The organism is Chromatiales bacterium, from assembly GCA_014323925.1.
In the GTDB taxonomy this organism is placed as follows: Bacteria; Pseudomonadota; Gammaproteobacteria; order Poriferisulfidales; family Oxydemutatoraceae; genus SP5GCR1.
The window spans coordinates 1-55,000 of record JACONC010000004.1 but is presented as its reverse complement, the minus strand read 5'-3'; the positions used below and the strand labels follow the sequence as shown (position 1 = coordinate 55,000).

Genomic DNA, 55,000 nt, shown 5'->3' with positions numbered 1-55,000 from the left:
TATCCACCGTGCTGTACCGACTAACGAAGTGCTACTCGCAGTGGATAGCATGAGTGGGCAGGATGCGGTCAATTCGGCCAAAACATTTGCCGAAAGCGTACCATTGACTGGCATCGTATTGGCTAAAGCTGATGGCGACAGTCGCGGTGGTGCAGCACTATCTGCTAGAGTTGTCACTGGCAAACCTATTAAATTGATAGGCACCGGGGAAAAGCTCGAGCAATTAGAACTTTTTGAACCGCAACGCATCGCAGCACGCATCCTTGGCTTAGGAGAAATAGAAAGCCTGTTAAAAGATATCGAGCAAAAAACTGATAACAAAGACATAAAAAAACTTTCTGCTAAAATCAAAAGAGCAAAATTCGACTTAAACGATGTGAAAAAACAAATTAGCCAAATACAAAGTATGGGTGGTGTTGCATCGCTGATCGACAAATTACCGGCAACACTTAAAAATAATGCGATGCTTAAGTCGGCAACCCAAGAAACTCAACTGAAAGCAAGTGTTGCGGTCATTGATTCGATGACCTTATTTGAGCGTACCCATCCCGAACAGCTCAATGGTTCGCGTAAAAAGCGTATCTCCGCCGGATCAGGGACGACGATACAAGATATCAACCGTGTACTAAAACAACATAAACAGATGCAGCAGGCAGCTAAGAAGTTGGGTAAATCAGCGAAAACCCCAAAATTACCCAAAGGATTTATGCCTTGAGAAATAAGACACTGAAACTATACTAGCTAATGATAAGATGGAAGGAAACATCTATCTCATAAACAGGTATATTTAGATTCGGCTGATTTGATAAACTTTGCACTCAATAATTTCTAGGCGTATCAATAACGCCTCCGCCTAGGCATTCACGGTTGCGATAAAGCACCGCCGATTGACCAGCTGCTACTGCGCGTTGTGGTTGGTCGAAATATATAGTGAGAGAAGATTTGTCGCCACCGTAATGTATGCGGCACTTTTGCATAGTTTGCCGGTGTCGGATTCGGCATCCTAAATGCGCACCATCTTGTGCCGCTTTGTTTATCCAATTTACTTGACTGATATGAACTTCGGATTGGAACAGAAGTGGATGGTTTTTATCTTGTACAACGGTTAGCGTATTTTTGCTGGCATCTTTAGCGACTACATACCAAGCACCATCATTCCTTCCTCTAATGCCACCAATCCCTAAACCGTGTCGTTGCCCTATGGTGGTATGCCAACAACCTTTATGATGCCCGACTAACTTGCCTTCTAAATCTAAAATATCGCCATCTTTGGCAGGAATATAGCTTTCTAAGAATTGTCTGAAGTTGCGCTCACCTATGAAGCATATACCCGTGCTATCTTTTCTATCGTGGCAGGGAAAGTTATGTTGTTTCGCAATTTTGCGTACTTCAGACTTATGTATATTAGCAAGTGGAAATAACGACGATGACAATTGTTTTTGATTGAGCGCATAAAGGAAGTAAGTCTGGTCTTTATCGTGGTCGGCGGCTTGCAACAAGCGATAACTATCTGCTTCGTATTGTATGTCAGCATAGTGTCCAGTTGCAATGCGGCTAGCGCCTAAGGTGCGTGCGTGCGTTATAAACGCTTTAAATTTAATTTCTTTATTGCAGATTATATCTGGGTTCGGGGTGTGACCGGCGCGGTATTCTTTTAGAAAATAAGTGAATACCGATTCCCAGTATTCGGGAGAGAAATTAATGGTATGCAAAGGTATACTGAGTAGTTCGGCAATATGTTGCGCTTGGGCTAAATCTTCTGCAGCAGCACAATGTTCGTCATCATCCTCATCCCAGTTTTTCATGAAGAGTGCTTCTACATCCCAACCTTGCTGCTGTAGAAATAAAGCACTGACTGCAGAATCAACTCCTCCTGATAAGCCGATTATTATTTTTGCGGAACTAGGAGTTTCGTTTACAGTATTTAACGATAATTCTGAATTCATTGCAGCATAATAAGAGTGGTGAACTAAACAATAGAATTATACAGATAGCTAAAACAATGGCTGACGATGTTTCGATAAAAATTTATATTAAAATTGTTAGCTACGACTGCTGTTCTGATGAGTATAATATACTATCATCTGAGTGAAATGCAGATAATCAGACTTAGGCAATAGTAGGAATAGAGATGGGTTACACTAAAAATCCGTTAGATAGTTCAGGTAATTCGATGATCGAAAAAACCGCCGATACTGTTACGAAGCGAAAACCTAAAGTTAAGCAACCTTCTCTTTATAAAGTAATATTGCTCAATGATGATTTTACGCCGATGGAATTTGTAGTTTATATATTGATTAATTTTTTTAGTATGAATTCTTCTCAAGCAACACATCTGATGTTACGTATTCATACTTGCGGCAAAGGGATTTGTGGCGTCTTTACAAAGGAAATTGCCGAAACCAAAGTAGAGACAGTGAATAGATATTCGCGAGAGCATAAACATCCTTTATTATGTATTATGGAGAAGGACGATGTTTGATAAGGAACTGGAAGAAACTTTAGCTAATATATTCAATTTTGCTCGTTCTCATCAGCACGAATATGTAACGACCGAGCACTTGCTCTGGGGTTTGGTAGACAACTCTGATGCTGCTGAAGTATTGTCGGCTTGCGGTGCCGACTTGGAAGAGCTGTCGGAAAGGTTGCTACGGTATATAAAAAAAACCACACCTAAGTATGACAATAAAGAACACGACACGCAACCGACATTAAGCTTTCAGCGTACTTTGCAGCGAGCTATTTTTCACAATCAAGCGATCTCCGCCGAAGAAAAAATTAAAGGTCGAAATATACTGGTTGCTATATTTAGCGAACAAGAATCTCAATCGGTTTATTTTTTATCGCAATACAATATTGAAAGGTTAGATGTGATCAATTATATATCACATAATATTTCTAAGGACGGTATTCCTAATTTTGAAAATGTTAACGACGACAGTGAAGCACCTCAGAAGGGTGCTACATTTGAAGATTATACCATTGACTTAAACCAAAAAGTAAAACAAGGCAATGTAGATCCATTAATTGGTCGCGAGACGGAGATCGAAAGAACCATACAAATTTTATGTCGTAAGTCTAAAAATAATCCACTTTATGTAGGCGAAGCAGGCGTAGGCAAGACCGCTTTAGCCGAAGGTTTTGCAGCCAGAATAGTTGCCAAAAAAGTGCCCGAGGTGTTACACGATGCAGTGGTATATTCTTTAGACTTGGGCAATCTGATTGCTGGCACTAAATATCGTGGCGATTTTGAGAAACGATTGAAAACAGTATTCAAACAACTGGGTAAAGAAAAACACTCAATATTATTCATTGATGAAATCCATACCTTAATCGGCACTGGCTCGGCTTCCGGAAGCGCACTAGATGCATCTAATTTAATCAAGCCGCAGTTGCTGGCAAATCATTTCAAATGCATAGGCTCTACGACTTATCAAGAATACCGCAATATATTTGAAAAAGATCATGCGCTGGCGCGGCGTTTTCAGAAAATAGATATAAATGAACCGTCGGCCAAAGAGACCTATAAGATATTACTGGGCTTAAAACAAGGTTTTGAAGACTTTCATAAGGTACGTTATTCCAAGCAAAGTTTGCATACCGCTAGCAAATTGGCATCACGTTATATACACGAAAGACGTCTGCCTGACAAAGCGATTGATATAGTTGATGAAGCTGGTGCCCGTGCAAAGATAGCAACAGTATCAGATAAACCCAAGCTGGTACGCTCTAAAGATATAGAGAATATTATTGCCCAAATAGCTCGTATTCCGACGGAGAATCTATCGTCCAACGACATGCAAGGGCTACAAAACTTAGAACGCAATCTAAAAATGGTTATCTTTGGGCAAGACGAAGCGATAGCTCAGGTAGTGACTGCAGTGAAATTATCGCGTATCGGCATGAAAGAGAATGATAAACCTATCGGTGCTTTTTTATTTGCTGGTCCTACTGGCGTAGGGAAAACAGAACTCACCAGACAGCTAGCACTTAACTTTAACAAGGAATTGTTACGCTTTGATATGTCTGAATATATGGAGCGACATACAGTGTCCAGACTAATAGGTGCGCCTCCCGGCTATGTCGGCTACGATAGGGGTGGTTTACTCAGCGATGCGGTACTCAAGAATCCTCAAGCAGTGGTGCTGCTCGACGAAATAGAAAAAGCGCACATCGATGTTTTGGCTCTACTGTTGCAGGTTATGGATTACGGTATGCTAACCGATACCAACGGACGTAAAATTGATTTTAGGAATACGATAATAATTATGACTACCAATGCTGGTGCCGATGAAATTATGCAAGGCAACATGGGTTTTACCGAGCGTGATAGAAAACTGGATGGCTTAGAAACTATTAATAGAATATTCACGCCAGAGTTTCGCAACCGCTTGAGTGCGATCGTGCGCTTTAATTCTTTAGATAAAAAAGTAGTATTGTCGGTTGTTGACAAAGCATTGACCCAATTCCAAGCACAAATAGAGAACCGCAATATCGTCTTGAATATTGATAAGCAAGTACGCAACTGGCTTGCCGATAACGGCTATAGCGAAACCATGGGGGCACGCCCGATACACAGGTTAATAGAAGACAAGCTCAAAAAACCCATCTTAGACGAGATATTATTCGGTAAATTGAAAAAAGGTGGTAAATTGTCGTATACGCTAAAAGGAAACGATATACTATTTAGCGTAACAGATTTAAATAAGAAAAAAATAGAATGTTGACAGTATTACTTCTCTCTATATATAATTCTACCGCGCGTCAAATCATAAGGTGTCATTTCAACTGTTACCTTATCACCGGCTAGTATACGAATATAATGTTTTCGCATGCGGCCGGATATATGAGCAGTGACGGTATGGCCATTGTCAAGCTTGACCCTAAACACTGTATTAGGTAGCACATCAGTGACGACACCTTCGATCTCAAAAATTTGCTCTTTAGGCATAAAATTTTAATGTTATATACACTGGTTGGTTGCTTCGTTATCTTAATATAAAATGCATATTATATATAGAAAATCGTATTTGGGTAGACTTATACAAAAATACTATAAGGGTTAATGTAAGGGTTAATATGATTATTGAAACTGCTTTTGTCTTTCCGGGACAAGGTTCGCAAAGTGTTAATATGCTCGAGGCATTAAATCATAAATACAAAGAAGTACGGAGTACCTTTGAAGAAGCATCCGAGATGCTATCTCGCGACCTCTATAAATTAGTCAGAAAAGGGACTGCCGAAGAGTTAGCCCAGACGACTAACACCCAACCAATTATATTGACAGCTAGTGTTGCAATATGGCGAATTTGGAAAAATTCTACGAATCATGTACCCGCTGTGATGGCCGGTCATAGTTTAGGTGAATATAGCGCTTTGGCTTGTAGCGGTGCGTTGACTTTTGAAGCAGCACTTCGCTTAGTCGCAAAGCGTGCCGAACTTATGCAGAGTTCAATGGCTGGCGGCGAAGGTGTAATGGCGGCAATCATTGGCCTTGATAAAGACCGAGTTATCGAGCTATGCAAAAAAAGCTGCACCCAAGGCGGCATTGTAGAAGCAGTAAACTTTAATACACCGCTACAAACCGTTATTGCTGGGAACACTGATAAGGTAAAGCAAGTAATGGAAATTGCTAAAGTCGAAGGGGCAAGTAAATGTGTGCTATTAGCCGTTACAGTACCCTCGCATTGCTCGTTGATGAAAGCTGCTGCTGAAAAATTTGCCGAACAAATAAAAAAGATTAAAATTAGCGTGCCTAAAGTAAAAGTTATACATAATTATGATGCTCAGTCTTATAAAGATCCTGCGCATATAGCGAATGCTTTGATCAAGCAGCTATACAAACCAGTAAAATGGGTGGATATCATACAAAAAATCTCAGCAAGTGGTATCGAGAATTTTGTTGAAATAGGACCGGGAGGAGTTTTATCGTCGTTAATCAAACGTATAGATAAGAGCTTTATAACCTACAGAGTGAACGATCCTAAAAGCTTAGGCTATGTACTAGAAAAACTTACAGCATGACTGAAACTCCTAAAATCGCCTTGGTTACCGGTGCCTCGCGAGGCATAGGTGCTGCTATTTTGAAAACCTTGATGAATGATACGCTAGAGATTTACGGTACCGCAACGACTGATGCAGGTGCCAAAGCAATATCGGCAATCATCAAAACCGCAAATGCTAAAGGGTCAGGGCTGGTTATGCGAGTAGATAAGGAAGACTCCATAGCACAGGTCGCTGAATATCTTAAGCAGCAAAATAAAATGCCAGATATTATTATCAATAATGCTGGCATCACCCGTGATAATCTGTTACTCAGAATGAGTTATGATGACTGGCAAGAAGTCATTAATACTAATCTAACATCTGTCTATCGAGTGACTAAGATGTTTATCAAAAAAATGATTAAGAATAGATGGGGCAGAATTATTAATATCACATCGGTTATCGCATCTATCGGCAATGCCGGACAATCAAATTATGCTGCAGCTAAATCGGGAATGCTGGGCTTGACAAAGAGTTTAGCTAAGGAATTAGCTGCGCGTAATATCACGGTAAATAATATTGCTCCCGGTTTTATTGATACTGATATGACCGCATCACTCTCCGCAGAACAACGCCAGGCATTATTACAAAATATCCCACTGCGTCGTTTTGGAGTGGCTGATGAGGTTGGGTTTTTAACTCGATTTTTAATTTCCGAAGATGCCGGCTACATTACTGGAGAAACGATTCATATTAACGGTGGCATGTATATGCCGTGACTATTTATTTTATAAACAGAACAGGAGATAATAATGGAAGATATAGACGCTAGAGTTCGCAAAATCGTAGCGGAGCAGCTCAGTGTATCCGAAGACAAAGTAACCGACGATGCATCATTCGTCAATGATTTGAATGCGGATTCATTGGATACCGTAGAGTTGGTTATGGCACTTGAGGAAGAATTTGAGTGTGCGATACCCGACGAAGAAGCTGAGAAAATCACAACGGTTAAACAAGCGATAGATTATATCAAAAGTAATTCTTGATCTAGATTATCGGATTGGTAATTTGAAAGGTAGAAGAACTGTAATCACTGGATTGGGCATTGTTTGCCCGTTGGGAGCCGATATTGATAGTGCTTGGCGCGCCATTCTAGCCGGGCAAAGTGGTATTTCTCGTGTTGCCGAACTAGAAAATAGCGATCTTTCGGTACGCATAGCCGGGTTAGTGCAGGGATTTAATGTTGATGATTATCTATCTGCTAAGGAACAGCGGCGATGCGACGAGTTTATCCACTACGGTATGGCTGCTGGTAGTCAAGCAATTGCAGATTCAGGTATCGTTGCCGACGATAGCAATGCCCATCGTATCGGAGTTATGGTCGGCTCTGGAATCGGTGGACTACCGTTGATTGAAAAGCAACACAATGTCTTGAACAGCAAAGGCAGTGCTAAATTATCTCCCTTTTTTATCCCTGGTAGCATTATTAATATGGTATCTGGCAACTTATCTATAAAGTATGGTTTTAAGGGTGTTAATTATTCTATCGTATCAGCTTGTGCAACCGGCACACACAATATCGGTGAAGCGGCGCGCATTATCGCCACCGGTGGTGCCGATGTGATGATTGCTGGAGGTAGTGAAAAAGCAAGCACTGCTTTAGGCATTGGCGGTTTTGCTGCGGCCCGTGCGCTCAGTGCCTCACATAACGATGACCCGCAAAAGGCAAGTCGGCCGTGGGATTTACACCGCGACGGCTTCGTCTTAGGCGACGGTGCTGGAGTTCTGGTGTTGGAGGAATACGAGCATGCGATGAAACGTGGCGCGCATATCTATTGTGAACTATCCGGCTACGGTACATCGAGTGATGCGTATCATATTACCCAGCCATCACCGCAAGGTGAGGGAGCAGTGCGCTGTATGACCGATGTGCTGAACGATGCCGAGATTAACCCTGATGAGGTTGATTATCTCAATGCACACGGCACATCCACGCCTTTAGGAGACAAAATAGAGAGCGATGCTGTCAAAATAGTATTTAAGTCGCATGCATATAAACTTTCGATTAGTTCAGTAAAATCAATGATCGGCCACCTGTTGGGGGCAGCCGGTGGGGTTGAAGCAGTATTCTCAGTGCTAACTTTGAGAGATCAAATACTACCGCCTACTATCAATATAGAGACTCCTGATCCGGAATGTGACCTGGATTATGTTCCTGGGCAATCACGCAAAGCCAAAGTAAACTGTATACTATCCAATTCTTTTGGATTCGGTGGAACCAATGCATCGCTTGCATTTCGCAGGATTTAATCACAATCTTGTCAGATATAGCCACAGCTTTAGTCAATGGTCAGGTAACTGATTATGTATCTATTGCTGATAGAGGTTTGGCTTATGGTGACGGGGTCTTTGAAACAATAGCAGTTGCCGACGGCAAGCCTTGTCTATGGAAAAAACATACCGATAGATTAATCTATGGTTGCAAGCAGTTAGGAATTGTTTTTAATAATCTAGATGAATTAGAAAAAGAAGTATTTACATTATCCCGCAATGCACAGTCTAATGGCGTTATAAAAATCATCATTACTCGCGGCGTTGGTGCATCAGGCTATAAAACACAACCGTCAGCAAAACCTTCGCGCATTGCACTCCTTCAACACCGGCAAACATTCTCTGAGCAACTCTATCGCAACGGAGTAGATGTGTGTTTTTGTAAGCAGCGGCTCGGATACAACCCGACTTTATCTAAAATTAAGCATTTATGCCGCTTAGAACAAGTACTTGCGCGTATGGAATGGCAAGACGAATATCACGAGGGTATTATGTTTGACTACTACAACAATGCGATAGAAGGCACCATGAGCAATTTATTCATCATCAGTGATAATGTGTTAAAAACACCAAAATTAGATAACTGCGGAATCCAAGGTGTGATGCGAGAATGGATTCTAGAACAATGCCAACGACACAACATCGCTGTCAAGCAACAGACTATAGATCGACAAGCCATATTAGAGGCGGATGGATTATTCTTTTGCAATGCATTAATACGTGTATGGCCAGTGCGTAGCATAGAAGCAAATAGTTATGATGTCGCAGTAGTGCATCGCTTGTTGCGGTCATTTGCTTTTTCTGAAGTTGGCATTGCACTATGAAGCTAAGAAGCATTATAATTATTGTGATCGTTTTTGCTATCGTTGTAGCTTTTACTTTACTTTTTGATTTTAGGCAACAAATATACCAAAAATCTATAGATATAAGCGAAGATCGTAGCTTTTATATCCAAAAAGGCGACAGTTTAATACAAATACTAGAAAATATGCATAATGAGCAGATACTGCAGCCATATCAAGGCATTGCACCACTGCATTGGTATATCGCACTATACATATATCTGGCACAAACATCTGCTGGGCAAATAAAAGCCGGCGAATATTTACTCAAGCCGAATATGAAATTCCGCCAATTTCTAGATAATGCGTTCTCAGGTCAAGTGCTACAAAGAAAGTTTAGCATTATAGAAGGCTATACACTACGGCAAATTTTAGAAGCTATGCAAGCCGTTCCCTCGATTAATGTTGCAACCACTGATTACAGTGATATCAGCGATCGCTTAGGCATATCACAGCCATCCCCTGAAGGATTGATTTTCCCCGATACTTATTACTATATCAAAGGCAGCGATGCGCTCGACCTATTGCAGCAAGGCTATGATAAGATGCAAGCTACTTTAGCAGAAGCTTGGCAAGCTCGAGACTTGCGTATACCTTTAACATCACCATACGAAGCATTAATTCTCGCTTCTATCGTAGAAAAAGAAGCTGCTATAGCAACAGAACGACCACTCGTTGCAGGAGTTTTTATCTCTCGCTTGACTAAAAATATGCCTTTGCAGGCCGATCCTACGGTGATATATGGGTTGGGAAACCGCTTCGACGGTAACCTTCGTTCGCGTGACTTAAAAGAAAAGCAGCCGTATAATAGCTACATATATAAAGGCTTACCGCCGACACCCATTGCGATGCCTAGTCTTTCATCGATTACTGCGGTGATGAACCCAACATTGAGTGATTATTTGTATTTTGTTGCTAAAGGAGATGGTAGCCATCATTTTTCTGAGACTTATGAGGATCATCTTAAGGCAGTTAGAAAATATCAATTAAAGCGATGAACGGCAAATTGATCACACTGGAAGGAGTGGAAGGAACTGGCAAAAGCACACAGATTGCCAAACTAGCTGATTATTTGCATAGTAAAGGGATAGATACTTATACTACACAAGAACCCGGTGGTACGCGATTGGGGGAAGAAATCCGTCGATGGCTCCTCGAATCAGAGCATCCAACATCTGAAATAACCGAATTACTATTATTCTATGCCGCTCGCACTGAGCATATCGTACAAAAAATAAAGCCAAAGTTGCAAAGAGGTTGCTGGGTAATTTGCGATCGCTATGTGGATTCTAGTTACGCATATCAAGGCGGAGGGTGTGACATTCAATTAGATTATATTGCACAGCTGAATAGAATGGCAGTATCGGTAATGCCCGATTTGACTATTTTATTAGATATGGATCCTAAATATATATGGCAGCGACTAAATATTGCTACACTAGATAGGTTTGAAAGAGAAAATGAGGCATTCTTCACGCGAGTACGCCAGGCTTATTTGCAATGTGCCAAGAATAACTCTGCGCGTATTAAGGTAGTTAACGCTGAGCAAAGTATTGCACAAGTAACGCAGGCAATTATTGAACAGCTAGAACCACTCGTTGGACGACATAATTAAATATGATTGAAAAAAACCTTTACCCATGGCAGCGCGAAGCATGGCAAAATTGGCAACATTATTTACGCCTGAAAACTGTGCCGCACGCAATATTATTACATGGTCGTATCGGTTGTGGGGTTAATGATTTTGCACTCAGATTATGTTGTAGCTTATTGTGTGCGCAAGATAATATTGATAAACCATGCTTGAATTGTGATAGCTGTCGCATATTCTTATCAGGTAATCATCCTGATTGCTTGGTAATTGAAGCCGAGCAGCAACAAATTAAAGTGCAACAAGTACGCAGCGCGATAGACTTTCTACACATTGGCCGACAGTACCCATACTACAAGATAGTATTATTAAAAGAAGCCGATAGCTTAAATTATGCGGCAGCAAATAGCTTACTTAAAACGCTGGAAGAACCACCACCGGAGACTGTTGTTTTGATGACCTGTAGGCAACCTTCTAATCTAACACCGACTATACGCAGCCGCTGCCATCACATTTACTTGAAAGAACCCGGTAGCGAGGCAGTGACTTGGCTTGCCGAGCAGATGTCTATTACTGAGGAAGCAGCACAACACAAATTAACAATTTCTAATAATAGTCCTTTAGGAGTATTAAATAATATTATAGATAATGAAAATAAATCCTTGTTTTATCAGGAATTAGAGCGATGGTTAGCAAAGCGTCTGCCGACCCATGAGTTCGTTGAGCATTGGCATGAAAAATCCAGTATGGAGATTCAACAATGGCTATTGGAATACTTGCAGCGCACTATAATGCAACAAGCTAAAGGAGTGTTAGCAAATGATAATGAAGTTTCGGTGAGCCGAAGTAATTTATCAAACTTACTGTATTGGTTGCATCCGCGGCAGATAGAACGTTGTCGGCTTGCCGAACAAAATATAAATCCTCGTTTGCTATTAGAAGGTAGCTTGCTAGAGTGGCGTAAAGCATACTATAACAATTAGCTGTATTTGTGTAGCAACTCAAGTGCACTATCTAAATCTTTTATAGTATTGTAGAAATGCGGAGACAAGCGTATGCCGCCGCCACGATAAGCGCAAAATATATTTTGCGCTATCATATAGTCGAATAAATCCTTATTATCGCTGTTTAATGCTATACAGCTGATTATTCCGCCGCGTTGATTTTCGTTGTTGGGCGTCAACAATGCAAAGCGGTTTTTATCTAAATTATTGGCTATATAAGTCGCATTTTGACTAACCCGCTTATATACCTCTTGCATGCCAACCTCATTCAATAAGCTCAAGCTGGCATGGAGCGCATAAATCCCTAAATGATTCAAACTACCACATTCAAACCGCCCGGCATCAGCTTTAAGTTGCCATTTCATTTTATCAGCTTCGTTATAAAGAGCATCGTAATTATTACAATCTTCTAAACTTTGCCATCCATATTGATTTAATTTTAGTTTAGATATATGCGAGTTCCGGCAGTAGAATAGAGCAATACCTTCAGGTGCCAGTAACCATTTATGGGCATCGGCGGCCAAAAAATCTATGCAGCTGCTCTGCACATCGAGCGGCGCTGCCCCTAGGCTTTGTATCGCATCTACACAAAACAAGATATTATGATTATGACAATATTGCCCTAGAGTATCTAAATCCATACGATAGCCGGTGGCATACTGTATAGAACTTACTGCAATTAATTTGGTATGCTTGTCAGTCGCTTCAATTAATGCGCGCTCAGGTGTATCAACTGCATATAAGTCTATAACCCGTATTTCTACCGATTTAGTATGGTGTAGAGACTCCCAAACTATTCTGTTAGACGGGAACTCCTGCATACCTACAACGATATTATCAGTATTAACCCAGTCAATACCATAAGCGATGGTTGATAGGGCTTCTGAGGTGTTTTTGAGTAAAGCAATTTCGTCTTTATTTTCAGCGTTTATCAGTTCAGCAATCACGCCACGCAATTCGCTAGCCCGTTTAGACCAGTTTGGTGACCGCATCGCACCGTAGCATGCATTTTCTTTGGCAAAATCGTATATCGCCCGCACGGTGCGCATTGGCCACGGTCCTATACCAGCATGATTTAGATGTACTACATAATTATGTGGAAATTCACTGGCAATTTCTTTTATAATGTTCATTATGGTTTATCCATTAAAAATTATCTTGCTGCTTAGTAGTTTTGTCGGCAGCGTTTGGGCAGCGAATTTTAGTTATAATCAAGACCATATTATAGTAGGTTCGTTGCGCATTGTCACAGCACAAGCCGACGATACCTTTGTTTCACTCGGTCAGCAATACTCGCTCGGCTACGATGAAATGATCATAGCCAACCCCGATATAGATGCCTGGGTGCCTAAAGAAGGCAGCGAGATTATTTTGCCCGGACAATTTATCTTACCAAGTTCCGACTATCGTGGCATTTACATAAATCTGGCCGAGATGAGAATATATTACTACCCTGAGGGTAGTACTCAAACCTCAGTTTATACCTATCCGATCAGTATAGGGCGTGGTGATTGGCTCACCCCGAAGGCAAATGCTGAAGTTATAGATAAAATAGTAGAACCGACTTGGTATCCACCCGAGAGCGTGCGCGAAGAACATGCGCTAGCTGGCGAAATTCTTCCACGATCAGTGCCACCCGGCGCAGATAACCCGTTGGGGAAATACGCATTGCAATTGAATTTACCAGGCTACTTCATACACGGAACAAATCGCCCCGAAGGAGTGGGTATGAAAGTAACGCACGGTTGCATACGTTTGCGGCCTGCTGATATCGAGATATTGTTTAATATGACACCGCGTCAGACGCCAGTGACCATTCAATATCTACCGTTTAAGGTTGCAGTTGAGGAGGGTGTAGCCTACTTAGAAGCACACGAAGGAGATGATCCACAGGTACTAGGCAGTTACTTGGGTGCAGCTATTATAGAATTGAGCCGTCTGTTAGCAGATAAGGAAATACCGGTTGATTGGGAGAAATTTATCCGTGTTGCTAAAGAGTCGCGCGGTTTTCCAGTACCTGTGAACCTAGGTTCATATCCATTGGTCATGCATAGACAAGAGCGACTGAAAACACAACGCGAGAAGAGAGATTATATCTTTTAATTATACTAATGAAAAAGGGACTAAAAAGCCCCTTTCCATTAGATAAAAAGCAACGAAATTACTTCATCATCTTTTTATTATGCATCATCTCCATTTGCATAGATTTTCCTGTCGATGCTTTGATCATTGCTTCTTCGGCCATGTCTTTAGCACGGTCTGCTGCCGCTGCATTAGTATTGACTTGAAATTGAATCTCGTTTAACTGAGATTTCATTTCTTCCATCATCATCATCTGATTTTGTGGCATGCCACAACCGGCTAAAGTGACCGCAGCAGCAGCAAGTGCTGTAATTACATGTTTTTTCATTTTTTTGCTCCTCATAAAAATTTATTTATCTTAGATCTAAGTTTATTGCCTGGCTATAGACAATATAAACTATTATTTATAACACAGCCTAGAGCAAAATGCAAATAAGTTGTGATATTATATTGCCCCTCTTTAACTAAACAAGCGCAAAAATTTCAATGGCAAGAAAAATACGCAAAGCAGTGTTTCCGGTAGCGGGCTTAGGTACTCGCTTTATACCAGCTACGAAGATAAACCCAAAAGAAATGCTCACCGTAGTAGATAAACCACTTATTCAGTATGCGACAGAGGATGCAGTAAAAGCAGGTATTACCAGTCTTATTTTTATAAATGGCAGAAATAAGCGCGCGATAGAGGATCATTTTGATAGTGTGCCAGAACTTGAACAAATACTATTAAATAAAGGAAAACATAAATTATTGGAAAAAGTCCATGATATTATTCCACCTAATATCAGCTGCATCAATATACGTCAAAAACAGCCTAATGGCTTAGGGTCAGCGATACTATGCGCAATGTCGTCGATTGGAATGGAACCGTTTGCAGTGATACTAGCCGATGATTTAGTTGTTAATAGTGATAATAATTCTATGAAGCAGTTAACCGAATATTATGCTAAATATGAAAGTAATCTAATTATGGTAGAGGAAGTCGCTCGCGATCAAGTCAGCAACTACGGAATTATAGAAGGTGAACAAGTTGAAGACGATGTTTGGAAAGTTAACCGCTTTATTGAAAAGCCTAAGACTACAAATAGAGAGAAAAATTTAGCTGCAATAGGTCGTTACATATTAAAACCCAGTATTTTCAATTATCTAAAAAAAACACCTTCAGGAAAAGACCAAGAAATACAGTTGACTGACGCTATGTCTTTACAACTGAAACACCAGCCTTTGTATGCAGTTGTTTGCAAAGGAACACGTTACGACTGCGGCAATAAATTAGGCTATCTGAAAGCCAATGTAGCATTAGCAATGAAAAACAAAGAAATCGGACAGGAATTCAAAGCCTATTTGAAATCCTTATTCAAAGAAAACAGTTCCGGCAGTTAACCTAAGCCTTTGCGATAAACGATTCTATCGCTTGCTCTATGCCGGTAGCGTCTAATGCTGCTTCTGCCAGCAGTTCCGTACGCGTACCGTGTTCTTGAAAATAATCAGGTAATCCTAAGGTCAACACGCGCCTGGAAATATTATTTTGAGCAAGACATTCTAGTACCGCACTGCCACCACCGCCGAGACGAGCATTGTCTTCTAGAGTAACTATATAGGTATGTGAGTTTGCTATTTCTAGCAGTAGATCTTGGTCTAGAGGCTTAACAAAGCGCATATCAATGACAGTTGCATTCAACTTATCAGCGACTTCAACAGCGGCATTTGTCGGACTACCGAAACCAAGTATTGCAATCTCTTTACCGCGTTTAATAACTTCCGCTTTCGCTATTGGTAGGGGTACTAGGCTATTATCTGGTAAAACACCAGGACCACTGCCGCGCGGATAGCGAACCGCCGACGGCCCGTTGTATTGATAGGCGGTGGTTAGCATAGCACGAGTCATCTGCTCGTTGATAGGCGTCATGATTAAGACATTAGGGATACAGCGTAGAAAACTCAAATCAAAACTTCCGGCGTGTGTCTGTCCGTCAGGACCGACTACACCGGCGCGATCTATAGCCAGCATCACCGCTAAGTTCTGTATCGCAATATCGTGTATGAATTGATCGTAAGCGCGTTGTAAAAAGGTTGAATAAATTGCTACCACCGGTTTCATGTTTTCACAAGCCAAGCCTGCAGCTAGCGTGAGAGCGTGCTGTTCAGCAATACCTACATCAAAGTAACGGTCGGGGAAGCGCTTTTGAAATTCTACCAAACCTGAACCTTCGCGCATCGCCGGTGTAATCGCCACCAGTCGCGTGTCTTGTGCTGCCATATCGCAAATCCAGTGGCTGAATATATCAGTATAGCTAACCGCAGACGATTGGCTCTTCTTTTGTAAGCCGACACTTGGGTTAAAAGGCGATACTGCATGGTATTTTGTAGGTTTTTGTTCTGCACGCTGATAACCTTTGCCTTTGCGAGTAACGATATGCAGAAGGCGAGGAACATTATTTTTCTTAATATTCTTCAGAGTTTTTACCAGCTGTATAACATTGTGCCCGTCAACAGGACCGTAATAGCTAATTTCTAACTCCTCAAAGAAAGTGCCCGGCACTATCATACCTTTAAGATGTTCTTTAGTATTTTTAGCCAATTTTTGTACCGACGGCATTGGTTTGAGTAATTTTTTACCGCTTTGCTTTATATTCGTATAAAGCGGACTGGATATTATTTTTGTTAAGTAATTACTAATGGCACCGACATTATCAGATATCGACATCTCATTATCGTTGAGAATAATCAGCACATCCGAACCTATTGAACCAATATGATTCATCGCTTCGTAAGCCATGCCGGCGGTCATACCACCGTCGCCGATAATCGCAACTATTTTATTTTTCTTGTTGAGTAGCTTTTGCGCTATAGCCATGCCTACGGCAGCACTAATCGAAGTGCTTGAATGTCCAACACCAAAAGCATCGTAGCGACTTTCTGAGCGTTTAGGAAAAGGCGCCGGACCAGAACGAGTCCTGATTTGAGAGATTTGTTTACGACGCCCGCACAATATTTTATGTGGATAGCATTGATGCCCTACATCCCAAACTAATAAATCATCGGGTGTATTAAAGGTATAGTGTAATGCTACGGTCAGTTCTATAACGCCTAAGCCAGCAGCGAAGTGGCCACCGTAAGCGGTAACGGTATCTATTAAAAATGTTCTTAATTCTCCGCACAGCGGTTGCAATTGCGAAACCGGCATTGCTCTTAAATCAGCAGGGGATGAAATTTGGTCGAGTAAAGGTGTTTTAGCTACAGGCATTCAGCTACTTCTGGTTGCTATATAATGAGTGATGGCGCGCAATGCTTTTGCTTTTTCTCTGAGTTTTTCTAAATGTTGCAGGCATCGTTCGCAATACATTGTCAGTAGTTCTCTGGTCCTCTCAATACCTACAACCGATATGTAATTTAATTCGTTTTGCCGACCAGTGGGAGTTGCGCAGGGTTCAAGTACATCTAAAATATCGTCTTGTATCTGAAAGCATAAGCCTATATCCTCGGCATATGCTGTCAATGCACGGTGCACCGAAGCCGAGCAATCATCTTTACACGCTAGAGGTATGGTGATGCAACTCGCCATTAAACTACCAGTTTTCAATCTATGGGTTTTTTCCAAGTAATCCAAATCTATTTTACCATCCATATCTCGAGTATCCATTATCTGTCCACTTGCCATGCCTGCTAATCCGCTAGCCGATGCTAGTAGATATATCGCGCGGAGTTTATGGATATCAGAAAGCTGCTTGGTAGCTGCCAAATACTCGAAGGCCAGTACCTGCATAGCATTACCACCTAGTATTGCTTCGGCCTCGCCAAAAGCCTTATGGCAAGACGGCTTACCACGACGAATTGCATCATCGTCCATAGCCGGTAAATCATCGTGCACAAGTGAATAGCAGTGTATTAGTTCGACTGCGCAGGCAATGGCATCAACTTTCTCATAATCAATATCTAAAGCAGATGCAGTTGCATAAATCAATCCTGGCCGCACTCGTTTACCACCATCAAAACTGGCATAGCGTATTACCTCAGTGAGTGGTTTATCATGGTGTGCGGCAATGCTTTGTTCCAGTTCACGAACAACACGGGCTGCGCATTGTTCTAAAAACTGTTCTGCAGAGCAATTAGTTTTTGGCGTTATCGTTTTCGTCAATACTTTTTAGTTTTTCTTTAGCTTGATCTTTCATCAGCGTAGTTACGCGCAACTCTGCATTATCTAGTGCCTTTCTGCATTGTTCAACAAGCTGCATACCCTCTTCAAATTGTATCATCATTTTTTCTAAGGGTTGTCCACCGTCTTCCATTTGCTGAATAATATCCTCAAGTTTTGAGAGGCTACCCTCAAAGTTTAACTGATTACTGCGTGTGTCGTTCTTTTTCATATAAAATAGCTTAAATTGATATAAATAATTAATTTGTAATCGCATTGCAATACTAATAATGGGCTATATTATATGCATATTACTTACAGTATTAAACTAACTTAATAGAGAGGATAGAAACATGGACTTAAAAGGTAGCCAAACAGAGGAAAATCTAAAAGCCGCTTTTTCTGGTGAATCACAAGCAAATAGACGCTATTTGTATTTTGCGGCTAAAGCAGATGTTGAAGGTTATAACGATGTATCTACGGTATTTCGTTCGACTGCTGAAGGAGAAACTGGTCACGCACACGGTCATCTGGAATATTTAGAGGTTTGTGGTGACCCGGCAACCGGCGAACCTATAGGCGACACTAGCGCTAATCTAAAAGCAGCTATTGCTGGTGAAACCCACGAATATACTGATATGTATCCAGGTATGGCTAAAACAGCACGAGAAGAGGGATTTGACGAGATAGCAGACTGGTTTGAAACCCTAGCCAAGGCTGAGCGCTCTCATGCAAATCGCTTTCAAAAAGCTTTAGATACCCTAAATAGCTAATCAACCCATAGTGATAACCGAGAGTCATCGCTCGGTTATCAACTTTTACAATCAAGCTAGCAAAAATGACAAATAAAAAGGTAGCTAATGGTATTGAAGGTGGGCTTGATGCACCTACTCGTCATCCTGTTCAGTGGGCAGAAAGTAGTTATTACGACGAAGATCTGCTCAATAAAGAGATGGAGAGGGTCTTTGATATATGCCATGGTTGCCGCCGATGCGTGAATCTATGCAGAGCTTTTCCGACTTTATTTGATTTAATAGACGAGTCGTCGACGATGGAGGTCGACGGCGTAGACAAGAAAGATTATACGAAGGTCGTAGATCATTGCTATATATGTGATATGTGCTTTATGAGCAAGTGTCCCTATGTACCGCCGCACGAATGGGAGGTAGACTTCCCGCATCTAATGTTACGGGCGAAAGCTGTTAAGCTCAAAAAAGGACAGACACCAAGACGGGATCGCCTAATCAGTTCAACCGATGCAATAGGTAAGTTGGCATCCATCCCGGTAGTGAACCAGGTTGTCAACGCGAGCCTATCTAGCAAAATGATGCGCAAGTCCTTTGAGGCGGTGCTAGCGGTAGATGCGAATGTTCGCTTGCCTCGTTATCATAGCCGTACTGCAAGCAAACGTTTTAACCATTCAAAACAAGAGCAGAAATCATCGACCAGCGATAAAGTTGCGTTATTCATTACTTGCTACGGTAATTATAACGACCCTGATTTAATCGCTGATATGATAGCTATCTGCGAGCATAACGAGATTGAATGCACGCTAGTTAAAGACACTGTATGTTGCGGCATGCCGAAGTTGGAAATAGGCGATTTAGAGAAAGTTACCAAACTAAAGCAAAAGAATATACCGCTTTTACTTCCTTATGTCGAAGCCGGCTATGATTTAATCACACCCATGCCATCGTGCAATTTGATGTTTAGAAAAGAACTGGCATTGATGTTTCCGCAAGATGAAGCCATCAAAAAAATACAAACGCATGTTTTTGATCCTTGTGAATACCTGATGATGAAACATCGACAAAAATCGCTCAATACAGATTTCAAAAATAACTTAGGCAAAGTCCTCTATCACGCAGCTTGCCATCAGCGCGTACAAAATATTGGAGCCAAAACTAAAGAATTACTCGAATTAATGCCTATAGCACAATTAGAAGTCATTGAGCGCTGCTCAGGGCATGACGGTGTCTATGGTGTGCGTTCGGAGACCTGCAATGCAGCGATAAAAATTGCTACACCTATATCCAAGAAAGCAGAAAAGATGGATGCCGATTATTTAGTCAGTGACTGCGTTTTAGCCGGACACCATATTGCCGGAAACTGTGCTAAAGATATTACCGTAAAGCACCCCTTCAGCTTACTACGAGAAGCATACAACCTATAGAGGACAGACAACAAACTATGAAAAAACTACAGCATTCTGATTTATATACCCTTGAAGCGTACGATAAAAAACGCTCTGCTATGCGTTCACAAATTATGCAGCATAAAAAAGCTCGCGTTGTACACTTGGGAAAACATATCAGCCTATATTTTGAAGACCGTCAAACCATACTCTATCAAATACAGGAGATGTTACGAGCAGAAAAGATATACACTGAGGATGGCATAGCCGAAGAGCTCGACACATATAATCCGCTAATCCCTGACGGCAGCAACTGGAAAGCAACGATGATGATAGAGTATAAAGATCCTAAGGAGCGAGCAGTATGGCTACAAAAACTAATTGGCGTAGAACGCCAGCTTTATCTACAAATAAACGATTTGGAGAAAGTCTATCCCATCGCTAATGAAGATTTGACTCGTGAAACCGCTGATAAAACTTCGGCAGTTCACTTTTTACGCTTTGAGTTGAGCGATGCAATGATTGCAGCTGTTAAAGAGGGTGCAGGCATTAATTTTTGTGTCGCACATCCCAATTATACTGCAGCAGTCGACATTGGTGCTGACACCACTGCCTCACTGGCCAACGATTTAGCTTAAGTTCTCCGACCTGCTGGTGGCGGAGTAGGGGAGGCGTCGTAGTTTATCTGCTCGTGCTTATGATAAACCAAGAATGCTTTGCCTTTGGCTCTGGCTATCATCATTACATTTAAGTCTTTGGCAAGCTGCAAGCCCATTTGTGTAATACCAGATCTAGACAACAAAATAGGAATACTCATGTGTGCGGTTTTCATAACGATTTCAGAGGTCAATCTGCCGGTGGTATAGAATATCTTATCTGTACCATCTATCTCTTCCAAGCACATCATCCCAGCGATGGCATCGGCAGCGTTATGTCTACCCACATCTTCAACGAAAGCTAAAATTTCAGTGTCTTTGCATAATGCACAGCCATGCACTGCACCGGCTGCCCTATATATTTCGTTATACAAAGTAATTTCTTTTAACAAGGCATAAATCGTCGATTGTTTAAGCTGTACATCAGCTAGTCTTTGATCGTATAGTTTATCCAATGTGCAGCTGAAAACAGTACCTTGCCCACAGCCGCTGGTAATGATCCGTTTTTTAAGTTTTTCCTGCCAATCCTTGATGGTATAAGCATCTTTTAGTTTAACCATCACTGCTTCTCGCTGCCAGTCTACTTCGACCGATGCAATATGATCGATATGCTCAACGAGCCGTTGATTACGCAAATAACCTATCGCTAATTCTTCAGGGTAGGTGCCTAGGGTCATTAAAGTGACCACCTCATGGCCATCTACGATTAGGGTGAGTGGTGATTCGCCGGCAATACTTACGACACGGTCCTGGTTGTATTGATCTTGTGCCTGCACGGAAAATGTAGGTGATAGGCGAGCATAAGTTCTGTGCAATTTTTTTTTCATACAATCATTTACTCTTTCATTGGTTTGAAAGCTAATAGTAGTGACGGCAATAAAATAAGCGCACCCAATAACGCGACCAGCATAGCCAGTCCGGTAAGCAAACCGAAATAAATCGTCGGATTAAAATTGGATAAGGATAAAATAGAAAATCCGGCAATAATGGTGACTGAAGTATAGTACATTGCGCGACCGATGCTGTTATGGCAACGTTTGATTACTGCTTGGTAATCGCGATCTTTCTGGTACTCTCTTTTGAATCGAACAATATAGTGTATCGTGTTGTCCACCGATATACCTATGCTAATTGCAGCAAGCATAATAGTCATCAAGTCCAGTGGTATCCCATACCATCCCATCAAACCCAAGACGAACGATGCCGAGAGAGCATTTGGAATAATTGCAATGGTAGCAAGAGGTAGCGACTTAAATAAGATGACAAACATTAGAAATATTACCGCTATTACCATTCCCAGAGTGAGAATTTGAGACTGATACAAGCTTTGTAGCATATTGTTATATAACACCAACATGCCAGAAAGCCTAAATTGATCCTCGTCGTACCCCCAACTGAGTAGTTGTTGCCTAGATTGTTCAATCAATGTCTTACGCTTTAGGTTTTTGTCAGAGTCAATGACACGCATACTGATACGAATCTCGTTACCATCTTCAGAGATGTAAGGCTCATACAGCACTTTTTTAATGTCACTCGGCAGTAGCCTACCTAGAAAAGCAATCTCAAAATCGTTGAGTTCTTTACCATCGTTCAATATCTCAGCAAGTTCCGCTAGAGTTGCCAACGACAACACTTTTCCAACTTCAGGTTTATTATCAAAATAATTGTGTATTTTTTTGATTTCCTGTATTTTTGCTGGACTCATCCAATAGTTCTGCAAGCTCTGTTCGTCAGCTAGGTAATCGGAGAATAAATCATCTTCCGGTGATTGCGTTAACGGTGGTGCATTATGCGCACGCTTAGGTGCTTTAAGCACTACATCAAACGGTGTGGTACCGCCTAGTTTGCGATCTATTTCCAACATTCCTTTATAAATCTCAGTATCCGTGCCGAAATAATCTATAAAACGATTTTCAACTTCCAAACGGTTCATACCTGTAGCACTCCCTATTGCTATCAGTACCGATACCCCAATAATCGGCAGATAATGCTTACGACTTAAATTTGAAAAAGCATTGGTTATTTTATAAGTAAAGTCTTTTTCGGTATGTATGTCATTTTTCTTTGTCAAACATACGAAACTCGGGAATAGGGTGAACACGACAATGAATAACACAACAATACCGATAGTCATAATATAACCGAAGTCTATAACTGGACGTATACCGCTGACCAGCAATGAAATAAAGGCGACAATAGTGGTCAATGCTGCGTATAAGCACGGTGTATACATAAAATGCACGGTTTGTTTGGCGAGTTCTCGCATGTCGGCAGTCGGCTGTTGGATTTGTAATTCACGTAGTCGCACCAGCAAGTGCATGACCATAGACATTGTAATAATCATCAGGAGTGAAGCAAAATTAGCTGAAATTACACTAACTCGCTGATCTATTAAAGCTAACAATCCCATGGTTGCAATCGCCGACACTAGTGCACACATCATCGCAACGACAATTGATCGTATATTGCGAAAAATAATACCCAGTAGGATAATCAAAAATAAAATTATTGCACTACCGAAAACGAGCATATCGTTTTTTATCATAGCTATCATATCTGTGACTATCATCGGCAAGCCACCTAGAAATAGCCGATTATCTTCCTGATAACGCGCTATCGCTTGGCGAACTTGCATCGTTGTATTAATTTCTCTTTCGGTATAGGTAGGCTGATACTCCTTAAACGCGTGCTCGGCAGCAGCAAGCGCTTGAGGAGAATAATCGTCACCGCTATATTTCAGTGCTCGCAGTCGTTCTCGCTCTGATAATAATGCTTTGTAGCGCGTATCCTCCTCCAGATAGGCAAGCAACATAGCAGTGCTACCGTCGGCGCTCAATAGTAAGTTTTTATACAGCGGGCTATTTTTAAATTCTTGCTTTGCGAGTTCTAAATCGACACCTTCGCTTTCTACGGTTCTATACTGTTCGGACAGTTCGCTGAGCCGGAGTGTTGGGCTTTGCAATAAGGGTACATCTAATAACGATAAGACCGTTTTTATGCCTGGAATATCAGTAATATCGTCTGCTAGACGGCGCATCTCGACAAGTGTTTGTTTATCAAATAATCGCCGAGGCGCTAACGGTTTATAAGTAATTGCAAGGAAGTTACTGGTACCGTAACGAGCAATCAAAGAACGATAGTATTTGAGATCCTCGTCGTTCTCCAACACCAGAGAATCGGCCGATGCATCCACCTTAAAGCCACCTAGCTGACTGGCAAGCGATATGAATACGATAGATAGTACGAGCAATATTATGGCCGGCCGCTTGAATATTAGAAAATCGTAGCAGCGTTTGATTGTTTTGTTCATTATACTTTTTCTATGGATGGTAATATCTTTACTATCTTCACTGCGTTTTTGTGAGTTTTAATCACTTCAAAAGGGTGTTTGTCTATCAACACACAGGTTGCTGATTCGGGTATGAGTTCTAAATACTCCAAGACCAAACCGTTGATAGTTTTAGGACCACTCTCGTTGAGGCTCCAACCCATTGTTTTATTCAATTCTCTCACATAGCAACCACCGTCGACGATTACACTGCCATCTGCTCGTTGCGCAATCATGGTATCGTAGGTCTTAGGATCATTGGTAAACTCGCCGATAATTTCCTCTAACAAATCTTCCATAGTCGCCAGACCTTGGACTTCGCCAAATTCGTTTGTGACTAGCGCAACCCGCCGGCGCTTTTTTTTGAAAGCAATCAAAGTTTCATTTAGCGAAGTATGCTCAGTGATAAAGTAGGGGGCTCGTGCCATTTTCTTTAGTGTATCGGCAGTGATGTCTTGGTGATTTATCGATAAGAAGTTACGGGTATGCAAAATGCCGATAATGTTGTCTATCGTCCCGTCGCACAGTGGTATGCGTGTGTAGATTGCGCTATATATATTTTTCTCTATTTGTTCAATCGGGTCAGCTATGTTTATCGCATAGATCTCCGAACGCGGCACCATGATATCAATAACCGTTCTTTTCTCTAAATCTAGTATACCTAGTAACATATTGCGATATTCACTCGGAATATGTTTACCTGCAGTCACCACTGCGGTGCGTAGTTCTTCACGGCTGAGTGCTTCCACAGCACTAATATTTTGCTTGATACCGAGTAATTTTAGTAGGTTATTGGTAATTAGATTACTGAACCTAATAAAAGGGTAAAGCACTATGCGCAAGATCGTATATATGCGTCCAGCGATGGCTGCGAGTCTATCTGGGTGTAATACGGCGATCGTTTTAGGTGTCATCTCAGCGAATATCAATAGTACAAAGGTGAGTACAAATGCTGCAATAGCAATACCTATTTCGCCGTAGACGAGATAGCCGATATAAGCTGCGAGCTGCGCTATTATAATATTGACTAAATTATTTCCCAGTAAAATCAATGCAATAAGCTGATCAGGCTTTTCGAGTAGCTTCAATACCTTGCGCGCATCTTTAGAGCCTTCTTTGGCACGATGCATCAACCGATAACGGTTGGCTGCCATGAGAGCAGTCTCTGAACCAGAAAAAAATGCTGATAAAAATAATAGTACAAAAATTATTAGAAGCAATATGTAGATAGGGATGTCTTCCAAGATGCTTAAACCTTTATCTTAAATTGTTTTAAATTCTGTCTAGTACCACTTCTAAAACGAATTGGCTACCTAGGTAACCTAATGCCAACAGTCCAGTAGCGGTGAGTACTAAACTCACCGCAGTATTAGTGCGCCATCCATACAGTTGTTTACCAATGATAACGATACCGAATACGATCCAAGCCATAAACGATAGCACAGTCTTGTGTACTAGATGCTGAGCAAATAAGTCGTGGTGATAAATCCAGCCGCTAATCAATCCTATCGTTAATAATACGACTCCGATTTTTAATAGTGCAAATAGAAAAGTCTCCATTGCATCCAGTGTCGGTAATGTCGATATCAAATTATATTTAGATTTATATTTTAGCTTTAAGTATTTAATTTGACGATATATTGCCAATGCTTGAATACTTGCAACCAGAAACAAGCTGTAGGCCAACAGCGACGATACGATATGCAACTTTATGCCGGGTACAATATCACTACTGACTAGGCTGTCAGAAGTCTCTATAGGCGTTAACAAAACGCATAAAGCCGTTAAAGGTAGGATTATGGCACCTATAATAGAAATTGCTTGGCGTAAACAAACGATCAGCAGAATCGCTGAAACGAGTAAGGCTGATAAAGAAATCTCATTAAATAACGACAATTTAATACCTTGCGGAGTAATCATCTCGGATGCCAGCATACTCCCATGTCCGAGTATTGCAATGAACCAGAGAGTGAGCGTGATCTTATCTGGTGAACCTCGCTGAGTGCGCGCATTGCTCCAGAGCAAATACGCTACCACTAAGTATAAAGTTATAGAACTGAGGCTGAGAATTAGTGTCATTATCTATTTAGATATTACGATATCGTGATTATCATAAGCTAATTATAGACCAATAGGCAAGTATGCATAATTTTCTCGAATATAAGCACGCTAAAACACGCCATGAAAAATTTCTACCTCTATGCTTATAAGGTTTTTGCTTATAGGGTTTTTACCTATAGAGTTTTTGCCTATAGAGTTTTTAAGTACCTAGCATGTTGTATAATGCCAAATACCTAGAACTCAGTAGAACAGGATCCTATCTAAACTAAGTAGTGCGTGTATGTAGTTATAGAAGGTAGCAGCTGCGGCACTTTAGGGCGAGTATTCAATCGGACGGCTACGGTATTTCTAGGTTGCGTATGCCAATTACCGAATTACCGACTAATTTATGATTTAACATAAATTTCTAGAAGTGTGCGTATGCCAAATTACCGACCAATTTATGACTTAACATAAATTTCTAGGTGTGCGTGTGCTAAATTACCTATCGATTTATGATTTAACATAAATTTCTAGGTGTGCGTGTGCTAAATTACCTATTGATTTATGATTTAACATAATATATATTATGCGAATAATTGATGAAAGAGCAAATTCCTATTTATGTCATTAGCTTGAGCCGTACGCCTGAGCGTCAGATACATATCAGAAGGCAGTTTCAGAAGCTACATTCTTTCGGGCTGCAATATCAATTTGTTGAAGCGATTGATAAACATCATTTAGATTCTAAGGCGTATCGTTCTCAGCTCGCCAAGTCATTAGAGATTGATCAGACGATACTGGAAAGTAACTATGCCAGAGCTGATTCTAAAATCGGCAGGACCAAAGGCCAATTAGCTGTCACATTGAGCCATATAAAAATTTATAATTTGATGATTAAGAACAACCATTCCGAAGTGTGCGTATTAGAAGATGATGCTATTTTGCTGCCGACTTTTCCTATCGTACTGAAAGTCGCCTCCGAACTATCGTGGGATATCCTCCAGCTGGCGCATCAACCCTCTGTTCGATATATACGTGAAATTTTAGATATGTATGTTTTCTGCTGTAACTTCCGCTGGGACTTGCGCGGTAATTTTTACTCGTTTGTGCTAGTTCTATTGCGATGTTTGATCAGAAGCTGCACTAGAGTAAATAAAAATAACATGCAGCGCGCTATTGCATTCTATGGGTTTGATGATCAGCTGCAATTGAATCATTCAAAAAAGATACTAAGAATACTAGACACCTACCAACTTCAGTATCGAAAGCTCACCATAAAAACCATTTTTCTACTCATCGTAGAGACTATTAGATTTTTGACTATGAAAGCGACTAGGCAATCTTATCATCGCTCGCCGAAGATAGTAGAAATGGAGACAAGTTATAATCTATTAAATGTATACACTGCTATTAAGCTGGGTGTAGCAACCGAAAAGAATTCTCATATATATGCAGACGATAATTTTAACATCGCGCGCCCTGCGCATCCTTGTCTTTCATCCACTGCTTATCTAGTAAGGCAGTCTGCAGCCGTTAAATGGAAACAAGAAGCTCTAGCTGAAAACAAATTGGCACTGGATCAAATACCTGAGCAACTAAAAAATAAGCAAGTGCAACAGTATTTAGTGAGCCCACCGTGTGTATCGGCAACTTACAATTTCTTAAAAAGTTCTTCTATAAAGCTATGATGCTAAAATCTAAATACGGTTAGTCAATGAGCGCAGTTGGTTAATTAATTTTGTACTCAGATCTTTATTAAGAAAAGCTAAGGCCCGTTTCTTTTCATTTAAGCTAATAGACACATGCTGCGGATAATAGGTATAAGTCGCCTCAGATTGTATCGATTGCGCCGCATATTCATTGCCGTCTACAATGACCGAAAAATCTAGCTTAGCAGTTAATAAATATTCCCGTACCTTAGCATCATCGCCGATGATGATCGCATATTGCTTTATATCTTTGTTTTTGACGATGATTCTGGTGGTTGCAGATTCCGCGGTCGTCACGCTGATACGGTATAAAGATGCATCATTCTTGAGCTGTATGTTAAATGCATCGTATCTGGGTATACCTTCAATGGATATAGTCTTCATCAAAGGAGAAAACAATTGTTCGTCATCGCTAATGCCGCTTAGGCGATAACCGCATCCAGCGATGGTTGTAACAATAGATAGTAATACTATCGTTGCAAAACACCAACTACGGTTGATATCACTGACATACAAAATTGATGATTTTATCTTTGACATAGATAACTTTGCTGGGTGTCACGCCGTTCATGTATTTACGAATTTTATTATCAGATAAGGCCAATTCCTTTATGCTTGCTTCATCAGTACCTCGCACAACATTCAATCTAGCTCTTAACTTACCGTTGATTTGCACGATGACATCACACCTATCGGCTTGTAAAAATTCGGTCTGATAGTGCGGCCACGGACAATCTATCAAAGGTGTGTCGTGCCCTAAATGTTGCCATAAATGATGCATAATATGCGGCGCAATCGGCGACAGCATTTTAACGATCGCTTCGTAGCCTTCTCGCTTTAATTGATATGCATCGGCAGATTGACTATCAAACTTATCCAGAGCATTGCTGAGTTCCATATTTGCAGCAATCGCAGTATTAAAAGATTGGCGTCTGTCGTAATCATCGCTGACTTTAGCAATGGTCTTATGGATAAGATGTTGCATGCTGTAAAATTCGGTATTTCTCGGCACAATGTTTTCAGTAGGTTGCGCTCGTATATGGACATTAATCTGTCGCCACAGACGTTTCAGAAATCTATGCGCACCCTCAACACCAGAGTCTGACCACTCCAAAGATTTTGTAGGTGGTGCTGCGAACATAATAAATAAACGTACGGTGTCGGCGCCGTATTTATCAATCAGATCATTCGGGTCTACGGTATTGCCTTTTGATTTAGACATTTTCATCCCCCCTTTTAATACCATACCTTGTGTCAATAAACGCTTAAATGGTTCATTCTTAAAATTATCAGGCAGCTTATCCAGTAACCCTAAGTCTCGCATCAAACGATAGAAAAAGCGTGCGTATAGCAAATGCAATATGGCATGTTCTATGCCACCCACATATTGATCTACTGGCATCCAGTAAGCTGTTTCTTCATCCAACATCGCAGTGTCATTATGCGGACAAGTAAACCGTGCATAGTACCAGCTAGATTCAACAAAAGTATCAAAAGTATCCACCTCGCGCTGGCAGGTGTCGGTCACTCTATAAAAATCTGCTCTTTGCGATAATGGTGATATATCTATGTTAGATTGCTGCGTGTTTGAAGCCGTGTCATTTTTGAAAAACCCTTCGGTCTCAGTTAATGACGCACTGTCTCTTACAGTTGCCGACGGTAATATGACTGGCAAATCATCGTCGTTGACTGCACGATACTCGTTCTTTTCGTATACAACTGGTATGGGTACTCCCCAATATCTTTGTCGCGATACTCCCCAATCCTTAAGCCGGTATTGTATCGTTTCTCGTCCTTTGCCTATTGCTTTTAAGTCTAATAATATTGCATCAAAAGCCTGCTGGTAACGCATACCGTCGTACTTTCCAGAATTGCATAAAATACCATGTTCGGTAAAAGCTTTCTCTGCTAAGCAAACACTATCACCATTACTCGGCTTAATGACCTGGCGTATAGGTAACTGATAAGTTTTTGCAAACTCCCAGTCACGCTGGTCGTGTGCTGGCACTGACATAATAGCTCCGCTACCGTATTCAATCAAAACAAAATTGGCACACCAGACCGGCAAAGATTCTCCGCTAATCGGGTGTATTGCTCGCAAACCAGTATCTATTCCTATCTTGTCATAAGTCATAGCAGTTGATTCAGTAGTCGGTCTACGATGGCATTTTTCTATCAATTCAGCGAGCATCGGTGAGCGTTTTGCTGCTTGCAATGCCATCGGATGTTCTGCTGCGATTGCCAGATAACTGACTCCCATCAAAGTGTCCGGGCGAGTGGTGAAAACATCTAAGCTACCCCGATAATCAGCTAGATCGAATTGGATATTGATACCACGAGAACGGCCGATCCAGTTGCGCTGCATTTGCTTAACTTGCTCAGGCCAATCACCAAGCGCATCTAAACCAGTGAGTAGTTGTTCAGCATAATCGCTAATTTTCAAATACCACTGAGAGATTTTTTTACGCTCTATGGGTGCACCTGATCGCCATCCTTTGCCATCTACGACTTGTTCGTTTGCCAATACTGTTTGATCTATCGGATCCCAATTGACCCACCCTTCTTTACGATAAGCGATGCCTTTTTCTAATAACTTACCAAACAACCACTGTTCCCAGCGGTAATAACTTGGGTCACAAGTTGCCAACTCCCTATTCCAGTCATACGCCAAACCGAGTCGCTTTAACTGCGCTCGCATGTGGATGATATTGTTATGCGTCCAATCAGCCGGCGAAGTCTTGTTTTTTCTGGCAGCATTTTCAGCGGGTAAGCCAAACGCATCCCAACCCATAGGCTGCAAGACATTTTTACCAAGCATGCGTTGATAGCGGCTAATTGTATCGGCGATGGTGTAATTTCTAATATGTCCCATGTGCAAGCTACCACTCGGATAAGGGAACATCGCTAAGCAATAGAATTTTTCTCGTTGAGGATCTGCTTTAACATTGAAGTAGTGATTTTCGTCCCAGAATTTTTGGACTTCTACTTCTAATTTATGCGCATCGTAGTCTTCTATGTCATTCATTGACGCGTCCGTAGTTATCTTCATAACGCTCAATATCATCTTCGCCTAAGTATTCACCACACTGCACTTCTATCAAATGCAGAGGTTCGGTTGCCTGATTCTCTAATCTATGTTTTGCTCCTATAGGGATATAGACCGATTGATTGACTTGTAAATTGAGTATTTGTGCGTTCAGAGTTACTACGGCACAACCTTTTACAACCACCCAGTGCTCAGCCCTCTTTTTATGGCTTTGCAGTGATAGCTGTTGTCCTGGATTTACAATAATCCGCTTGACTTGGAAGTTTTCTCCTATATCTATCGATTCATAAGACCCCCATGGGCGATATACTTTGGTGTGTAAATCGCTTTCACTATAGCCTTCCATTCTGAGTGTATCGACTATTTGTTTGACTTCTTGGCCACGCGAGCGATCGGCTATGAGTAGCGCATCTTTGGTTTCGGCGACGAGATGGTTATCAATTCCTAGGCAGACGACGAGTTTATTATCTGCATAAACTATATTATCTTTGCAATCTTGAACGACTATGTTACCTTCACCGCTCAATCGATTGCCATTGGCATCGCTATTTTGAGTCTCCGATAATGCCTGCCATGAACCTAAGTCAGACCAATGAATGTCTATAGGACATAGACAAATATTTTTAACGCACTCCATTATTGCATAATCTATAGATATATCTGGACTTTGCTTAAAATATTGAGCTGCAGGGTTGATAATATTATATCCTTCGATTATCCCGGTCTCGCTCTCGGCTGCTGCCCTCTCGCACGCATCGTAGATCTGCGATTGATGCTCTCTTAGTGCCGCTAAATAATGTTTTGGAGTAAAAACAAAAATGCCGCTATTCCAATAGTGTAGCCCTGTTTTAATATATTCTTCGGCAGTTTCTTGAGCTGGTTTCTCAACAAATTTATCAACTGCTTTAAGCCGCACATTGGTTTGTAGTTCCTGCTCGTCTGTCGATATCTCGCTCTGTTTGATTTTTATATAGCCGTAGCCGGTCTCTGATCGTATAGCTTTAATGCCGAAAGCTATAAAATAATTTTCCGTAGCACGGATTAATGTGTCGTCAATACAGCCAGCGAATTTATTGCCTTCCATATAATGATCCGAAGGTAGTATCAGCATAGCTGTATTTTGAAATTGTCTTTGTATCCAAAAGCTCGCCAACGCAATAGCCGGTGCAGTATTACGCGATTCGGGTTCGGCAATTATCGTACAGTTCTCTAATTTCATAGAGCGCAAGCGATCCATCACCATGAAACGATGTGCTTCGTTGCAAACCACGACGATATGTTTCGGCTGCAAAGGCATTATTCGCTCTAAAGTTTGGGTGAATAGATCCTTACCGTTGAATAGTGGAATAAACTGTTTGGGGTAATATCGGCGAGATAAAGGCCACAGGCGAGTACCCGCCCCTCCACTTAGTATGACAGGAATGCATTCTGTTTTCATTCTGATAGTTCCTTAGTTTTTTTAGTTGCCGGCAGTGCGGCGAACCATGCTACGAGCAACGATACGATAACCCATAGCATTATTGGTGTGTCGCGCCATTGCATATAGGGTGTGCTCTCTTCTCTAATAGCGATATTGTGACTAATAGAGTCCATTTCAAATAATCCACTGCGTGCAACAATGCGTCCACGATAATCGATGATCGCAGATATACCAGTATTGGTTGCTCGTACCATGTACCGCTCGCTTTCGGCAGAGCGTACCCGTGCCATTTGTAGCATCTGATACGGTGCCAAAGAATCACCAAACCACGAGTCGTTGCTAACATTAACAAGAAAATTAGCGGCGGGTAAACTATCAGCTACATCACTGCCAAAAGCAACTTCGTAGCAGATAGAGACACCTGCGTTATGGTCACCTATCGTCAAATTGGGACGCATATCCATCGAATGTAAATCTGACATAGGAATTATAATCCACTTTGAAAATATCTCAAATACCGACCGCATCGGGATATACTCCCCAAAAGGTACTAATCGTTGTTTGTGATAGAAATGATTGTCGTTGACATTCATCAAGCTATTATAACGCTTGCCCTGCACTTTATCTCGGTAGAAAATGCCGGTCAACAATACAGCTTTGTCTTTTAACTGCTCTCGTAAAGAGACCAATTGTCTGTCTAGCATATCAGCATAGAGCGGGATAGCGGTCTCTGGCCAGACAATCAAATCGTCGTCTATATGCGCTCTGCTCATATCCACATAACGGTTCATTAACTTATCAAAATAAGGCTTGTCAAACTTCAGTTGTTGAGGAATATTAGCCTGTATCACTGATGCTTTTAACGCATACTGAGTCGCACTCGTCCATTCTATCAGCTGCAATGCTGTCGAGGCTGATAAAAGCAATCCAACGCTACCACCGAATAGTATTCTAGTAGTTGCTGGTAGCTGTAAAAAATAAACGATGCTGGCCGCACATAGCGCAATAACGGCACTACCGCCTAGCACTCCCAAAATTGGCAAAATGCCGCGCCACGGTGTATCAACAATGGCTTGTCCCAATAAATTCCATGGAAATCCAACCGCTAGTGTAATCTTGCTCCATTCCATCAACACCCATGTTGCCGGAAAAATTATTAGATATAACCACCCTTTAGAATAATAGCGGCGAAGCCAAGCAAGCCCTGCTGCCAGCAAGGCGGTAAATAACGATAGAATAGCTGCAAATATTATCGTTGCCAATACTGCAAGAAATACTGGCGCTTGACCGTAATCGTGGAGGCTGTAATAAATCCAGTAGCTACTTCCGAGCATATAACTAAAGCCGAATGCCGCTCCGCACTTAAATGCTACTCTAGGATTGTGTTGCAGCCAGTTATGCAATACGCAGGCTAGTGCCAAAACGGCAATCGCATACCAAGACCACGGGGCAAAAGCCAAAATCATTGCCCCACCGGCAACTAGATTAAGCATATAGCTAAAATGATGATTGGCGATTAAAGAAGAAATCACATCGTATGTATGAGCAAAATTAACTGATCTTTTTAACCTCTAACATCTCAACGCGACGCGTATTTGTTTTGCTTACTCTAAGCAGTAGGCCTTCTATCTCTATGCTCTCGTCTTGACCAGGTATATGTCCTAGACGCTCGGTCACTGTGCCACCTATGGTTATTTCTTTGCTACGAATTTTCACCGTAAAATAGCGATTGAAATAATCTATCGGCGTGGATGCTTGCACTGTATAATTGCGATCGCCGTGATTATAAATATAGTGTTCGTGCTGAATGTCGTGCTCGTCGCTGATATCACCGACGATTTGTTCCAGTACATCCTCAATAGTGACTAAGCCACACACCCCACCATATTCATCTACTACTACAGCCATATGGTTCCGATTCTTACGAAATTCGGTCAATAATATATTCAGGCGTTTGCTGTCCGGTATAAGCGCTGGTTGTCTAATATAATCGTCTAAGTGTAAATCGTCTTGTTGGTCTTTCAATACCGACAATAAATCCTTGGCCAGCAAGATACCTCTAATATCATCCAGATCATCCTCAATAATTGGAAAACGGGAATGTCCGCTACTAATCACTGTATCAACAATATCCTCCAACTTAGATTTATACGATATATAGATCATCTTCGAGCGCGGCACCATGACCTCTCGCACATGCATCTTACTAACATTAAAGATGCCTTTGATCATAGGTAGTGTATAGGCATTCAGTAACTGATTGTCATCAGCCTGCTTTATAAGTTCTAGTGCGGTTGGCAAATCTGTAGACTTCTTGAACAGCAGACTCTTAAGCAATGAAATATATGGCTTTGACCAACGCATGCGATTATCTATTTTCAATTGCATATCGTTCAGATAACCACGGGTCAGGGAACCCCAAAGCTATCATGGTTTTACTTTCCTGCGCTTCCATTACACTAGCACTCGCTTCAGTTTTATGACTGTAGCCCTGCAAATGCAACAGTGCGTGTATAAATAAATGTGCCCAATGAGAGAGCACTGGTTTATCCTGCTGTTGCGCTTCTAGCACGATGGTTGGGGCAGCCATCACTATATCTCCCAGATAATTCGGTTGGTCAGGGGTCTCAGTGGTAAATGGAAAGGATAGTACATTGGTCGCTCGATCTAGCTGCCGAAAATATTGATTAAGCTGTCGGCTTTCTGAGTTATCTACGATGCGCACCCCGACTTCGCTAGATTTGTCTAATACTGTTGCTGCCCATTGATAAAAACTCTCTAAATCTGGAATATTGTCCGGCTTGCAAGCACGAGATGCAAATTGTATATGCACTTGAGGTTTCATTGATGCCTCCCTTGCTCATCGTATGCGTCGATGATCTTGCGCACCAATGGATGGCGGATTATATCTTCGGCTTCCAATCTATTGATCGCTATACCCGGTATATTTTTGAGTAACGGCAATGCATGCACAAAACCAGAAATCTGTGATTTAGGTAGATCTACCTGTGTTATATCGCCGGCGATTATACTTTTAGAACCAAAGCTAATACGCGTTAAAAACATTTTCATCTGTTCAATCGTCGTGTTCTGCGCCTCATCTAAAATGATAAAGGAATTAGCCAATGAGCGGCCACGCATGTAGGCGAGTGGTGCAATCTCTATCGTACCATTGTCAATAAAACGACTGACTCTATCAATGCCTATAAATTCGTGCAGAGCATCGTAGACTGGCTTTAAGTAAGGATCTATTTTTTGCGTTAGATCACCGGGCAGGAATCCTAGGTTCTCTCCTGCTTCAACCGCCGGCCTCACCAGTATTAATCTATCTACTCCACCACATTCCAATATCTCAATCGCTTTAGCCACAGCCAAGTAGGTTTTACCAGTGCCAGCTGGGCCGAAGACTAAATTCAAATCGTAGCAATGCATATTTTTCATATACAAGCGTTGGTTTTTTCCTTGTGCTTTGATTTTCTTTTGTTTGGTTTTAATCTCCATCTGTTCTTCGTCCATGCCACGCTTGGCATCTGCTATAGCGCTTTGTTGCAGACTCATATGAATATCGTTTACGGTTAATTCTTTGTCGGCTTTCTCGTAGAGTTTTTTTAATAAATAGGCAGCTACCTGTCTAGAACGCGCTTCACCGCGAATCGAAAATTTATTACCACGGTGGCTGATATACACTCCGAAGTGCTGCTCTAGTTGCTCGATGTGCTCGTTCAGAGGACCGCAAAGGCTTGCGATTCGTGAAAGGTTGGCAGGCTCCAAAACAATGAGTTCCGAATTACCTAGTTGAGTGTCCAAAGGGTTTTATAATCTCCTAATCAAGCGTGGTTCCAATGCTTTTTATTCTATCAATATCCCACGCAGTGTGTTGGTCATCGCACGAGTTATTTTCACTCGGTGGATTCCACCTATCAGTTTGCTGTCTCCGTCAAAGTTTACCACGCGATTATTTTCAGTACGACCGCATAATTGCGTGTTGCTCTTTTTAGAATGTCCGTTCACTAGAATGTCTTGCTCACTCCCTACCATCGCCAGCGATAGCTCGGTTGCCATTTCGTCAATACGCGTTTGCAATCTTTTAAGACGAGCTTTTTTAATTTCGGTAGGTACCGGATCATCTAGCAATGCGGCAGGTGTGCCGGCGCGTGCGCTATATAAAAAACTGTACGATTGGTCATAGCCTACATATTCTATCAATTCCATAGTTTTTTCAAAATCTCCTTTATCCTCTCCCGGAAAACCAACGATAAAATCAGAAGATATAGAGATATTAGGGCAAGCTACTTTAAGTTTACGAATGATACTTTTGTATTCTAAAACGGTATAACCGCGTTTCATCGCTGCGAGTATACGGTCGGAACCACTTTGCACCGGTAGATGACAATGCGGCATCAGCTGGGGAATGTCGGCGTGAGCTTGTATCAATGCATCGTTGAATTCTATAGGATGCGATGTCGTATAGCGTATGCGTTGTATATTATCAAGTGCTGCAACATAGTAAAGTAGCAGCGCAAAATTAACCGAATGATCGTCATCTTCCCAGTAATACCCGTTAACATTTTGCCCCAGTAGCGTAACTTCCTTGACCCCTTGTTTAGTCAATAACTTTATCTCATCCAATATATCATTGAGTGGACGGCTGATTTCTTTGCCACGAGTATAAGGCACTACGCAAAAACTACAGTACTTATCGCAACCTTCCATAATTGAGACGAAAGCACTCGCTCCATTGGTATGCGGAGCCACCAATTTATCAAACTTCTCAATTTCTGGAAAGCTGATATCCACTACTGGTTGTTTGCTATGCTTGGCTTGTTCTATCATATCGGCTAAGCGATGTATAGTTTGTGGACCGAATACAATATCAACTTGCGGGGCGCGACCGACTAACTGCCCTCCTTCTTGGCTAGCGACACATCCACCAACACCAATGAGTGTATTAGGCTTTGCTTCTTTGATTGCTCGCCACCGGCCTAATTCGGAAAAGACTTTCTCTTGTGCTTTTTCCCGTACCGAGCAAGTGTTGAGTAATAAAATATCAGCTTCTTCGCTGCTATCGACTTTACAGAATTCGTCTGTCTCATTCAATAAATCATGGATTTTAGCAGAATCGTATTCGTTCATCTGACACCCATGGGTCTTGATATATACCTTTTGCTTAGCCATTGCCGACACCATTATGACTGGGTTCATACGATGATACAACCTCTTTTAATCGACTGATTGTCATCGCCGCATCTCTTCGCTCTATTTGTGTCGCTAAGCTCAGTAGCTGTGCGGATAATTGCTGCCAATCCTCTATCGCTTCTTCAGTTTGCATGATTTTAGGATGTGTCGTTGAATGAATATCGCTACTACCACTATGCAACTTTTCCTTTAGCTTTTCTCCTGGTCGTAAGCCTGTATATGCGATTTTAATATCACCTTTGCCGTTTTGCTTAACTTCTAATCCACTGAGATGAATCATTTTTTTAGCAATCTCTAGTATATTAATAGGTTCTCCCATATCAAGTAAAAATATCTCTCCTTTACTGCCCATTGCGCCAGCTTGAATGATTAATTGTGCCGCTTCTTCTACGGTCATAAAGTATCGTTCGGCATCCGCGTCAGTCACATAAATAGTTTCGCGTTTATTAATGTGTTCTTGGAATAATGGTATAACCGAACCTGAGGTACCCATTACATTACCAAACCGAACCACGCATAGACGTGTTGCATCATTGTCTGCAGCAAGAGATTGTATCACCATTTCCGCCAGCCGTTTACTCGCCCCCATCACACTGGTCGGTTGCACTGCTTTATCAGTAGAAATCAATACGAAACAACCGACTTTATGCTTTAGCGCTGCTTCGGCAACTATTTGCGTACCGAATACATTATTAGATATACCGCTGATTATATTTTCTTCGACCATAGGCACATGCTTGTAAGCAGCAACATGATAGATGATATCTATGCGGTTTTGGCTAAAAAAATGATTGATAAAGTGACGGTTGGTAACTGATTCTAAAATTGGCACGAACTTCGCTTTAGAGAATGTTTCTAACTTTTGCAAACGATTGACTAATCTAAATAATGCATATTCCGATTGTTCGATGACGAATAATTTTTGCGGTTGCAGATTTATAATTTGCTCGCATAACTGACTGCCTATAGAACCTCCAGCACCAGTGACCAAGATATTATTACCAGTGATGTCCCGCTCTAAAAGCATTTTATTGGGTGCCACTTGCCGGCGTTTTAGTAGATCCTCTATTTGCACGACTTTGGTATCTTTCATGCTAAATCTATCACCGATCGTAGCTGGCAACAACCTCACTTTGACTGGATACAAACTCAGTTTATTGAGTATTGCCACACTAGCCTCATCACTAAGCCCGTCGGTCTGCAATACTACAAAAATATCCTTAATGTGATATTTGGCTAGTTGTTTTTCTAATCCGGACAGTGGATATACCCTTAAACCAACCATTTCTTGTGTTTGTTGTTCTGGCGCTTCGTCAATAAAAAATATTGGATTGTAATCAGAGCCTATACTTTTCCATAGCGTAGCCAATTGTATGCCGGTTTTATTCGCACCGTATATAGCAATCGGTATTTGCCGCTTGCGCACTCGTGACTCTCGTAGCAAAAGCGCGTGCATAGCCAAGCGACTACTGAGTACCAAGCCCAACAAAACAAGACCGAAAATTGCGATGATAGACCTTGGCAAACCCGGCACTTTTAATAAGAAATAATTACTAATCCATATTAAAGCGGATACTGCACCGACTGCAAAGATAATGCGTATCACTGCATCTAGACTCACATGCCTGATAACCATTCTATATAAGCCGGCTAGATAGAATATCAATAATGTTAGCAACGGCGTTAATACAAATAGCGGAAACCACTTGTCATCTATCCTAACCCATTCTTCTAAGCGCATTAAAAATGCAAGTTCTAGGGAGAATAGACTCAGCACGACATCTAAGCTGCCTAATATAAACTTTTTAGAAATTCTGGATAATTCCAGTAATTGACTTAACAGCTTCATAGCGGTGGTCGAGCTTCAGACTTTTGTATAGGCAATAGGCGCGGTACTAATATCATTAATACCAGTATAGGCGTCAGTGAAATCAATGCAAATAGCATGCCATGCTCAGAATGTAGCTTTGCCATATAAGCCCACGGTGCCAACCACAAAAAATTAATAGCCACGACTATCAAAGAGACGACTTTATGTGCATAAGCCCTCGCCATCTCGGATGTCAATGTGCTATGCGCTTGGATGTACAATACAAGACGCTGGTAAGCATGCTGACGGTGGGCTTGGTAAAACTTCTCTCTATTCAATATCCGTCTGATAATTGTAACTGTAGCATCCATAAAAAATACACCCATTAGAATCAGCCAGACCCAAACATTTGAGATCTGCTCAATCGAGGTCTGTATGGCGAACAGCGCCAGCGTGAAACCCAAAAAGCTACTACCCACATCACCCATAAATAGCTTAGCCGGCGGCCAATTCCATATCAAAAAACCAGCTGTAGAAAAAGCAATTATTAATAAAGCCTCCTGATGATAGTATGCCGATGCTGAAACCGGCGGTAATAATACTAGCAATAATGCAGCTATCAGTGCAACACTAATCGTCTCAAGCGATGCAATGGCATCTATACCGTCCATAAAATTAAATAAATTAAGCACCCACAGTATTGCCAATACTTCTAATAAAAATAACAGCGGCGACGGCTGTAGTGAAAATCCCATAAACGAGATCGACGGCATGCCGATGCTCAAAACAGAAAATATGACGATGCATAGTGTTGCACTAAAACGCACAATCGGATGTAAGCTATACAGATCGTCGGCAAAACCAATCAGTGCAATCCCTATCCCTCCGTATACTAAAGCTGAAGAGAAATTAGCACTGAATTGATCTTCTAAGTCGCTGATAAATAGGATTAAAAGAAAAGTGATGACAATGGCGATACCGCCTCCGCGAGGACGCGGTAACAGATGCAAACTCCGATCATTTGGGATATCAATAACATTCGTTGCCATTAATATGCGATAGGAAATGTAAGTGAGTAGCAAAGTGGTGATAAAAGCCAATGCATAAATGATATAAATATTCATTGTGATAATATTATCTATAATCTTATTTGGGGGAGTGAGCGGTTTGCTGTAGTTTTCTCTCCCAATTCAGTGCGCTTTCAATAATAATATCTATATTGTCATAGTGCGGTTGCCAATTGAGTATCTTCTTTATTTTATTGTTATCTGCGACTAATACCGGCGGATCCCCTGCTCGGCGTGCGCTGTTTATAATCTTAAAATCATTACAGCTAATACGCTTTACAGCATTCAAAATCTCCTTGACGCTATAACCATGCCCGTAACCGCAATTGAAGATTGTCGATTCCCCGCCTTGCAATAAATAATTCTGCGCTGCTATATGCGCATCGGCAATATCTAATACATGTATGTAATCTCGCACGCAAGTGCCGTCTTCGGTATCGTAGTCAGTGCCGTATAGATTCATTTGTCCATCTCGTTGCGTTGCTGTCAAGCAAGCGATTTTAACTAAATGAGTATTTTGCAGATTATTTTCACCTATGCGAGACTGCAGATCGGCTCCGGCAACATTGAAATATCGTAAAATAACATAGCGAAATCCTGCTTGTGATGAAATATCCATCACCAGCCGCTCGCACATCAATTTAGAATGACCGTAAGCATTCACTGGCGCAAGCGGTGTGTTTTCATCTATCAGTTTGCTATCGGGAGTGCCGTATACAGCAGCAGTAGACGATAAAATGAAATACTTTATTTTGTAATGACTACAAAGTTGCAGCAATTTAAGTGTTGCTGCCGTATTATTCATATAGTATTGATACGGATTGTGCATCGATTCCAGTACACTGACTGATGCCGCAAAATGCATGACCACATCAAAACGATACTGCTTAAATAAATTTTCCATCTGTGCATCAGCGATATTCTGCTGATAGAGCTCTGCACCTATAACTGCTTCTTTGTAGCTGTTAGATAAATCATCACATACGACCACGCAATGCGCTTGTTCAGACAGTTGTAGTACGACATGACTACCGACATAACCGGCTCCACCAGTAATCAAGATATTCATCGGTTATAACGAACCATAAAGTTGTTTTAATTTATTACACATTTTTTCACGGGTGAACATATCTTCAAAACGCAGTCGACCTCGCTGTTCCATCCTCTTGCGTAACGCGGGCTGATGTTGTAAAACATTGATCGCTTGCGCGAGCGCTTTTGCATCTCCTGCTTTGACACTAATGCCGCTGATTTGGTCAGCGTTTACCCAATCTACACCGGAGCCAGGTATGACCGTTGAAACTATCGCCTTGGCGTATTTCATCGCTTCTAGCTGCACGATGCCGAACGCTTCCGATTTGGCAACCGAACTGAGGCAAAACAAATCGCATGCCCGGTAATAATGCACTAAATTACGATGGTCTATATAGCCGAGTAATTTGACCTTATCTTGTAGTTTAAGTTTTATAATTAACTGCTCCAATCTACGCCTATCTTTGCCGTCTCCTCCTATCAATATAACGACTTTATCATCAGTATGCTGTGCTGCTTTGATAAGATATTCAAAACCTTTGTAGTATATCAACCGCCCGATTGCCAAGACGATAAAGTGATCGGGATACGCAGATCGGATTGCTTGCACTCGTTGCTGGTCAGCCGCTGAGAAATTATCATCTATCCCTACAGGAATAATGTGTACTTTATCATACCAATCGCGCAAAGAACGAGTTCTCTTATAAGCTGGGGTCGTGGTGACGATAGCGTCCGCTCGCTTCAACAACCAACGCACCAGTGGGGTAATTAAAACCCGCCCTATCTTTTGACGAACTATATCGCAATGCCAGTGAACGACCAACTTCGCCTTCGGTCTGACTGCAAATAATGTCACAGCAGACATAGGATCTGGATGATGTACATGAATCACATCGTAATTGGCGGCGATGCGCTTGAGGTGCCATGGCAACAGCGGCGCCAACCAAGTCGAGCGGATACATCCTATGCTTGCGCTCCTATAAATCGTGCCGGTCGAAGTTCTCTGTGTCGAGGATCGTAGTGCGTTGCTATACGATAACACATCGCATCTTACATCAATAGCGTTTAAGCCCTCGTAGATATTGCGTATGACCTGCTCAACACCACCGATAGGTAAAGGATAAAACCTACCTACCTGTAGAACTTTCATTACTGAATATAGGTAACTCTGTTGTCCTTAAAAAGGTATCTCGTCGTTGAACTTGGCATGTTCAGAAGCGTGTGCATCGCCGGTATCTTCTACTGTCGATTTATCCGCAGCCTTCGCCGGTTGACTGTTGCGCAAATTTTTATCGCTATCGTATTCTGCAGTACTGCTACGCGAGCCTAATATCTGCATGTCAGAGACTATAATCTCCGTCGTCATTCGCTCTTCCCCACCCTGCGTTTGCCATTTTCTACTCTGTATTCTGCCTTCCACATAAATCTGTGAACCTTTGTGCAGATACTCTTGGACGATTTCCGCTAGGCGACCGAAGAATACGAGCCGGTGCCACTCGGTTCGCTCGTGGCGCTCGCCGCTTTCTTTATCTTTCCAGCTATCGTTGGTAGCGAGTGTCAGGTTGCAAACCGAAGAGCCGCTAGGGGTATATCTAATTTCTGGATCCTGTCCCAAGTTGCCTATTAAAATTGCTTTATTAATTCCTCTTGACATAATTATTTCTCCTCTATTAAAAATAAACTAAAACCTTAATTTTTATTTCATACTCGTCTCAAAACAACCTTTTTCATGCTGAATGCGCTAAAAAACCAGATGAGTAGCAGTAATAAGCCCGGAACTATTATACTCACCTCTCCCCACTCAAGTAAAAATCCACCGCTGCTCGCGCCGGCAAATATCCCTAAAAATTGAGCAGTAGAGAACATACCCAGACAACTGCCGCGGTGCTCGGCATCGCATCTACGGCTGACTAAAGCGGGCAAATTGGCCTCTAGATAATTAAACGCAGTAAAAAATAATAATGCAGATATTATCAATGTAATGCTACCATCGCTAGCATACCAACTTGCGTAGCTGAGCGTCAGTAACAAAATCGCGGCGATAAAAATTTCTTTTACGCGCTGCTTTTTCTCTCCCCACACAAGCATCGGCCATATTAATACCACTGAGACTATCAATATAAAAAGATAAAACATCCAATGATCAGCACTCGCTAAATGCAATCGCTTGACTATCAGCGCAGGTAAAATCAGAAAATTTGTTGCCATTGCCGCATGCAATGCGAATACGCCTAGATAAAGGCGTAGCAATTCTCTATCATTGAGCGCAGCCTTGATGCAGTTGCGCTGCCATTGTGTTGATATCGATATTTTCCGATTTTCGGGAATCTTAGGAACACCGTATAAAACGATAGATATCGCCAATACGCCCAGCATTGCAGACAACCAGAATATACCCGACAGAGCTATTTGTGCATGCAACACAGGTGCTAATACCAGGGCTGATGCAAAAGCCAATACGATACCACCACCGATAATCATGTTAATTCTCGAAAGTTGTTCTTGGCGGCTTAAATCAGCAGCCAGTGCCATCAAGGTAGAAGCAACCGCACCAGCACCTTGCAGTGCGCGCCCGAGTATAACACCGTAGATGGTCTCTGCCAGTGCTGCGATTACACTGCCTATACAAAATAATATAAATCCCGCTATAATAACCGTCTTACGACCTATGCGATCGGACAATAAGCCCATAGGAATTTGCAGACACGCTTGGGTCAAACCGTAAATCCCCAGAGCAATTCCTGTCAAGGTAGAAGTAGCAAATTTAAACTCGTGACTGTGTAATGCAAAGACTGGCAGAATTAGGAATAGACCGAACATGCGAATCGCATAAACTCCTCCTAAACTCAGCGCAGTGTGCCGCTCAATGCTATTCATAGGTACCGTGTGATGTTCTTTATTGTTCAACGATTATTTGATGCTTGCATATTATAACGGCAATTTGACCGCAATGAATCAATGAAAAATATAATACATATCAAAGGCGCTCGCACGCATAACCTAAAAAACATAGATCTGAAAATACCTAGGAATAAACTCGTTGTCATCACTGGCCTTTCTGGCTCTGGAAAATCCTCGTTGGCTTTTGATACTATTTTTGCAGAAGGTCAAAGACGCTATGTCGAATCGCTATCTGCTTATGCCAGACAATTCTTAACACGCATGGAAAAACCTGATGTCGATCAAATAGAGGGTTTATCACCAGCGATTTCTATTGATCAAAAAAGCACATCGCATAACCCGCGTTCTACGGTGGGCACGGTAACCGAAATACACGATTACTTGCGATTGCTCTATGCGCGCGTCGGTACACCGTATTGCCCTAAGCACAATATCCCGCTGAATAGCGAAACCGTGAGTCAAATGGTCGATCGTGTCATGGCTATGCCAGAGAATACTGCGCTACTGATTTTAGCGCCGGTGATACGCGCGCGCAAAGGCGTCTACGATAAATTATTCAAGGAGCTAAAGTTACAAGGTTTCCTGCGGGTGCGCATCAACGGCAAGCTCTACGAAATAGACCAACAGCCCAAATTAGCGCTGCATAAAAAACATACCATAGAAGTCGTAGTAGACCGACTGAAAGTCAAAGAAAACGCACAACAACGTATTGCCGAGTCATTGGAAATCGCACTCAATATGGCAAATGATTTAGCTATTGCCCTCCCGCTAGAACACCCTGAGCAACAGTTACTTTTTTCCGCTAGTTTTTCATGCCCGCATTGCGGTTATACATTGAGTGAACTGCAACCACGCTTATTCTCGTTCAATAATCCGATCGGTGCGTGTTCTGAATGCGATGGCTTAGGTGTTATTGAATACTTTGACGAAGAAAAAATAGTCAACCCGAATATTAGTTTATTGGGTGGTGCAATACGCGGCTGGGATCGACGCAATGACTACTATATCGAGACGATAAAATCATTAGCCAAGCATTACGGTTTTGATGTTGAGCAGAAATTTGGCACTATCAAACACGCAGTGAGACAAGCGATACTCTACGGCGATGCTAAACAAATAATTGAATTTCGCTACCGCGATCATACTGGTAAATATATCAGTCGCCGCCATCCTTTCAAGGGCATTATCAGCGGCATGGCGGAGCGATATAACCAGACCGACTCGGAATTTATCAAAGAAAAACTAAGAGGATTACTTTCATTGCAAAATTGCCCGCAGTGCGACGGCGAAAGACTCAATGAGTCGGCGCGTCATGTTTATATTGCGAAGACTCGCCTGCCCGAAGTCTCAGCTATGACCATATCCGATGTGCTTGAGTTTTTCAAACAATTAAAACTGGATGCAAAGCAAGCCGAGATAGCTGACAAAATCCTCATCGAGATACGCCACCGCTTAAAATTCCTCGTCAATGTTGGACTCGACTATTTATCGCTCAGTCGTAGTGCTGAAACCCTATCGGGTGGAGAAGCACAGCGTATCAGGTTAGCCAGTCAAGTCGGCTCACAATTAGTCGGAGTCATGTATATTCTGGATGAACCATCGATCGGTCTGCATCAACGCGACAACAAGCGACTGCTGAATACCCTCACCGAACTGCGCGATCTAGGCAACAGTGTGCTGGTTGTTGAACACGATAAAGATGCCATGCTATCAGCTGATTACATACTCGATTTGGGTCCCGGTGCTGGTGAACACGGTGGCACTGTAGTTGCCTGCGGTACGCCTAAGCAAATCATCAATCATTCAAAATCACTCACCGGTTGCTATCTTTCAGGTGAACGCACTATCGCCGTTCCCAAGCGCACACCTATGCAAGCCAAGCGTATATTAAAAATCAACAAAGCTTCTGGTAATAACCTCAAAAACATCAATGTGAAAATACCTTTGGGCTTGTTAACCTGCATCACTGGTGTATCGGGTTCGGGTAAATCTACGCTCATCAACGAAACCTTGTACAAACATGTTGCCAATACCCTACATCGTAGCAATATGCATCCGGCGCCGTGCAGAGAAATCATTGGTTTAGAGCAGATAGATAAAATTATCAATATCGATCAGAGCCCTATCGGGCGCACGCCGCGCTCCAACCCGGCAACCTATACTGGTTTATTTACGCCGGTGCGAGAACTATTTTCAAATACTCCAGAAGCACGTAGCCGCGGCTATCTGCCTGGGCGTTTTAGTTTTAATGTCAAAGGTGGGCGATGTGAGGCCTGCCAAGGCGACGGTGTGGTTAAAGTAGAAATGCATTTTTTGCCTGATGTCTATGTGCGTTGCGATGTATGCAGAGGATTGCGATATAACCGAGAAACCCTAGACATCCACTACAAAGAAAAAAACATCAGTCAAGTGTTGGACATGACCGTAGAGGATGCAATTGTTTTCTTTCATGCAATTCCAGCGATACGCAACAAACTACAAACCCTAATTGATGTAGGTTTGTCTTACATCCGGCTTGGGCAGAACTCGACCACTTTGTCAGGCGGAGAAGCACAGCGTATTAAACTATCGCGTGAACTTGCCAAGAGAAGTACAGGAAAAACCTTATATTTATTAGATGAACCAACTACCGGATTACACTTCTACGACATAGAGCAACTGCTAAAAGTACTCTATCGCTTGCGCGACGAAGGCAATACCATTATTGTCATAGAGCATAATTTGGATGTCATTAAAACCGCTGATTGGGTGATAGATCTAGGACCTGAAGGCGGTGCCAAAGGCGGACAGATTATTGCCTGCGGCACCCCCGAAGCCGTCGCGCAAAATCTCAATTCGTGGACTGGGCGCTATTTGAAACCTTATTTAAGCCCATCGGATAGTTGAATACTAGAAAACCGAACTCTCTAGTTTAAGGGAGCGGTTTGTAATCCTTCATAACTCTGTTATCATACCTAACGATACAAGCGCATAAATCAGCCCGCAGTCGGGCGACCTGTGAATGTCATACTTGACTGGGAAATCAACAAGAACACCATTCTTGTGTGTTTGTATCAATCGCCTGGCACCTTTTGAGCGGCTAGGTTTATAATGAATAAATAAAGTAACCCTCTATTTTTTATTCAGCAGCAATTCATGATTAGAAAATTATCGGCAGCGATAGCTATTTTTCTTATATTCAGTGCTTCAGAGGCTTATATGCCTGCACAACCCAGTGCTACTTTTGAACCTAAAACTATACAAAATGCCCGCGAGATGATGTATCTCTATCCAGACGATGCATCCATCGTTTTACCTGAACTCAGCTATCAGGAGCAGCTAGAAATCTTCGATTTAATCACACAAAAAGATCGCACTTACCTGACTATACAACGAGATATTTCGGTCAATAACTCAAACTGGAAATTGCTAGGCACTAAAGAGAACTTTAATATCTGGCATCTACATATCAAATCTCCCGCTGCGGTCGGCATGCAGGTATTATTCTCTGAAGCCACTCTAACATCTCAGTTCAAAGTCAAAGTCTATTCTGGTCAAAACGCGGTAACCAGCCATATTGGTGAATATCCCGATATCCGTAGTCAAAATAAAGAAGAATTTTGGTCGACCAGCGTCCCAGGAAATACCATCGTTATTGAAGTATGGGTGGCGCAGGATAGTAGCTTACAACCTAGCACTTTCCCGTTTATCATTAAAAAAATCAATCATTATTTTAGAAAAAGGAGCGACGATTTACCTGCACTCAGAGACTTTTCATTAGAAAGCCAAGCTCAGCAACCTAGCTGTTCAGTTCAGAATAATGAATGCATCCCCGACGATATAGGAGCATATCGTGCTATTAGCTTTATAGAATATACAGAACCCAATGGACGGACATTTTCATGTACAGGTAGTTTTCTAAATAGTTCGGGTAGTTCCGAACTCTATCTATTAACCGCGTTCCATTGCATTTATCCCGGTAGTTCACAGGAAATGCGCAAAGGTAGCATTATCAATGCACAAGTCATAACCAGTCAATCCGTTTGTGCAACTGATGATGACAAACTCGTAGGAAATGATGTTAGATTCATCGCCGGAAATGACAGAGGTGATTGGGCATTGCTTTGGGTTAACAGCAACTCTGTGCAACGCGCTGATGGTCGTCGTCTACCGTCTCGAACAAATAGTCCTGTCTTGTTGGGCTACAACTCTGATAGCTTGAGCGTCGGTTCTACTCTAGAGACACTACATCACGGAAACTCTAACCGTCAAAACTATGCACAAGCTGAAGTGACCGGACGCCGATATGCAGTCAATAGTATCACATCTAACTCTGAAGGTAATGTTCTTTTTCTGAATTGTCGTAGTGATGTATGTACGCATTACAGCATAAATGCTCTTCGCGGTGGCTTAGCGGAAGGTGCATCAGGTGCTTCCTTTTGGGGACCTAGATACTTGGTACGCGGTGTGCTTAGTACTGCTAGTGAAAATGCATGCGAAGGTTCTATTTCTCGCTTTGATAAAATTTATGAAGACGGCCGCGTTCAATGTGCATTAACAGATGGAAATCTCTATTATCCTGACAATACTTCTAGTTGTGATGACTCAAGTCGGCCGCTTTACGATACGCCAAGATTAGCTAGAATATCTCCAAGATTAGCTCAACTTTCTCTGTCGGCAGGAGATTTATATCCGAATTTTAATAGCGCAATAACTGCTTATGTTGCAACCGTTGACGGGGACACAACCCAACTTGAGCTTAATTTACGAGCTGCTGCTGATCGCCAAAAAATTACTGTCAACGGTAGAGCAGTGGCGGCGAATGCTATGATTCGCTTATCTTCAGAAGCAGTTCAAATGATTACAATAACGGTGCGTACTGCGGACGATAGCGAAAAGCATACTTATACCATAAAAATCATACGACTATCTGAACAAAGTTTTGAACCCGTAGGTACTTGGCAAATTATTGCATATGAGCATGTAGATATACAATGCTTAGGGTTGACCGCTGACGATCTTTTTGGCCCTGTAGGTAGCGAATATGATATTGTGCAGACATCATCTGGGCGATTCAATTTAATTAATAACAGTGATTCCTCTATTATTTATAACGAAACTCGTCGACAACCACCCAATCGCTATACATTTCGCTACACAGATTCATCTACCGAATTCGGATTCACAGAAACCGATACTATAACAGTCATTTTAAATTCCGATGAACAAGCCACAGTAGTCGGTTTCGGAAACGCTCGCGCCACAGATCTTCCTGATTTCACCTGTAATACATCTTATATCATTCAAGTGCAGAGGCCTCGCTCCAGCATTGCTTTAAAAGATCTATCCTTGTCGACAGAACAACCCACACCATCCTTACAACTCACACCATCCTTTGATAGCACAATAAAACAATATACAGCGACTGTTGATAGCGATATAGGAACCTTTATAGTCACACCGGTAGCCAACCATGACGGACAGGAGATTATCATTAATGGTACAGCCGCATCCAGTGGTAGTGGTGCGAGAGTACCACTCAATGTAGGCGATAATACTATCAACATAGTCGTCACATCAGCCGATGGCAGAGCCACTGCAAGCTATACGATAACGGTCACCCGACAAATGCCGTACTTAACTGCTCTGACTCTATCTACTGGGCAAGTTAATCCGAATTTTAATAGCCGAACAATGCAATACACCGCAATCGTAGATAGCGATGTAGCACAAATTAGGTTAAATCCGACCTCTAACGGCAATCGCAATACCATTGCTATTACTGCGAATGATAATCCAATCACCAACAATACCGTCCCATTGAATGTTGGTAATAATATCATCACCCTCTCAGTAGCCACACCAGATGGTCAAGCTATTACAAGCTATACGATAACAGTGACCCGCCAAAAACCCTGTTTAACCGCCTTGTCGCTATCAGTAGGAACTATCATGCCTCATTTTGCTGGGCAACAATGTCAAGATGCTACACTAAATTACCGGGCAACTGTGGGTAATGGTGTGAGAGAAGTGAATGTAATGATCACTGCGGATAGCGATTTGCATACCATTACTATTAATGAACAGAACACTAACACTGCGGTTAGACTCGAGGTGGGAGATAATCCAACTACCATCACAGTAGCAACTGCAGACGACACTGGTATGCAAAACTACCGTTTAACAATCAGGCGCCTAAGCACTGCTACCTTAAGCGATCTCATCGTTGCCGCACAGACCCCAACCACTACCCAACAATTAACCCTAAAACCAGACTTTAACCCTACAAACTTAAACTATTTTATCAGTGTAGATCACACGCTAAACAACATTCTTGTAACACCGACCGCCGATGCCGGACGCACAATTGCCGTTCGCTATACACCGCAAAGCGGTTCTAGCATCAATAATCAACCTATCGCCAGTGGTGAAGCTCTCCCAATCACGCTGACAGATAGTATCAACACAATTTATATAGATGTCGTAGATAGAGATCCCAGTGCAATGGAACAATATATACTCAAGGTGAATTTCGGTATCTTAGTGCGCACCCGAGTATTCCTTGAAGGTCCACTGAGATAAGAACATTAAAAAGAAAGATTTTCCGCTGTATCACCGACACCAGAAAAAACTAATGCGTAAGTCAGTCTGAAGTCGGGCACCTGTGAATATAATACCTAGCTGAGAGATAAAAAAGGAACATCATCCCTGTGTGTTTGTATCAATCGCCTGGCATCTTTTGAGCGGCTAGACTTATAATGAATAGAGAGAAAGTAACCCCCTATATTTATTCAGCAGCAACTCATGATTAGAAAATTATCAGTAGCGATAGCTATTTTTCTTATATTCAGTGCTGCAGAGGCTTATATGCCGGCGCAACCCAGTGCTACTTTTGAACCTAAAACGATACAAAGTGCTCGCGAGATGATGTATCTCTACCCAGACGATGCAACCATCGTCCTACCCGAACTCAGCTATCAGGAGCAGCTAGAAATCGTCGATTTAATCGCACAAAAAGATCGTACTTACCTGACTATACAACGAGATATTTCGGTCAATCACTCAAACTGGAAATTGTTGGGCACTAAAGAGAACTTTAATATCTGGCATCTGCATATCAAATCTCCTGCTGCGGTCGGCATGCAGGTATTATTCTCTGAAGCCACCCTAACATCTCAGTTGAAAGTTAAAGTCTATTCTGGTCAAAACGCGGTAACCAGCCATATCGGTGAATATCCCGATATCCGTAGTCAGAATAAGGAAGAATTTTGGTCGACCAGCGTTCCAGGGAATGCCATCGTTATTGAAGTATGGGCGGCTGAGGATAGTAGCTTACAACCCAATACTTTCCCGTTTATCATTAAAAAAATCAATCATTATTTTAGAAAAGGCAACGACGATTTCCCTGCACTCAGAGGCTTTTCATCAGAAAGTCAAGCTCAGCAACCTAGCTGTCCAGTTCGCAATGATGAATGCATCGCCGACGATATAGGGGCATACCGTGCTATTAGCCAGATAATATATACAGCACCCAGTGGGGACGCATTTTCATGTACAGGTGGTTTTCTAAATAGTTCGGGTAATTCCGGATACTATCTATTAACTGCGTTACATTGCGTTCATCCCGGTAGTTCACAGGAAATGCGCAAAGGCAGCGTTATCAATGCACAAGTCAGAACTAGTCAATCCGTTTGTGCAACCGCTGATGACAAACTCGTCGGCAATGATGTTAGATTCATCGCCGGAAATGGCAGAGGTGATTGGGCATTGCTTTGGGTTAACAGAAACTCTATTCAACGCGCCGACGGCCGTCCATCGTCTCAGACAAATAGTCCTTTCTTGTTGGGCTACAACCCTGATAGCTTGAGCGTCGGTTCTACTCTAGAGACACTACATCACGGAAACTCTAACCGTCAAAACTATGCACAAGCTGAAGTGACTGGGTTTCGATATGCACTAGATATTATAACCTCTGCCCGTGGAGGTATTGTTCGCCTTGAGAATTGTCGTGGTTATGGATGTACCCATTACAGCATAAAGGCTCTTCGCGGTGGCATAGCAGGAGGTGCATCAGGTGCTTCTTTTTGGGGACCTAGATACTTTGTACGCGGCGTACTCTCTAGCAACCTAAATTTAAGTTCATGCGAAGGTGCTATTTCTCGCTTTGATAAAATTTATGAAGATGGGCGCGTTCAATGTGCATTGACAGATGGGAGTAGCTATTATCCTAATGATACTTCTACTTGTGATGACTCAAGACGGCCATTTTACGACAATACACCTCCAAGGTTGGCTAAACTTTCTCTGTCAGTAGGAGAGCTATATCCAAGTTTCAATAGCACAATAACTGCTTATGTTGCAACCGTTGCCAGTGACACAACACAACTTGAGGTTAATTTACAAACTATTAATGATCGCCAAAAAATCACTGTCAACGGTAGATCAGTGACGACGAATGTTGCGATTCACTTAACTGCAGAGACCGTTCAAACGGCTACAGTAACAGTGAGCACTGGAGATAATGGCAGAACGGAAACTTATACTATAAAAATCATACGGCTATCCGAACAAAGTTTTGAACCTGTAGGTAGCTGGCACGCTAGATATGAGAATGTATATGTACAATGCTTAGGGCTCAATATTGATGATATCAAATTTATAGATAGCGAATACGATATGGTGCGGACACCATCTGGGCGATTCAGTTTAATGGATAACGATGATCAGACCATTATTTATCAGGAAGCTAGCCCACAGAGCTCACAGCCACCCAACCACTATACACTTCGCTACATGGACTCATTTACTCAAATGATAGATGGAGAGCTAATCAGAATCGCTGCAACCGATACTATCACAGTCATTTTAAGTTCCGATGAACAAGCCACAATAGTCGGTGTCGGAAATGTTCGCTTCAGAGATTTCTCCAATATTCCTGATGTTCCTTGTGACATATCTTATATTATTCAAGCGCAGAGAACATCTCCCTCCAGTGTTGTTTTACAAAATCTATCCATATCGCCAGGACCACTCACCCCATCCTTTGATAGCACAGTCAAACAATATACAGCAACCGTTGATAGCGATACAGACATCCTTAATGTCACACCGATGCCCAACTATAGCGGACAGAGGATTACCATCAACGGTACAGCTGTATCCGGTGGTGGCGGTGCTGGAGTGCCGCTCAATGTAGGTGATAATACTATCAACATAGTCGTTACATCAGCTGATGGCAAAGCCACTGCAAGCTATACGATAATAGTAACCCGCCGGCAACCGCCATACTTAACCGCTCTGACCTTATCAACTGGGCAGCCTGGTCCCAACTTAAAGCTTGACCCCAGCTTCAGTAGCCAAACAATGCAATACACGACAATCGTGGATAGCGATGTAGCACAAATTAGGCTAACTCCGATCTCTAACGCCAGTGGCAATCGCATTACTACGACTGCTAACGGTAACCCAATCACCAATAATACCGTCCCATTGAATGTCGGTAATAACACTATCATCATCTCAGTAGCAACACCAGATGGCAGAGCCACTGCACGCTATAGGCTAACAGTCACCCGACAAATGCCGTATTTGACCGCTCTGACTCTATCCAGCGGACAACTTAATCCAAGCTTTAGTAGCCAAACAATGCAATACACCACAGTCGTGAATAGCGATATAACACAGATCGAGTTAAATCCGACCTCTAACGGCAATGGTAATATCATTGCTATTACTGCGAATGATAACCCGATCATCAATAATACCGTCCCATTGAATATTAGTAGTAATACCATCATCATCTCAGTAACCACACCAGATGACAGAGCCACTGCACGCTATACGCTAACAGTGACTCGACGACAACTGCCATATTTAACCGCTCTGACCCTATCGACTGGGCAACCTGGTCCCAATTTAAAACTTGACCCAAGCTTCAGTAGCCAAACAATGCAATACAACACAATCGTAGATAGCGATGTAACACAAATTAGATTAAATCTGACCTCTAACGCCAGTGGCAATCGCATTACTATGACTACTAACGGTAACCCAATCATCAATAATATCGCCCCATTGAATGTCGGTAATAACACTATTATTATCTCAGTAGCAACACCAGATGGCAGAGATACTGCACGCTATACGATCATAGTCACCCGGCAAATGCCGTACTTGACCGCTCTGACTCTATCTACTGGGCAACCTGGTCCCAATTTAAAACTTGACCCCAGCTTCAGTAGCCAAACAATGCAATACACCACAACCGTGGGTAGCGATGTAACACAAATCGAGTTAAATCCGACCTCTAACGGCAATGGTAATATCATTGCCATTACTGCGAATGATAACCCAATCATCAATAATATCGTCCCATTGAATGTTAGTAGTAATACCATTATCATCTCAGTAACCACACCAGATGGCAGAGCCACTGCACGCTATACGATAATAGTCACCCGACAAATGCCGTACTTAACTGCTCTGACTCTATCTACTGGGCAACCTGGTCCCAATTTAAAACTTGACCCCAGCTTCAATAGCCAAACAATGCAATACACCACAATCGTGGATAGCGATGTAGCACAAATCGAGTTAAATCCGACCTCTAACGACAATGGTAATATCATTGCCATTACTGCGAATGATGACCCAATCACCAACAATACCGTCCCATTGAATGTTAGTAGTAATACCATCATCATCTCAGTAGA

Annotated in this window: 45 protein-coding genes (1 of these 45 cut by a window edge); 20 read left to right on the top strand and 25 right to left on the bottom strand. The window is 42.0% G+C overall.

The features are described from left to right. Positions 1 to 715, top strand: the 3' portion of a protein-coding gene (ffh, locus tag GDA45_02865) for a signal recognition particle protein (protein ID MBC6413865.1). It extends 617 nt beyond the left edge of the window; only the last 715 of its 1,332 coding nucleotides appear in the window; the start codon falls outside the window, past its left edge; the stop codon is at positions 713 to 715. Positions 716 to 818: 103 nt separating this feature from the next. Here the strand turns inward: ffh and mnmA are convergent, their stop codons facing one another. Beyond that, positions 819 to 1,946 (bottom strand): tRNA 2-thiouridine(34) synthase MnmA, encoded by a 1,128-nt coding sequence (gene mnmA, locus GDA45_02860; protein MBC6413864.1) that lies wholly within the window; start codon positions 1,944 to 1,946, stop codon positions 819 to 821. A gap of 227 nt (positions 1,947 to 2,173) precedes the next feature. Between mnmA and clpS the strand changes: the two genes are divergently transcribed. Both clpS and clpA read left to right on the top strand, forming a co-directional pair. Beyond that, positions 2,174 to 2,482: an ATP-dependent Clp protease adapter ClpS gene (gene clpS / locus GDA45_02855; protein ID MBC6413863.1), complete on the top strand. Its 309-nt coding sequence runs from the start codon at positions 2,174 to 2,176 to the stop codon at positions 2,480 to 2,482. Further along, on the top strand, positions 2,475 to 4,727 hold the full coding sequence (gene clpA, locus GDA45_02850; GenBank protein MBC6413862.1) for an ATP-dependent Clp protease ATP-binding subunit ClpA: 2,253 nt from the start codon (positions 2,475 to 2,477) through the stop codon (positions 4,725 to 4,727). The genes clpS and clpA overlap by 8 nt, the downstream gene beginning before the upstream one ends. A gap of 5 nt (positions 4,728 to 4,732) precedes the next feature. On the opposite strand, the gene infA is transcribed toward clpA, so the two are convergent. Next, positions 4,733 to 4,951: a translation initiation factor IF-1 gene (infA, locus tag GDA45_02845; protein ID MBC6413861.1), complete on the bottom strand. Its 219-nt coding sequence runs from the start codon at positions 4,949 to 4,951 to the stop codon at positions 4,733 to 4,735. Between the two features lie 134 nt (positions 4,952 to 5,085). On the opposite strand from infA, the gene fabD reads away from it, so the two are divergent. From fabD to holB, 8 genes are read left to right on the top strand one after another with little or no spacing between them, the layout of a single operon-like run. Then, a complete protein-coding gene (gene fabD, locus GDA45_02840) occupies positions 5,086 to 6,024 on the top strand; it encodes an ACP S-malonyltransferase (GenBank protein ID MBC6413860.1) in 939 nt (312 codons plus the stop codon). Further along, a complete protein-coding gene (gene fabG, locus GDA45_02835) occupies positions 6,021 to 6,764 on the top strand; it encodes a 3-oxoacyl-[acyl-carrier-protein] reductase (GenBank protein MBC6413859.1) in 744 nt (247 codons plus the stop codon). Before fabD ends, fabG begins: the two co-directional genes overlap by 4 nt. Before the next feature lie 33 nt (positions 6,765 to 6,797). Beyond that, positions 6,798 to 7,031: an acyl carrier protein gene (acpP, locus tag GDA45_02830; GenBank protein MBC6413858.1), complete on the top strand. Its 234-nt coding sequence runs from the start codon at positions 6,798 to 6,800 to the stop codon at positions 7,029 to 7,031. A 22-nt stretch (positions 7,032 to 7,053) separates the two neighbouring features. Beyond that, complete coding sequence (gene fabF, locus GDA45_02825) at positions 7,054 to 8,295, top strand: beta-ketoacyl-ACP synthase II (protein MBC6413857.1); 1,242 nt, start codon at positions 7,054 to 7,056, stop codon at positions 8,293 to 8,295. An 8-nt stretch (positions 8,296 to 8,303) separates the two neighbouring features. Then, complete coding sequence (gene pabC, locus GDA45_02820; GenBank protein MBC6413856.1) at positions 8,304 to 9,140, top strand: aminodeoxychorismate lyase; 837 nt, start codon at positions 8,304 to 8,306, stop codon at positions 9,138 to 9,140. Further along, a complete protein-coding gene (gene mltG / locus GDA45_02815) occupies positions 9,137 to 10,156 on the top strand; it encodes an endolytic transglycosylase MltG (protein MBC6413855.1) in 1,020 nt (339 codons plus the stop codon). The genes pabC and mltG overlap by 4 nt, the downstream gene beginning before the upstream one ends. After that, the gene (locus GDA45_02810) at positions 10,153 to 10,773 is read left to right on the top strand and encodes a dTMP kinase (GenBank protein ID MBC6413854.1); all 621 of its coding nucleotides are present in this window, start codon (positions 10,153 to 10,155) and stop codon (positions 10,771 to 10,773) included. Before mltG ends, GDA45_02810 begins: the two co-directional genes overlap by 4 nt. Before the next feature lie 2 nt (positions 10,774 to 10,775). Next, positions 10,776 to 11,732: a DNA polymerase III subunit delta' gene (gene holB, locus GDA45_02805; protein ID MBC6413853.1), complete on the top strand. Its 957-nt coding sequence runs from the start codon at positions 10,776 to 10,778 to the stop codon at positions 11,730 to 11,732. Here the strand turns inward: holB and GDA45_02800 are convergent. Further along, entirely contained in the window at positions 11,729 to 12,886 is a 1,158-nt protein-coding gene (locus tag GDA45_02800) for an aminotransferase class V-fold PLP-dependent enzyme (GenBank protein ID MBC6413852.1), read from the bottom strand. The genes holB and GDA45_02800 overlap by 4 nt on opposite strands. Before the next feature lies 1 nt (position 12,887). Here GDA45_02800 and GDA45_02795 point away from each other — a divergent pair, with 1 nt between their 5' ends. After that, entirely contained in the window at positions 12,888 to 13,856 is a 969-nt protein-coding gene (locus GDA45_02795) for a L,D-transpeptidase family protein (GenBank protein ID MBC6413851.1), read from the top strand. Between the two features lie 58 nt (positions 13,857 to 13,914). Here GDA45_02795 and GDA45_02790 read toward each other — a convergent pair whose 3' ends face one another. Beyond that, a complete protein-coding gene (locus tag GDA45_02790; protein MBC6413850.1) occupies positions 13,915 to 14,163 on the bottom strand; it encodes a hypothetical protein in 249 nt (82 codons plus the stop codon). Positions 14,164 to 14,321: 158 nt separating this feature from the next. Here GDA45_02790 and galU point away from each other — a divergent pair, with 158 nt between their 5' ends. Further along, positions 14,322 to 15,215: a UTP--glucose-1-phosphate uridylyltransferase GalU gene (gene galU, locus GDA45_02785; GenBank protein MBC6413849.1), complete on the top strand. Its 894-nt coding sequence runs from the start codon at positions 14,322 to 14,324 to the stop codon at positions 15,213 to 15,215. Between the two features lies 1 nt (position 15,216). Here the strand turns inward: galU and dxs are convergent, their stop codons facing one another. Genes dxs through xseB form a run of 3 tightly spaced genes read right to left on the bottom strand, consistent with a single transcriptional unit; the run spans position 15,217 to position 18,199 of the window. Continuing rightward, the gene (dxs, locus tag GDA45_02780; protein MBC6413848.1) at positions 15,217 to 17,079 is read right to left on the bottom strand and encodes a 1-deoxy-D-xylulose-5-phosphate synthase; all 1,863 of its coding nucleotides are present in this window, start codon (positions 17,077 to 17,079) and stop codon (positions 15,217 to 15,219) included. Further along, positions 17,080 to 17,970 carry a polyprenyl synthetase family protein gene (locus tag GDA45_02775; GenBank protein MBC6413847.1) on the bottom strand — a complete coding sequence of 297 codons (891 nt, stop codon included), beginning with the start codon at positions 17,968 to 17,970 and terminating at the stop codon, positions 17,080 to 17,082. Then, entirely contained in the window at positions 17,942 to 18,199 is a 258-nt protein-coding gene (gene xseB / locus GDA45_02770) for an exodeoxyribonuclease VII small subunit (protein MBC6413846.1), read from the bottom strand. Before xseB ends, GDA45_02775 begins: the two co-directional genes overlap by 29 nt. Before the next feature lie 121 nt (positions 18,200 to 18,320). Between xseB and GDA45_02765 the strand changes: the two genes are divergently transcribed. The 3 genes from GDA45_02765 to GDA45_02755 all read left to right on the top strand — a co-directional run bounded on the left by GDA45_02765 (position 18,321) and on the right by GDA45_02755 (position 20,739). Beyond that, on the top strand, positions 18,321 to 18,740 hold the full coding sequence (locus GDA45_02765; protein MBC6413845.1) for a rubrerythrin: 420 nt from the start codon (positions 18,321 to 18,323) through the stop codon (positions 18,738 to 18,740). A 65-nt stretch (positions 18,741 to 18,805) separates the two neighbouring features. After that, positions 18,806 to 20,140 carry a Fe-S oxidoreductase gene (locus GDA45_02760; GenBank protein MBC6413844.1) on the top strand — a complete coding sequence of 445 codons (1,335 nt, stop codon included), beginning with the start codon at positions 18,806 to 18,808 and terminating at the stop codon, positions 20,138 to 20,140. A gap of 17 nt (positions 20,141 to 20,157) precedes the next feature. After that, on the top strand, positions 20,158 to 20,739 hold the full coding sequence (locus GDA45_02755) for a DUF3501 family protein (protein MBC6413843.1): 582 nt from the start codon (positions 20,158 to 20,160) through the stop codon (positions 20,737 to 20,739). Here the strand turns inward: GDA45_02755 and GDA45_02750 are convergent. From GDA45_02750 to ccsA, 4 genes are read right to left on the bottom strand one after another with little or no spacing between them, the layout of a single operon-like run. Beyond that, complete coding sequence (locus GDA45_02750; protein MBC6413842.1) at positions 20,736 to 21,584, bottom strand: formate dehydrogenase accessory sulfurtransferase FdhD; 849 nt, start codon at positions 21,582 to 21,584, stop codon at positions 20,736 to 20,738. The genes GDA45_02755 and GDA45_02750 overlap by 4 nt on opposite strands. A gap of 8 nt (positions 21,585 to 21,592) precedes the next feature. Continuing rightward, positions 21,593 to 24,067 carry an MMPL family transporter gene (locus GDA45_02745; protein ID MBC6413841.1) on the bottom strand — a complete coding sequence of 825 codons (2,475 nt, stop codon included), beginning with the start codon at positions 24,065 to 24,067 and terminating at the stop codon, positions 21,593 to 21,595. Beyond that, the gene (locus tag GDA45_02740; GenBank protein ID MBC6413840.1) at positions 24,067 to 25,329 is read right to left on the bottom strand and encodes an HlyC/CorC family transporter; all 1,263 of its coding nucleotides are present in this window, start codon (positions 25,327 to 25,329) and stop codon (positions 24,067 to 24,069) included. Before GDA45_02740 ends, GDA45_02745 begins: the two co-directional genes overlap by 1 nt. 28 nt (positions 25,330 to 25,357) lie before the next feature. Continuing rightward, positions 25,358 to 26,164, bottom strand: a complete 807-nt coding sequence (gene ccsA, locus GDA45_02735) for a cytochrome c biogenesis protein CcsA (protein ID MBC6413839.1) — start codon at positions 26,162 to 26,164, stop codon at positions 25,358 to 25,360. Positions 26,165 to 26,727: 563 nt separating this feature from the next. Between ccsA and GDA45_02730 the strand changes: the two genes are divergently transcribed. Then, complete coding sequence (locus GDA45_02730; GenBank protein MBC6413838.1) at positions 26,728 to 27,816, top strand: glycosyltransferase family 25 protein; 1,089 nt, start codon at positions 26,728 to 26,730, stop codon at positions 27,814 to 27,816. 9 nt (positions 27,817 to 27,825) lie between these two features. Here the strand turns inward: GDA45_02730 and GDA45_02725 are convergent, their stop codons facing one another. Genes GDA45_02725 through GDA45_02660 form a run of 14 tightly spaced genes read right to left on the bottom strand, consistent with a single transcriptional unit; the run spans position 27,826 to position 44,315 of the window. Then, complete coding sequence (locus GDA45_02725; protein ID MBC6413837.1) at positions 27,826 to 28,377, bottom strand: hypothetical protein; 552 nt, start codon at positions 28,375 to 28,377, stop codon at positions 27,826 to 27,828. Next, positions 28,340 to 30,862: a leucine--tRNA ligase gene (locus tag GDA45_02720; GenBank protein MBC6413836.1), complete on the bottom strand. Its 2,523-nt coding sequence runs from the start codon at positions 30,860 to 30,862 to the stop codon at positions 28,340 to 28,342. Before GDA45_02720 ends, GDA45_02725 begins: the two co-directional genes overlap by 38 nt. Further along, complete coding sequence (locus GDA45_02715) at positions 30,855 to 32,321, bottom strand: mannose-1-phosphate guanylyltransferase/mannose-6-phosphate isomerase (GenBank protein MBC6413835.1); 1,467 nt, start codon at positions 32,319 to 32,321, stop codon at positions 30,855 to 30,857. The genes GDA45_02720 and GDA45_02715 overlap by 8 nt, the downstream gene beginning before the upstream one ends. Then, positions 32,318 to 33,835 (bottom strand): apolipoprotein N-acyltransferase, encoded by a 1,518-nt coding sequence (lnt, locus tag GDA45_02710; GenBank protein MBC6413834.1) that lies wholly within the window; start codon positions 33,833 to 33,835, stop codon positions 32,318 to 32,320. Before lnt ends, GDA45_02715 begins: the two co-directional genes overlap by 4 nt. Positions 33,836 to 33,854: 19 nt before the next feature. Next, positions 33,855 to 34,691, bottom strand: a complete 837-nt coding sequence (locus GDA45_02705; GenBank protein ID MBC6413833.1) for a CBS domain-containing protein — start codon at positions 34,689 to 34,691, stop codon at positions 33,855 to 33,857. Further along, positions 34,672 to 35,148: an rRNA maturation RNase YbeY gene (ybeY, locus tag GDA45_02700; protein MBC6413832.1), complete on the bottom strand. Its 477-nt coding sequence runs from the start codon at positions 35,146 to 35,148 to the stop codon at positions 34,672 to 34,674. The genes GDA45_02705 and ybeY overlap by 20 nt, the downstream gene beginning before the upstream one ends. Next, positions 35,145 to 36,110 (bottom strand): PhoH family protein, encoded by a 966-nt coding sequence (locus GDA45_02695; protein ID MBC6413831.1) that lies wholly within the window; start codon positions 36,108 to 36,110, stop codon positions 35,145 to 35,147. The genes ybeY and GDA45_02695 overlap by 4 nt, the downstream gene beginning before the upstream one ends. Positions 36,111 to 36,152: 42 nt before the next feature. Next, positions 36,153 to 37,478, bottom strand: coding sequence for a tRNA (N6-isopentenyl adenosine(37)-C2)-methylthiotransferase MiaB (gene miaB / locus GDA45_02690; GenBank protein MBC6413830.1), 1,326 nt, complete (start codon positions 37,476 to 37,478; stop codon positions 36,153 to 36,155). Next, positions 37,471 to 39,348, bottom strand: coding sequence for a polysaccharide biosynthesis protein (locus GDA45_02685; protein ID MBC6413829.1), 1,878 nt, complete (start codon positions 39,346 to 39,348; stop codon positions 37,471 to 37,473). The genes miaB and GDA45_02685 overlap by 8 nt, the downstream gene beginning before the upstream one ends. Continuing rightward, positions 39,345 to 40,433: a glycosyltransferase family 4 protein gene (locus GDA45_02680; protein ID MBC6413828.1), complete on the bottom strand. Its 1,089-nt coding sequence runs from the start codon at positions 40,431 to 40,433 to the stop codon at positions 39,345 to 39,347. Before GDA45_02680 ends, GDA45_02685 begins: the two co-directional genes overlap by 4 nt. Positions 40,434 to 40,455: 22 nt before the next feature. Then, a complete protein-coding gene (galE, locus tag GDA45_02675; protein MBC6413827.1) occupies positions 40,456 to 41,445 on the bottom strand; it encodes a UDP-glucose 4-epimerase GalE in 990 nt (329 codons plus the stop codon). A 3-nt stretch (positions 41,446 to 41,448) separates the two neighbouring features. Continuing rightward, entirely contained in the window at positions 41,449 to 42,558 is a 1,110-nt protein-coding gene (locus GDA45_02670; GenBank protein MBC6413826.1) for a glycosyltransferase, read from the bottom strand. Between the two features lie 27 nt (positions 42,559 to 42,585). Beyond that, on the bottom strand, positions 42,586 to 43,065 hold the full coding sequence (gene ssb, locus GDA45_02665; protein MBC6413825.1) for a single-stranded DNA-binding protein: 480 nt from the start codon (positions 43,063 to 43,065) through the stop codon (positions 42,586 to 42,588). Positions 43,066 to 43,109: 44 nt separating this feature from the next. Further along, positions 43,110 to 44,315 carry an MFS transporter gene (locus GDA45_02660; protein MBC6413824.1) on the bottom strand — a complete coding sequence of 402 codons (1,206 nt, stop codon included), beginning with the start codon at positions 44,313 to 44,315 and terminating at the stop codon, positions 43,110 to 43,112. Positions 44,316 to 44,366: 51 nt separating this feature from the next. Between GDA45_02660 and uvrA the strand changes: the two genes are divergently transcribed. The 3 genes from uvrA to GDA45_02645 all read left to right on the top strand — a co-directional run. Continuing rightward, positions 44,367 to 47,195, top strand: a complete 2,829-nt coding sequence (gene uvrA, locus GDA45_02655) for an excinuclease ABC subunit UvrA (protein ID MBC6413823.1) — start codon at positions 44,367 to 44,369, stop codon at positions 47,193 to 47,195. A 249-nt stretch (positions 47,196 to 47,444) separates the two neighbouring features. Further along, positions 47,445 to 50,870 carry a cadherin-like beta sandwich domain-containing protein gene (locus tag GDA45_02650; GenBank protein ID MBC6413822.1) on the top strand — a complete coding sequence of 1,142 codons (3,426 nt, stop codon included), beginning with the start codon at positions 47,445 to 47,447 and terminating at the stop codon, positions 50,868 to 50,870. Positions 50,871 to 51,092: 222 nt separating this feature from the next. Then, on the top strand, positions 51,093 to 55,000 hold a 3,908-nt coding region (locus GDA45_02645), incomplete at its 3' end, for a cadherin-like beta sandwich domain-containing protein (GenBank protein ID MBC6413821.1).

Excerpts from the sequence above, each read along its gene's own strand:
- GDA45_02795 (MBC6413851.1), top strand. The coding sequence starts at position 12,888 with ATGGTTTATCCATTAAAAATTATCTTGCTGCTTAGTAGTTTTGTCGGC.
- GDA45_02765 (MBC6413845.1), top strand. The coding sequence starts at position 18,321 with ATGGACTTAAAAGGTAGCCAAACAGAGGAAAATCTAAAAGCCGCTTTT.
- dxs (MBC6413848.1), bottom strand. The coding sequence starts at position 17,079 with ATGCCTGTAGCTAAAACACCTTTACTCGACCAAATTTCATCCCCTGCT.
- galU (MBC6413849.1), top strand. The coding sequence starts at position 14,322 with ATGGCAAGAAAAATACGCAAAGCAGTGTTTCCGGTAGCGGGCTTAGGT.
- infA (MBC6413861.1), bottom strand. The coding sequence starts at position 4,951 with ATGCCTAAAGAGCAAATTTTTGAGATCGAAGGTGTCGTCACTGATGTG.
- GDA45_02750 (MBC6413842.1), bottom strand. The coding sequence starts at position 21,584 with ATGAAAAAAAAATTGCACAGAACTTATGCTCGCCTATCACCTACATTT.
- xseB (MBC6413846.1), bottom strand. The coding sequence starts at position 18,199 with ATGAAAAAGAACGACACACGCAGTAATCAGTTAAACTTTGAGGGTAGC.
- acpP (MBC6413858.1), top strand. The coding sequence starts at position 6,798 with ATGGAAGATATAGACGCTAGAGTTCGCAAAATCGTAGCGGAGCAGCTC.
- GDA45_02790 (MBC6413850.1), bottom strand. The coding sequence starts at position 14,163 with ATGAAAAAACATGTAATTACAGCACTTGCTGCTGCTGCGGTCACTTTA.
- clpA (MBC6413862.1), top strand. The coding sequence starts at position 2,475 with ATGTTTGATAAGGAACTGGAAGAAACTTTAGCTAATATATTCAATTTT.
- GDA45_02650 (MBC6413822.1), top strand. The coding sequence starts at position 47,445 with ATGATTAGAAAATTATCGGCAGCGATAGCTATTTTTCTTATATTCAGT.
- ybeY (MBC6413832.1), bottom strand. The coding sequence starts at position 35,148 with ATGAAACCTCAAGTGCATATACAATTTGCATCTCGTGCTTGCAAGCCG.
- mnmA (MBC6413864.1), bottom strand. The coding sequence starts at position 1,946 with ATGAATTCAGAATTATCGTTAAATACTGTAAACGAAACTCCTAGTTCC.
- clpS (MBC6413863.1), top strand. The coding sequence starts at position 2,174 with ATGATCGAAAAAACCGCCGATACTGTTACGAAGCGAAAACCTAAAGTT.
- GDA45_02725 (MBC6413837.1), bottom strand. The coding sequence starts at position 28,377 with ATGTCAAAGATAAAATCATCAATTTTGTATGTCAGTGATATCAACCGT.
- GDA45_02810 (MBC6413854.1), top strand. The coding sequence starts at position 10,153 with ATGAACGGCAAATTGATCACACTGGAAGGAGTGGAAGGAACTGGCAAA.
- GDA45_02745 (MBC6413841.1), bottom strand. The coding sequence starts at position 24,067 with ATGAACAAAACAATCAAACGCTGCTACGATTTTCTAATATTCAAGCGG.
- GDA45_02755 (MBC6413843.1), top strand. The coding sequence starts at position 20,158 with ATGAAAAAACTACAGCATTCTGATTTATATACCCTTGAAGCGTACGAT.
- GDA45_02680 (MBC6413828.1), bottom strand. The coding sequence starts at position 40,433 with ATGAATATTTATATCATTTATGCATTGGCTTTTATCACCACTTTGCTA.
- ccsA (MBC6413839.1), bottom strand. The coding sequence starts at position 26,164 with ATGACACTAATTCTCAGCCTCAGTTCTATAACTTTATACTTAGTGGTA.
- miaB (MBC6413830.1), bottom strand. The coding sequence starts at position 37,478 with ATGGCTAAGCAAAAGGTATATATCAAGACCCATGGGTGTCAGATGAAC.
- GDA45_02705 (MBC6413833.1), bottom strand. The coding sequence starts at position 34,691 with ATGCAATTGAAAATAGATAATCGCATGCGTTGGTCAAAGCCATATATT.
- GDA45_02685 (MBC6413829.1), bottom strand. The coding sequence starts at position 39,348 with ATGAAGCTGTTAAGTCAATTACTGGAATTATCCAGAATTTCTAAAAAG.
- GDA45_02670 (MBC6413826.1), bottom strand. The coding sequence starts at position 42,558 with ATGAAAGTTCTACAGGTAGGTAGGTTTTATCCTTTACCTATCGGTGGT.
- GDA45_02760 (MBC6413844.1), top strand. The coding sequence starts at position 18,806 with ATGACAAATAAAAAGGTAGCTAATGGTATTGAAGGTGGGCTTGATGCA.
- GDA45_02730 (MBC6413838.1), top strand. The coding sequence starts at position 26,728 with ATGAAAGAGCAAATTCCTATTTATGTCATTAGCTTGAGCCGTACGCCT.
- GDA45_02715 (MBC6413835.1), bottom strand. The coding sequence starts at position 32,321 with ATGAAAACAGAATGCATTCCTGTCATACTAAGTGGAGGGGCGGGTACT.
- GDA45_02720 (MBC6413836.1), bottom strand. The coding sequence starts at position 30,862 with ATGAATGACATAGAAGACTACGATGCGCATAAATTAGAAGTAGAAGTC.
- GDA45_02800 (MBC6413852.1), bottom strand. The coding sequence starts at position 12,886 with ATGAACATTATAAAAGAAATTGCCAGTGAATTTCCACATAATTATGTA.
- mltG (MBC6413855.1), top strand. The coding sequence starts at position 9,137 with ATGAAGCTAAGAAGCATTATAATTATTGTGATCGTTTTTGCTATCGTT.
- uvrA (MBC6413823.1), top strand. The coding sequence starts at position 44,367 with ATGAAAAATATAATACATATCAAAGGCGCTCGCACGCATAACCTAAAA.
- holB (MBC6413853.1), top strand. The coding sequence starts at position 10,776 with ATGATTGAAAAAAACCTTTACCCATGGCAGCGCGAAGCATGGCAAAAT.
- galE (MBC6413827.1), bottom strand. The coding sequence starts at position 41,445 with ATGAATATCTTGATTACTGGTGGAGCCGGTTATGTCGGTAGTCATGTC.
- fabG (MBC6413859.1), top strand. The coding sequence starts at position 6,021 with ATGACTGAAACTCCTAAAATCGCCTTGGTTACCGGTGCCTCGCGAGGC.